We start from the raw sequence: 57,671 nt of genomic DNA on the forward strand, positions 1-57,671 counted from the left end.
GACGAGCAGGTCTCGCTGGTGCTGTGCGGGCACCCGCTGGCGGCCGAGGACCGGCGGGTGGTGCAGGCGTTCGCCAACCAGGCGGTGGTGGCGATGCGCCAGCAGCAGCTCAGCGAACAGGCCGCGGCGGCCGGGCCGCTGGCCGAGGTCGACCGGATGCGCACAGCCCTGCTCTCGGCCGTCAGTCACGACCTGCGCACCCCGCTCGCCTCGGCCAAGGCAGCGATCGGCGGGCTGCGCGCGCCCGGGGTCGAGTTCAGCGCCGACGACCAGGCCGAACTGCTCGCCAGCGTGGAGGAGTCGCTGGACCGGCTGACCCGGCTGGTGGACAACCTGCTGGACATGAGCCGGCTGCAGGCCGGCGCGCTGGCCATGCACCCGCAGCCGACCAGCATCGCCGAGACGGTGGCGATGGCCCTGGACGAGATCGGTCCCCGGAGCAAGGACATCGAGGTGCACCTGCCGGAGGAGTTCCTGGAGGTGACCGGTGACCCGGTGCTGATCGAGCGGGTGCTGGTGAACCTGCTGCGCAACGCCCTGCGCCATTCTCCGGATCACTGCCCGCCGATGGTCGTGGTCAGCGCGCACGCCGGGGAGGTCGAGGCCAAGGTCGTCGATCGGGGCCCGGGGATTCCGGTGGAGAAGTGGGACGACGTCTTCCTGCCCTTCCAGCGTCTGGGCGATCGTGACAACGGCACCGGGGTGGGCCTGGGGTTGGCGCTGTCCCGGGGCCTGGCCGAGGCGATGGGCGGCAGCCTGACCCCGGAGACCACCCCCGGGGGTGGTCTCACGATGAGCCTGAAACTCCAGCAGACCCGGATCGGCCCGCAGACCCAGGAAGAAGCGCAGGCAGAACGACCGTGACCAAGATTCTTCTCGTCGACGACGAACCGCAGATGATCCGGGTGCTGCGGATCAATCTGCTGGCCCGGCAGTACGACGTCGCTACCGCCACGACCGGGGAAGAAGCGCTGGAACTGGCCCGCGAGGAACATCCGGACATCGTCGTTCTGGATCTGGGCCTTCCGGACGTCGACGGTGTGGAGGTCCTGCGCCGGCTGCGCCGGTGGACCAGGTTGCCGGTGATCGTCCTGTCCGGCCGGGCGGACAGCCGGGACAAGGTCAACGCGCTGGACGCCGGGGCCGACGACTACGTGACCAAGCCGTTCAGCGTGGACGAACTGCTGGCCCGGATCCGGGTCGTGGCTCGTCGGCAGGAGCCGGCCCGAACGGTGAGGACCGTGAAGATCGGCCGGCATACGATCGACCTGGTCGCTCACACCGTGGACCCGGACGTGCACCTGACCCGTACCGAGTGGCAGTTGCTGGAGGTGGTGGTGGCCGAGCCGGGCAAGTTGCTGAGCCAGCGGTACCTTCTGGAGAAGGTGTGGGGCCCGACCTACCGGGCCGAGACCCAGAACGTGCGCCAGTACATGGCCCAGCTGCGCCGCAAACTGGAGAAGGACCCGACCCGCCCCACCCACCTGCTCACCGAGCCGGGTATGGGCTACCGCTTCGAGCCCTGAGCCGTCAGCCGGTCGCGGGCGCCAGTGCTGACACGGCGCGGCGGGCATGGGTCTTTCGCTCAGCTGGTGCCCGGATCCTCCAGGACGTGGGACACGGCGTCGGCAACCACATGGGTGACATGGGTGTCGGCGATGTCGTAGAACATCTCCTTGCCGCTGCGCTCGGCGGTCACCAGCCCGCCCTGCCGTAGGGATCGCAGATGCTGCGAGACCAGGGGCTGGGACAGGCCGGTGAGCTGGGCCAGTTCGCCGACGGTGCGCTGCTGTTCGCCGATCAGCCGCAGCAGCCAGAGCCGGGACTCGTTGCCCAGGACCTTGAACAGCTGGGCGGCCTCGGCCAGACCGGGTTCCGGTCGCACAGATCTCACCTCAGTACCGGATAAACGGTTTGCAATGTGTTCAAGTGTACTGGGGTGGGCCCGGTGGTCAGTGCAGCCCGTACACCACGTGGTCGTCCAGGTAGCGCCAGACCGTCCCGGTCTCGGCGAATCCCGCGCTGCGCAGCGTCTCCAGGTGGAATCCGAGGCTGACCTTGGGCGGGGCTACGTGCAGTTCCTCGCCCCAGGTGGCCGCGCGCAGCCTGACCGCCTCGGCGTAGTGCGGCACGGCCTCGGCGGCCGCCCACCACTGCTCCCAGGTGTCCACGCCGTTCGTGAACGTCTGGGCCTGGAACTGCTCGTCGTCGGCCTTGGCCAGGGCGTGCAGCGTGGGTTCGGTGCGCTCGTCGTAGTAGAGGTTGTCGCCGTTGAGGAAGATGCCGCCCGGACGAATGATCTCGGCGAGCTTCCAGTACACCGCCACCAGCTTGTCCGGCTTCAGCCAGTGCAGGGCGGTGGAACTGACCACCGCGTCGAACGGCGCCTGAGCGATCAGCGGGTGCTGGGCCCACTCCGGGTCGTCCAGGTCGACGTGGGCGGTCTGCAGTCGGGGATCGGTCTCGGCCAGGTCTGCGGCGATCGCCACCAGGAGAGGGTCCTTGTCGGCGACCACCGCGGTGGCGCCGGGGATCTCGGCCAGGACGGCCCGGGCCAGCGACCCGGGGCCACCGGCCAGATCCAGGATCCGCGGTGCCGCAACCCCCTCGTTGATCGAGGAGACAACGCGGGCGATGGTGGCGAACCGCTCGGCCCGGTGCCGGATGTAGCCGGTCTGCTGGGCGTCCCAGCGGGTGATCAGGTCGAGAGCGATGCTCATGGAGTGGTCCTTTCCTGGGGGAGGTCGAAGGCGAAGTGCTTGGCCTGGCCGGGCAGGCCGGGTGGGGCCGCTACGACGTGGCTGCGGACCCCGTACACCGGGTCCAGAACGGCCGGGACCAGAACGTCGTCCGGGGCGCCGGTGGCGACGATCCTTCCCCCGGCGATCACCACGACGCGATCAGCGAACCGGGCGGCGAGGTCCAGGTCGTGCAGCACCATCACCACCGTCGGGGCCAGAGTCCTGGCCAGGGTGAGAATTTCGAGGCGGTGACGGGGATCGAGGTGGTTGGTCGGCTCGTCCAGCAGGACGTGATCGGCACCCTGCATCATGGCCCGGGCCAGGGCGACACGCTGGCGTTCACCCCCGGAAAGGGTTCCGAGCAGGGCATTGACCTGTGTGCCCAGCCCGACGGCGGTGAGCGCGGTGGCCACCGAGGTGGTGGTGTCGGCCCGTCCGCCCCAACGGCGACGGGCCAGGGCACCGAGCGCGACCTCTTCGGCCACGCTCAGGCCTGGGTCGCCGTCGACGTGCTGCCCGACGTACGCCACGTGCTGGGCCAGCCAGCGCCGGGAGCGGCGGGTGACGTCGTCGCCGTCCACCTCGACCCGGCCACTGTGCAACGGCACGGCACGGATCAGGGCGCGCAGAGCGGTCGACTTGCCGCCGCCGTTGGGCCCGACGATCGCGGTCACCGTCCCGCTGGGAGCCGAGAAATCAAAATCATGGACGATTTCGCGGCCACCCAGCCGAACCGTCACCTGATGGGCGGCGATCACGGTTACCACAGCCGAGTTCGGCCAGGAGCGAGGACAACTGCTGAGGGCCCTTGGTGCTCAGCATGCTCGGCGGGTCGGTGTAGGGGAACGCCAGCACCACCACGCGGTCGTTCTTGACCGCGGAGAGGTCGTCCACCCCGGCCGAGGACAGGAACGCCTCGCGGGTCTCCGCCTCCGACACGGAGGTGAGCAGCACGATCGTCTGCGGATCCCGGGCCATCAGATCCTCGATGTTCACGTCGAACACCCGCTCATCGGTCTCGGCGTACACGTTGCTCAGACCTGCGGCCTCGAACACAGGTGTGACCATGCTGGGGGCACCGTAGGGCGAAAGGGTCGCACCGCCGGAGGCAACGTAGAGCGCTGCCGCGCTCCCGGCGTCCTCAGGTGTGCTGGAAAGTTGGTCCTGCGCCTCGGCGACCAGCTTCTCGGCCTGCTCGTCCAGGCCGAGAATGCCGCCCAGGGTGGTGACTTCGGACCAGACCCGGTCGAAGGTCGCGGTCTGCGACAGTTCCGGGCCGGGCGTGTTGCAGTAGGCACTGGGGACGTAGACCGGGATGCCGGCTGAGGCCAGGGCGGCCCGGTCCACGGCGTTCTCCGGGGCGATCACCAGGTCTGGAGTGGCGGCCAGGATGGACTCCTGCGAAACCACCGACCCACCGGTGGAATTGGTCTCGGTGGTGAGCAGATCCAGGTCGCCCAGCGCCTGGTAAGTGGCGTCCTGGTACAGGCCCTCCTGGAGTTCCGCGGTGACGGCGACGACCCGGTCGATGGCGCCGAGCGCCTCGAGGTTGGCCACCTCATCGCTGTTGACCAGCAGAATCCGTTCGGGGGCGGCCTCGACGGTGACGTCGGTGCCGCAGTTCTCGATGGTCATCGGGAAGGCCGCGGAACCCGGTGTGACGGCTGCGGTGTTCTCCTCGGAGCTAGCGCCGCCGCAGGCGGCGAGCGGGATCAGCAGGCTTGCCGCCAGGACGGCACGCCAGGATGTGGTTCTCATGGTTCTTCCTTTTGTTCAGTTGCGAAAAGCTTTGCGGCGCAGAAGGAGCAGCAGCAGTGGAGCGCCGACGGCACCGGTCACGACGCCGACCGGCATCTCCTGGGGAGCGAGCGCGGTGCGGGCCACGGTGTCGGCGGCGATGAGCAGGATGGCCCCGAGCAGGGCGCTGACCGGCAGGACGGCGCGGTGCCGGCCGCCGACCAGACGCCGGGCCACGTGCGGGACGACCAGGCCGACGAACCCGACGCCGCCCACGGCTGCGACCACGACACCGACCATGGCCGAGGTGAGAGCCAGCACGGCGAACCGGGTGCGCTCGGGGTCCAGGCCGGCGGATCGGGCCGAGTCCTCGCCGGAGGCCAGGACGTCCACAGCGGGTGCGAACAGCATCAGCACGGTGAACACCACCGCGACGGTGACGGCCGAGGCGATCAGCATCACCGGCTGCACCGTGGCCAGGGAGCCGAGCAGCCAGAACATCACCGAGCGCGCGGCCTCGGGCGAGTCGGAGGAGAAGACCAGCAGATTGGTCACCGCCGTGAGGGCGTAGCCGACCGCGAGCCCGGCCAGGACCAGCCGGAACGGGCCACGCTGCCCGGCGGCCCCGCCCAGCATCAGGACCAGGGCGATCGCGCCCATCGCCCCGAGCAGGGCGGAACCGGACATGATCAGCGCGCTGCCGCCGCCCACGACCAGGACGGCGAATGCGGCCCCGGTGGAGGCACCGGCGTTGAGTCCGAGCACGTACGGGTCGGCCAGGCCGTTGCGCACGACGGCCTGCAGGATCGCCCCGGCGACGGCGAGCGCTGCCCCGGCGACCGCGGCCATGGCCACCCGGGGTGTGCGAGCTGTCCAGACCACCTGATCCGCGTAGGGAGCCCAGGTCTCGGAGGGCGAGGCGCCGGCCAGGTGGTGGGCGAGGATCCCCACCACGTCGTCGAGCGGGATTGTGACAGGGCCGATGCCGAGGGCGGCCGCAACCACAGCGATCAGGGCGGCGGTGAGGAGAAGAACGTGAAAAGTGGCGCGGCGGTGGGCTTGGCGGATCGCGACCTGGGCGGCGTTCACTGCGGTGGTACGGGCCGGGTCGGCCACGGAGGTTTTCACACCCGGCTCCTTCTCGGCTCTGGCTGGTGCGCCCCCATATAACCGCGTAATGAGAATCGTTTGCAAATAGATCGGGAGTGGCGTGCGCCTCCTGAGGCCGGCTACACCAGCTATGACGCCGACAGGGCCGCTCAGTTGCCGGAGGAGGCGGGCTGGGTGGACGACGGCAGCGGCACCCGGGCCAAGGACGGCCAGAAGCCACCATCCGGCTGCTGACCTTCGGCACCGAGGCCGCCACCGGTGAGGTGCTGCAGGCCCAGTGGGCCCGCAGCAGTCTCGATCTGCAGGTGCGTACGCTGCGGACACACTGGTCGCCCAGCCGCTGGAGACCGGCGACGGGGACGCGGTGACGCAGGCCTGTACCAGCCTGGGCAACCAAAGCACGACCTAAGTCGCGCTGCTGGAGGTGACCGCCCGGGCCGCCGACGAGACCGCCCGCCAAGCGGCCGCTCTGGCCGTCAAAGACGTGATCACCGATGTGGTGCCGCTGATCTCGGTGCACCCGCGGGTAGCGGCGCTCTCGGCGGATGCTGCCTGCGTTACTTTGCCTGATAGCGCCGCTGGAAGCGGGCGATCCGGCCCTCGGTGTCGTTCGCGCGGGCCCGGCCCGTCCAGAAGGGGTGGCTGGCGCTGGAGATCTCGACGTCGACGACGGGGTACTCGTTGCCGTCTTCCCACTGGACCGTCTTCTTCGAGGTCACGGTGGAGCGAGTGAGAAACGCGGTGCCGGCGCTGCGGTCGCGGAAGACGACCGGCCGGTACTCGGGGTGGATGCCAGGCTTCATCTCAGCCCTGCCGTCCTTTCCATCGGGGGTTCTTCTTGTTGATCACGTAGACCTTTCCGCGCCGGCGCACGACGATCGAGCCCGGCTTCTCCTTCAGTGATTTCAGTGACGCTCTGACTTTCATGGTCCTCTCCGGTGTTTCGCAGTGCCGTTCAGGCGCTGAGGTCGTCGATGTCCGCGTCCTGGTCGCCCATCCAGGGGCCGAACCCGTCGTCGAGTCCGTCCCAGCGGTCAAGCCCCTGTTCCATCTCCTGGTCGGTCATCAGCGCCCGCTGGAAGGCCCGCTGGATCGCCCGGCGTTGTGGGCCGATGCCGGTGACCCGCAGCCGGGTGGTACGAACGGCGCCGGGCCAGGTTCCCGCGGCGCCGATGCTCAGCTGGCCGCCGGCCCCGTCCCAGAGACCGATCACCTCGGGTCGGCCGGGTAGCCAGAAAGTGCCCCGCGCCCGGATCGGACCGGTGCCCAGCGCCTCGATCTCGGCGTGTAGTCGATCGGGATGGAAAGCCTTGTGCGAGGCCAGGTCCAGCGACCAGACCGTAGCGGTGTCGGGGGCCTGGGTGTCGCTCAGACGTAGCAGGTCGCCGCGGGGGTCGTCCGGATCTCGGTGGACGGCGAAGAGTTCGGCCGCGCCGACCGCGGAGATCGTGGTGCGCGGCACGCCAGGCCCGGCCAGGTGGTCGATCAGGTCGTGCTCGGCCTGCTCAGCCTGGGCGTCGAGCAGGACGACGTCTGCTGACTCCAACTGGGCGGCCAGGGCCTCGCCCACCGACCGGCGGTCGTCGTCGCGGAACGCCTGCCCCCGCTCGGCCAGCAGGTCGTCGCCGAACAGGTCTTCGGTCAGGGTCGCCGCCGAGGCGGTGGCCGCGACCGCTGCGACCCGGGCCCCGGGCACCAGGCCGCCGTCCGGGCCGGGCATCAGGGCGTTGATCAGAGGCGCCGGGTCGCTGCTGACCGGCAGGCCGACGATGATCTGCTGCGGCTTCTCCGACTCGCGGGCCGGTCCGTTGACCAGGCCACGCAGGACGGGCAGCAGGTCCTCGCGCAGGGCACAGGACAGGCAGCCGTGCTCCAGCGCCTGAGAATGCCGGTCCCGCACGCCGGACCAGTCGTGCACGACGCGGCGCAGGACTCCGTCCGGCGTGATGTCGTGCCGGACGGCCACGGCCTGGGGAAGGTCGAGCAGGAGGGCGGAGACTGCGCTGTCGCGCAGCACCGGATCGATCGAGGTGACAATGGCCACCGGGACATCGGACATGGGACGAACCTTAGTCGGAGCGAGAATCATTATCAATAAGCTAGCCTGGCGCTGTTCATTCACCGAGGACATCGGAGGCAGTTTTGTCCAGCGTGTGCATGGTGACCGGAGCGGTTCCCGGCTTCGGTCACTCCATCTCGCACTCCCACCGGCGCACCAAGCGCCGTTGGAACCCGAACATCCAGAAGAAGCGCTACTGGGTGCCCTCGCTGGGGCGTCAGGTGACCCTGACGCTCAGCGTCCGCGGTATCAAGACCATCGACCGCCGGGGCATCGACGCCGTGGTGCGCGACATCCAGGCGCGGGGGATCAAGCTGTAGGACGAGGGCGGTCCGCACACCGCCGGATCGGCGGTCGGGTCCGGGCGGTCCCGGCACGGGCGCCGGTGTGCGGTCTGGTCGATCGGCCGTGGTCGGTGCCCGCGGGGCCGGCCGTGGGGCATCACCAATATGATAATCATTCTCACCTCGCTTGGGTGACCGGATCGACCGGTGCCCGAAGCGGGCTGGGCGACGAAGGAGGACTCCCCGTATGGCCAAGGCAGGAACCGTTCTGCGGCCGATCATCAAGCTCCGGTCCACCGCAGGTACCGGGTACACGTATGTGACCCGCAAGAACCGCCGCAACAACCCCGACCGCATGGTGCTGAAGAAGTACGACCCCGTCGTGCGCCGGCACGTCGACTTCCGTGAGGAGCGCTGAAGTTTGGCCAAGAAGAGCAAGATTGCCCGTGATCAGCAGCGCCGTGAGGTCGTCGCCCGCTACGCCGAGCGTCGCGCCGACCTCAAGCGTCGTTCGGTGAATCCCCATCTGAGCGAGGACGAGCGCGCCGAGGCCATGCGGGAACTGCACCGTCAGCCGCGCAACGCCTCGGCCACCCGGCTGCGCAACCGCGATGTGGCGGACGGGCGTCCCCGTGGGCATCTGACCAAGTTCGGCCTCTCCCGGGTCAGGTTCCGCGAGATGGCGCACCGGGGCGAGCTTCCCGGCGTCACGAAGTCGAGTTGGTGACCCTGTTCGCGGAACGTTGATGTGCTCACCGTGATGGCTGAACAGGGTGAGAATCCCGGCGGGCCGTAAACCGCCGGGGCGGATGGCGTGGGGCCGTCGAGTGTCGAACTCGGCGGCCTCGCCCTCGTCCAGGGGTGCTCTCTCCGTCGATCGCCAGATCGACGAGGCCGGACGGGGCATGGAGTCACTCGTAGCCCTGTGGGGATGGTCGCCTTGGACGCTGGGCGGGACAGGTGGACCTGGGCCGTGCCACCGGCCTACCCGAGCGTCGTGCGCCCCCGAGGGCTGGCAACGCGGGCCGGCCGAGCAGGAGCCGGACCCGGCGATTGGGTCAGGGCGATGCGCGCGGTTGCATCGAGTACTGCTGTAGTGCCGAAGTCCGAACCGGTGAGCTTGAGAACGATAATCAGATTCGTTAAATTGGAGTCTGGAGCACGGGATGTTGCTTCCCAGTAGATGAATGTGGGAGGTGCGTTGGCCGGTGCGGGGATCTCACCGCGGCACCAGGCAGAGCGAACTCGTCCGTAAGGCTCTGGCCGATTCTGCGGGTTTCGTGAGCGCTCAGGCGTTGTTCGCCGAGCTGCGTTCAAGCGGCGACAACATCAGTCTTTCGACGGTCTACCGGCAGTTGCAGGTGCTCGTCACCGCTGCCGAGGCCGATGTCATTCACGATCCGAACGGGCAGAGTCTCTATCGGTTCTGCGGTCTGGCGCACACGGGCCGTAAGCACCATCATCTGGTCTGCCGGAGCTGTGCCCGCTCGGCCGAGATCGACAGTGGCGTGCCGGAGGAGTGGATCGAGGCAGTGGCCTCGGAGCACGGCTACCGTGAGGTCGACTGGACGCTGGAGATTTTCGGGATCTGCCCCCGTTGCCCGGACGACGGCAGAGCTTCCGCCTGAAAGCGGTTGTCACAGGCCTGATACCTGGCGCCTGCTGCTCGTGTTGGATCACGGTGCGGTGTACGGGCGCTCTGCCCGTACACCGCGAACGTTCAGTGCGTGATGAGGTAAAGCCCGCCCGGGGCTGCAGGTTCGTGCAATTTCAGGCCGGCCTCGGAGAGTTCGGCAGCCACCTCGTCCGGGGAGAACAGGTGCCACTCGTACCGCACGGTGGTCTCGGAGATGACCGTCTCGCCCTCGCGCACCTGGTAGTCCATCTGCCACTCCAGCACCCGCGGCGCGATCACCCGGGCCTGCGCGGTGCCGCCGTGCTGACGTTCGCCGAGCGTGATCGCTGCCATGTCGAAGGGCGGGATCGCCTCGTCGGTGAACGGTGGCGAAAGGTCGATCACCGCGCGACCTTCGGCCGCCAGACTCGAGGCGAGCCGGTGCCAGGCCGTGCGCCGGTCGTCCGGGGGCAGGTGTCCCAGAACATTGAGGGCGACCATGCCACTGATGGTCTCCGGCCACGGCGTGCTCAGCAGGTCGGTGGCCGCCACCGTGACCCGGGCGGCCAGATCGGGGTCGCTGACCACCATGGACAGCAGGGCCGTCCGCAGACCGCGGTCGGGCTCGATCGCCAGAACCCTGGCCTCTGGCAAGGTTTGGGCGATCGTCCTGGTTGCCGGCCCGGCTCCCGCGCCGACGTCCAGCACCGGGCCGGATGTGGCGTCCAGTCCGTCGAGTGCGCGCGCGAGCGCTGGTCCGAGACTGCCCCAGGCGGGAGTCATCAGGACGGCGACGTGTTCTCCGGACAGGTCGTAAAGGCCCTGGTGTTTGTCTGTCATGCAGGGGAATATACCTAGGTGAGAATGATACTCATAACGCGAGATGGGGAGAGATGAACGACGTCATCATCATCGGCGGCGGGGCAGCCGGGCTCAGCGCAGCACTCGTCCTGGGGCGTCAGCAGCGCCAGGTCGTGCTGGTCGACAGCGGCCGGCCGCGTAACACCCCGGCCACCGAGATGCACATGTATCTCGGGCGGGACGGCAAGCCCCCCGCACAGTTGCTGGCCGACGGCCGGGACGAAGTGGCGGCACATCCCAACGTCTCCCAGGTGAAGGGCCGGGTCAGCGCGGTGGCGGGCTCGATCGACGACTTCTCGGTCGAACTGGAGGACGGAACCCGGCTCCAGGCGGCACGGTTGCTGTTCACCAGCGGTCTGAGCGACATCCCGATCGAGATCCCCGGGGTGACTGAGCGCTGGGGAGTCAGCGTGGTGCACTGCCCGTTCTGCCATGGGTACGAAAGCAAGGGGCGGAGCATCGCGGTCCTCGGCGGTGGCGGAAACGCGATGATGGCCGCCTACATCGCGGACCGGTTCAGTGCCGACGTGGTGTTGTGCACGCATGGCCCGGCGGACTACCCGGCGGCGGTGGGAGAGGCGCTGGCAGCTCGTGGAGTCCGGGTCATCGAGACCCCTGTTGCCGGTCTCGAAGGTGAAACCGACAGCCTGAAGCTGACCTTCGACGACGGGACCGTTCTGGACCGGCAGCTCGTCTTCCACCAGGCGCCGACCCGGCCCAACACCGAGCTCGCCGCCTCGCTCGGCTGTGAGCTGCTGGAGGACGGTGCGGTGAAGATCGACGAGTTCTACGCCACCAGTGTGCCCGGCGTGTTCGCGGCCGGGGACGCCGCCCACTTGGCCGCCGTGCCCGCGCCAGTCACCCTGGTCTCGGCCGCGGCCGCCGGTGGGGTGCAGGCCGCTGTCTGGATGGACATGAACCTGTTCCGCTCGCGGCTGCCGGTCGAGCTGGGCTGACGCTGTTCCCGGTGCCCGGTCGGATGGCCGGGCACCGGGAAGCGGTCACAGCCGGCAGGCCACCACCAGTTGCTGGCCGACCGCCGAGAGCGGGGTTCCCGGTTCCGGCACTGTGCTGAGCGAACGGAAACCGGCTTCGGCCAGTGCATGCCGGCACCCGTCGGGGCTGAGGAACACCGATCCTCCGGCCCGGGCGTCACTTTCCCCGGGCGGGGGCGTGTCGTCGCGCGGCGAGAGCAGGAACTGCATGGTGGCCAGAACCATCAGGTGCTCGCGAGTCGCCTCGGCCACGACCAGCAGCCCACCGGGGGCCAGCAGGGGCTGGATGTAGCGCAGTGATGCGCCGATGTCCTGGGCACAGTGCAGCACGTTCGCGGCGAGCACCACGTCGCTGCCGCCGGCGACGGCGCCCTGCTGCACCAGGTCGCGGTCGACGTCGAGCAGGGTGGTGCGGATCCGCTCGCCCCAGCGCTCCTGTGCCGCCTGGGTGAAGAAGCGTGAGATGTCACTGAAGCAGTAGTCCACGGAGTGGCCCTCGAGCCCGTCCAGGGCGGCCTCGGTGCCCCCGCCCGCTCCGCCACCCAGTTCCAGCACCCGCAGCGGACCACCTCGGGTGGCAGCGGCCTGGGCGAGCACGGATCCGGTTGCTCCGTGCAGGTATCCGTTGCTCAGGTTGCGCCGGTCCTTGTCCAGGGACCTGGCCATGTCGCCGTCAGGGAACAGCATGGCCTGCGCCGGGATCTCGTCCGAAAGCAGTTCCGGCAGGTGTTGCAGGGCGGTGCGGTAGAAGGTGGCCATCCCGGCGGGGTAGCCCAGCGCCGCGCAGGCGCGATCCAGCAGGGGGCCTTCCGGCTCCAGCATGGCCCGGTCGCGGGCCTGGGGCCCGGCCAGCACACTTTCCCAGCGCCGCAGGATCCACTCGTGCCGGGGCGCCACCTTGGGCCGCCCCTGGGCGAGGACTCGCTGCATGGCCTGCCGGGCGATGGCGTCGAGCTGATCGATGGCCGTCGGAATCCGCGACAGTGCCTCGTGCGTGACGGGGATCCCGTCGCCACCGAGCGCGGTGCGTCCGGCCAGGTCAGCGGCCTGCACCGCGGCCCTGGTCGCCGCAGCGGAATGACCCGCGCCGGAGGGCACGTGCACGGTGATGCCGGCCGGGCGGCCGTGTCCCGCCCTGCGCAGCTCGCGGCGGGCCGTCTCCAGAGCGCGGACGCGGGCGAAGGCGGCCAGCGGTTCGTGGGCCTGTCCCTGGGCGGCGAGCGCGCTGGGGGGCAGGGCGGCGGCAGCAACCGGGAGGGCCAGGCTCAGATGCCGGGGTGACCAGGGATCAAGGCCTACGGCGGCGTCCCGGCCGTTCAGGGCTTGGCGCAGGTCCAGCCCGCGGATCGCGTCCGGCTCCGCCGACAGCGGCCGGTGCGGGATGCCGACCACCCGCACCGGGCCGGTCAGCTGGGCCAGCGTCGCCGGGTCGGGTCGGCCCAGCTCCTCCCAGCTGCGCTGGGGGACGTCCGGCGAGGGGCTGTCGCCGACCCGGAAGACCACGTCGTAGCGGTATCGGGTGAGTTCGTTGTCCGCGCTCAGGGTCTTGGCGAAGAAGGACAGCGTCACCGGCCGGGAAGCGGCGGCGGCCACCGCGGCCAGGGTGGCCGGGTCGTACAGGAGTTCCTCGTCCGCCTCAGCCGGATTCCCCGACCAGGCGGCCCAGTCCTCGTGCAGCCCGCTGTGCCGGATGTCGCCCAGCACCAGCGTGCCGCCTACCGGCAGCAGGTCGAGTGCGTCGTGCACGACGCCGGACAGGTAACTGACGTCCGGAAAGCACTGGCTCACCGAATTGATCAGGACACAGTCCGGCTGCAGCGCCTTCACGGCCGCACGGACCTGGGGGAGCCCGGTCTCATGGGCTGAGGCCTGCAGCACCTCGACCCCGGGCAGCCCGGCGGCGCGGTGCCGCTCGACCACGTCTGCGGCCACGTCCAGGCCCAGGTAGCCCTTCACCACCGGGGCCAGACGTCGCAGCAGCATCCCGCTGCCGCAGCCGATCTCCAGCACCCGGGTGGCCCCGGTGGACAGGACCAGTTCCGCGGTCCGGTCCGCCCACTCGCTCATCACCTCGGCCGGCAGCGGCTCACCGGTGTCGCTGGCCCGCCACCCGACAGTCTCCGCCGGTGGTGCTCCACCGACTTCCTGGTAAGTCCAGTCGTAGACCTCGGTCCAGTGGCCCAGATGATCGGCGACCAGCTCACCGGGCGCCGGACGGGCAGCCAGGACAGCCGGATCCAGGTGAATCTGCCAGTTTTCCCCGTCCTGGGTGACCTGCCGGAACCAGGGGTGAACCATCTCTGCGCCGGTCTGGTCAGTGGTACTCATACAGCTCCCTTTTCTGTGCGGATCAGTGTTCCGTCGGCCAGGTGCAGCACACGGTCGGCGCGGTCGAGAACGGCCGGGGAGTGAGTGACGGCGAGGATCGCCGGGCGGGTACCGGTGCCGTGGCGGCCCTCGCGCAGATCGCCGAGCAGGTCGAGAATCCGCTCGGCCGTCACCGCGTCCAGCGAGGCCGTCACCTCGTCCGCCAGCAGGATCTGCGGTCGCCCGGCCAGGGCACGGGCCAGCGACACCCGCTGACGCTGACCCCCGGACAGTTGCCCGGGCCTGCGTTCCAGCACCTCCTCGGCGCGCAGCCCGACGGCTGCGAGCAACTCGCGCGCCTCGGCGCGGGCAGCGTGACGGTCCAGGCCGCGCAGCGTGCCCAGCGGCCTGAGCAGGGCGTCGCCGGCGCGGCGGGCCGGATTCAGCGAAGCAGCGGGATCCTGGGCCACGAGCGCGATCCGGCCCGGATCGGCGCGTTCACGCACCGGCCAGGGCAGAACCTCCCCGGCCGTCCACGCGGTGCCGGCCCAGGGCAGATGCAGCCCGGCCAGCGCTCGCAGTAGCGTCGACTTCCCGCTGCCGGAAACCCCGCGCACCGCAACGAACTCACCAGGCTGCAGCTCCAGCTGGGCGTCGTTCAGAAGCGGCGGCGAGATCGGGTGCCCCAGCCGCAGGTTTGTCACGGTCAGGGCAGCCACCGCACTGTCCGGCCGAGGCCGGTTCTGCGGGCCTGGCTCTGGTGCAACAGGGATTTCGCCGACCCGGACCACGGCGTCGGCCAGACGCCCGGCCAGGGCCTCGTCGTGGGTGACGAGCAGCGTGGCCATGCGCCCGGACCGGGCGCGTTCGCGGACCAGGTCCGCGACCAGTTCCAGCGTGCCCGGATCCAGCGCGCTGGTCGGCTCGTCGAGGACGAGCAGGTCCGGGTCTGCGGCGATCGCCCTGGCCAGGGCCACCCGCTGGGCCTGGCCACCCGAGAGCTGGTGCGGCCGTAGCTGCCGCACGCGCTGCGGATCCAGGCCGACCACGTGCAGCGCAGCGCTCACGTCGCCACCGAGTTCGCCCACGATGCGCGCCACCGGCCAGGCCGGGTGCAGCGAACCGCGGGCGTCCTGGGCGACGTATCCGACGTGCGAGCGACGCCATGCGGCGCTTCGGGCGGGCCGGGGCTGCCCGTCCCACTCGATGCTGCCGCTTTCCAGGCGCAGCCCGGCCGGCAAAGTCCCCAGGGCAGCCAGCAACGCAGTGGTCTTGCCTGCTCCCGAAGGGCCCAGCAGGGCGACGATCGCGCCGCGGGGCACGCTCAGACCGAAATTGTGGACGATGGTGCGGCCCGTGGTGCTGCGCACCGACAGCGAGCGCACCCGCAGTCCGGAGCGGTTCATCGCTGGGCCTGCCGGGCGGCGAAGGCGATCACGAGCGCCAGCACGGTCAGGGCGAAGGCCGGCGCGAGCACGGCGGCCGGGTTCAGCGGCATCCCGGTGAGGTTCTCGCGCAGCATGACCGCCCAGTCGGACGAGGGCGGGGCCGGCCCGTGGCCGAGCACGGCCAGAGCGGTCGCGAGCTGCAGGGCCAGCACGGCCCGGATGCCGAGGTCGGCGCTCAGCAACCCGCGATGGGCCGGGACGACCTCGCGCAGCAGGACCGTGAGGGTCGGTTCGCCGCGGCTCAGGGCCGCTTCGACGTAACCGGTGTGGCGGGCGTTGCGAGTCGCGTCGGCCACGACCCGCAGGGTGAGCGGCGCCCCGCCGAGCACCGTCGCGACGATCACTGGCCAGGGCACCGGGACCGCCACCGCGATCACGAGCGCGACCAGGAGCAGAGGGAGCGCGAGCAGAAGATCGGCACCGGCGGCCACGGCCGAGCCCACCCGGCTGCGGCTCCAGCCGGCCCAGAGCCCGATCACGGCACCACAGGACGTGGCGATGAGCGCGGCGGCCCCGGCCACCAGCGCCAGTTCCCGGCCACCGTGCAGCGTACGGGCCAGGACGTCCCGGCCCAGAGCGTCCGCACCGAGCGGGTGTTCGCCCGAGGGCGGGGACCAGGGCCGGGTGAGCGTCTGGGCCGGATCGACGTCGGTCAGCCACCCACCGCACAAGGCGAGCACCAGGACGGCCGCGGCCGCCCCGGCCGGCGCCCAACGGACGAGCAGGCCCGATCGACGGGCAGTAGGGCTCACGCGTGACTTCCTCGGGGATCGGTAAGAACGGCGACCACGTCGGCCAGCCAGAGGCCGAGGACGACAGCAAGGGCCACGAGCATGGCGACGGCCTGGACCACCGGGGCATCCCGGCTGCCGACGGAGGTGACCAGCAGCTCGCCGAGACCGGCCATTCCGAAAACACTTTCGACCAGAGTGGTGCCGGCGATCAGAGAACCGGTGACGACCGCGAACGAGCGGACCGCCGTGGGTGCCACCGCTGGGACCAGGTAGCGAGCCAGGATGGTGCGCCGGGGCAGTCCCCGCACGCGGGCGTCCTTGACGTGGGGCAGGCCGGTGGCGTCCTCCAGCGCTCCTCGAAGAAGCGCGGCCGTGTAGGCGGCGGTGGGCAGAGCGAGCGTGAGAACCGGCAGGAACAGCAGGTCAGGGCGCGTCCAGGGAGCCTGGGCGGGGAGTAGGGAGACCGGCGGCACCAGATCCAGGGCCACAGAGAAGATCGCCACCAGGACGACGGCCACCACCACCTGGGGGAGCGCGGCCACAGCGGTGGAGCCTGCGCTCACGATCGAGCGCAGGGCCGCCGGGCCCCGGGCCCCCGCCCAGGCCAGCACCGCGGTCAGTGGAACGACCACCAGCAGGGACCCCAGGACGAGAGCCGAGGAGACCCACAGGCGTCCGGTCACCAGATCGGCCACCTCCCGGCCGGTGACCAGCGACCGTCCGAGGTCTCCGGTCAGCAGCCCGGTCAGCCAGTCCGCCCAGCGCACCAGGACCGGCCGGTCGAGGCCGGCCTCGGCCCTGAGCGCAGCCAGTTGCTCGGCGCTGGCCCGGCCACCGCTGCGCACCTCGACGGCGTCTCCCGGGAGCGCGGCGGCCGCCAGGAACACCAGGAGCGAGGAGATCAGCAGCAGGAGCGCTGCCCGCAGCAGCGGCCGGAGCAGCACGTCAGTTCGCCAGCTTGACCTGGTCGACGAAGGCCGTGGCGAAGCCGATGCCCTGGGGCAGGCCGCTGAGCCCGGGAGCGGTCAGGTCCAGCCGGTCACTGACCGCCCAGACCGCGTAGCCACCCTCGTCGCGCAGCCGGGTCTGCAGCTCACCCAGCTGCTCGCGGCGGGTGGCCTCGTCCGGCTCGGCGAGCGCCGTCGCCAGGTCGGCCGACCACTTCTTGTCCTCCCAGGCCGTCTCGTTACTGGGTGAGCCCGGGGTCAGGGCCACCCGGACCACGTCCAGGAAGCCGATCCCCCCGAGATAGCTCAGGTAGAAGGGCTTCTGACCGTAGACGTCCACGAAGTAGCTGTCCGGCGGGGACAGCTCGACCTTGGCCCGGATACCGATCTCGGCCAGTTGCTCGCTGATCAGGGTGGCGGCGGTGTCCATCCCGGCGTAGGCGGTGGTGGAGTACAGGGTGATGTCGACGCCGTCGGCCAGGCCGGCCTGGGCCATCAGTTCCTTGGCCTTCGCCAGGTCCTGCTCGCGCTGCGGCAGGTCCGGGCTGGAGACGTCGGCCGGGGTAATCAGGTCGTTGCCGAGGTCGCCGTAGCCGAGGAAGACGGTGTCCAGCAGTTGCTGGCGGTCCAGGGCCAGGCGCACGGCCTCACGCACCAGCGGGTCGTCGAAGGGCTTGGTGTCGGTGCGCATGGTCAGGGGGTACATCGTCGATCCGGGAATTTCCGCCAGAGCAGCGGTTTCCTTGTCGAGGGTCTGCGCCGCGGTGGCCGGCACAGCGCCGGCCCAGTCGACCTCGCCGGCCAGGAGCGCGTCGGCGCGCGCCTGCGGGTCGGGAATGGCCCGGACCTCGATGTGCTGGGACGGCGGCTGCGGGCCCCACCAGTCGTCGTTGCGGTCGAACAGCGCGGTCTGGGCGTCACCACCGGCCGGCACGAACGGGCCGGAGCCCGCGACCGGGGTCTCGCCGGTGAAGTCGGTGCTGCCCTCGGGCACCACGAACGTGGCACCGGCCAGGGCGATCCCGACCTCGGCGTAGGGCTCCGTCGTCACCAGTTCGAGGGTGTTCTCGTCGACCGCGGAGGACTTCTTCAGGTCGAACATCCGCAGCCGGGCGAAGTTCTCGGCGGCCTTCTCCTCCATCCGCCGCAGCGAGAAGAGAGCGTCCGCGGCCCTCACGGGTTCGCCGTCGGAAAAGACGGCGTCATCGCGCAGCTCGATCGTCCAGGTCGTCAGCTTCTCGTCCGGGGTCCACGAGGTAGCCAGCCGCGGCTGGGCCTCCCCGTCCGGGCCGGGAACGGTCAGCGGGTCGTAAGTCAGCGCCATCCGGACGATGTCGCTCTCACCCGGCAGCAGCCCGTGCGGGTCGTCGGTGGCCACGGTGGGCGAGCCGGGCGCCGCGTACCGCACCGTCTCGGCCACCCCCTCGGCGCCCGTGTCACTGGAAGAGCCGCTGGAAGAGTCGCTGGATGACGAGCACCCCGCCAGCAGGGCGGCTGTCACGGCAGCAGCCAGTAGGGGTGAACGGGATCTCATGGTGGTGCCTTTCCTGATGGGTTTCGGTGAGGAGTTGAGGGAGATTCAGCGGTCGGCCAGGTGCTTGCTCAGCAGTTCGTCGACCAGGGTCACGACGGTGGCCAGGACGGGCGGGCGCAGCATGCCGTAGTGATGGGTGTCCACCCCGTGCACCTGCAGCGGCCCGGCCAGGTGAGCGCCCCATCCCAGGTCCGCCAGCCGCTCGCGTGGGGTGTCGTCCACACCCATGCCGATCCCGGAATTGCGCGGGGACGGCTGGTCGGCCCGGATCAGCAGGGTCTGGGTCCGCGGATCCGCCAGGCGTCCGGGAAGGTGCGCGGCCAGGGCCTGCAGGTGACGGCCGAAGACACCGACCCGGGCGTCGAGGGACTCGTTGCGCCCGAGCAGCCGGTGGCCGCGCAGCCTGGCCGATACGGCCTGTTCCCACTCCGGCCGGGACAGCCGGGAGAGTTCCCGTACCGCCTCCGGGCCGCTGTCCAGGTCGATGTCCAGGAACGCCTCGAGGGCGTGCAGGTGCCGCAGCGTCACCGCCCGGCTGACCTGGTCGGCGTCCGCGCCGGGCACGGCGGTGATGTGGGTGGGATCGTTGGAGTCGAGCATGATCAGGGCGCTGACCACGTCCCCGTCGGCCTGCAGTTGGCGGGCCATCTCCTGGGCGAGGGTGCCGCCCATCGACCAGCCGCCCAGGAGCCAGGGCGATCGTGCGCCCGAATCCCGCAGCGCAGCAATGTACTGCGCTGCGATGGCCGGGACGGTGGTGGCGCCCTCGTCCAGGGCGCCGGTCAGGACCGGATCGGCCAGCGCCGCGACATTGACGTCGGTGTTCAGCGAACGGGCCAGATCCACGTAGCACAGCACATCCCCACCCGAGGGGTGCACCAGGTACAAGGTGGGGGCCTGCGGCGAGGCCTCCGCCCGCAAGGGCAGCACCAGGTCGGCCCCGGTCACCGGCAACGGGGCCGACGGGGCCGACGGGGCACCGACCGTCCAGGCGCCAGGGTCGGCGGCGAGCCCGCGCACGCGCTGCGTGTGCTGGGAAACCATGTCCTGAAGGGCCGGTTCGGGGAACGCTCCGTCGACGAAGTCCCACTGCAGCCGCAGCTCGCCGGCCTGTTCCAGAACCTGGTGGTCCAGCCAGGTCTGGGGGGTCTGGCCGACCGCGTGCACCTGCTCGCCGACCCATTCCAGGGATCCGGAATCCTCGAGCTGGTCGTGAACGCCCAGCGCCCCGGTGAAGACCACCGGCACCGAGTGCTGAGAGCCGGTGCGCCGGGCTCGTTCGGAAAGCACCTCCAGCGCGGAGAACTCGCGGTGGTCCAGATCGGCGAAGAGCTGGTCCTGGGTGGCCCGGGCCCGCTCCAGGAACGAGGCCGGCGCATTGGCCGGGACCTCGTGCAGCAGTAGCGAGGTGAAGTCCCCGACCACCTGGTTGACCTGGGGATGGATGGCCGGGCGGTCGAACAGCGTGAGCGTCACGCAGAACCCCCGGTGCCCGGACCAGTCCGCCAGCACGTCGTTGTACACGGTGAGCAGGACGGCGGTGGGCGTCACCCGGTGCGCCGCCGCCGCGGTGACCAGCTGGGACCACTCGTCTTTGGACAGGCGGGTGGCGATCCGGCGGAACCGTGGTGCACCGGTGGGCTCGGTGACCGGCAGCCGGGGCGCAGCGGGCAGCGTGTCGTAGCGCGAGCGCCAGTACTGCGCCGCGCGCTGCCCGGCCGGTCCACTGCGGCGCGCTTCCAGGGCGGCCACGCAACTGGCCGGATGCAGGGTCAGCTCCGGTAGTTCGACGCCCGGCTCCTCGTAGCACCGGCGCAGCTCGGCCTCGATGATCCACCAGCTGGAGGCGTCACAGATCAGCACGTCCACACCGATCGCCAGCCGCACCCGCCCGCCCGGCAGCCGGGCCGCCTGCATCTGGACCAGCGGCCAGCTGTCCGAGGGCCCGGGCCGGTGCGCCACCTGCTCGCGCATCTGTGCCAGCCGCTCGTCCCGTTTCCCCTCGGAGGACTGGGTGAGGTCAAAGGTCCGGATCCGCAGGGGGCGCACCCGCTCGAGCGTGCGCATCCGTCCTTCCGGGGTGGTGACCGAGCGCAGCATGGGGTGCCGGGCGATCACCGTGTCCCAGGCCCGGGCGTAGCGGGCCACGTCCAGGTCCGGGCAGTCGTACTCCAGATAGAAGTGGCAGGGCACACCGCCGAAACGATGCCCACCCTCGCGCCCCACCCAGTAGGCGTGCTGCACCCGGGTCATCGGGAACGACCCGTCCGGGGCCAGCACTACTTCGGGCACCACGAATTCCGGCTCTGGGGAATGCTGTTGCGCGCCAGATGCCCGCAGTCGCTCGGTGAAGGCGGCGACCGTCGGTGCCGCCAGCAGATCGCGCAGTCCCAGCCGTACGCCCAGCTGTTCCTCCAGGGACACCAGCATCCGCGTACCCAACAGGGAGTGCCCGCCCAGGGCGAAGAAGTCGTCCTCGTCGTCGGTCACCGGAGTGCCGAACAGTTCGCTCCACAACGCGGTCACCACCTGCTGAACCTGGTCGCCGTTGGTGGAACCCGAAATTGAGGACGTCGTCCCTGCCTCCCGGGGGCGGCTCGCCTGAGCGATCCGCGGGGTCAGATCGGACGTCGCCACCGCCACCGTGCTCGGCAGTTCACCCGCCGTACTGGCCGCGAGAAGCCTTTCCAGCGCGGGAAGACCGGTCTGCGCATCGAGGGCGCCGGTGGTCACCAGCGGACCGCCGGCCACCGACCACGCATCCCACAGCACACTGCACCAGTTCGTCGAGGCATCAGGGGCGGCGGCCAGCGCCCCCATGGCGGCGTTGGCCGCCGCGTACCCACCGATCCCCAGCCCACCCAGCAACGTGGTGGCCGACGACATCAGCAGCACGGTCTGTGGCCGGTCCTGGGCCGGGAGCGCCGAGATCGCCTCGCGCAGCACCCGCGCCCCACCGAGCTTGACGCTCAGGTGCGCGGCCAGCTGCTGTGCCTCGAGCGCGTCCAGGCGATCCAGGCTCGCGCCCTCGACCACACCGGCCGCGTACACCACGACCTTCAGCCGCCCACCTGCGCTCAGCCGCCCGAGCAGCTCCCGGGTGCCTTCGGCATCGGTGGCGTCCAGCCGGTACTCGGTCACCGCCGGGTGCGCGGGAGTCTCGGCCAGGTCACCGCGCTGACCACCCCGCGTGGTCACCGCCACCTGGTAACCGCGCTCGGCGAAGTGCGCGGCGATCAACCGGCCCACGGCGCCACGCCCGCCGATCACCAGAGCCTGCGGCTCCTCCAGCGGGGCCACGGGCAGCGCCGGAAGTTCCGGCTGCCAGGACACCAGCGTTCGCTGCCAACGGGTCCGGCCCCGCAGAGCGTTCTCGGTACCCGCGGGAGCCGGGTCGTCGGCCAGCGCGGCGGCATGAGCCAGCACAGCGCCGATCTCGTGCTCCACCGTGCCGTCGAGGGCCAGGTCGAGCGATGCCCAGCGAAGACCGGGACGTTCCTGCCCCAGGACGCGGGGCAGGACTCTGATCGCGGCGGTAGCGGGCGCCGGGGCCGGGTCGCTGGCGACCTGCTCACCGCCCCGGGTGACCAGCAGAACCGCCGTGGGTGAGTCGTCGCCGGGCGCGACGGCCTGGGTGAAAGCGGTCACGGCGTCGAGCACGCTGGCGTCGGTACCGTCCGGTGCCTGGTCGTTCACCACGATGACGCCGGCCAAGCCGTCCTCGGACGACCCGGCGGCGAGTTGAGCGCGCAGCCCGAGCGCCAGTTCACTGTTACCGGCCACTGTCCATCGACCAGACGGAGTGACCCGGCGTAGCGGGGCCACCGGCCGCCAAAGGGGCAGCTGCAACGGCTCGTCCGGGGTGACACGTTCGTCATCGGGCTGCTGGGTGCTCGGCGGGTCGATCCAGGCGCGACGTCGCTGGAACGCATACCCCGGGACCTGGACCCGGCGACGGCCGGGGCCGGTCAGGACGCCGGGCTGAACCGGGACACCGTGCGCCCACAACTGGCCGAGGGCGTGCCGTACGGTGATCTCGGCCGGCTCTTCCTCGTCGACGGTGAGCAGGGTGGCGCGCACACCGGCGAGCTTGTGCCGGGCGGCCAGCCCGGACAGGGAACCACCCGGGCCCACCTCGACCAGCACGCTGGGGCCGGTGACCGCCGCGCGCAAAGCGGCGGAGAAGAGCACGGTGCTGCGCAACTGGGCCACCCAGTGCTCCGGATCGCCGAGCGTGGCACCGTCGGCCGGCTGCCCGGTGACCGTGCTGATCAGCGGTACTGCCGGGTCCGAACCGGTCAGGCCGGTCAGAGCGGCCCGAACCTCGGGAAGGGCCGGATCGACCCGCCGCGAGTGCATCGCCGCGTCCAGGCGCAGCAGCGTGGCCCGGATCTGCAGACCGGTCAGTTCATCGGCCAGTGCGGTGATCTCGGCCATCGGCCCGGAGACCAGACTGGAACCGGGGGCGTTGACTGCCGCCAGGTCCAGTTCCGGGTGGCGGGCGAGCCTTTCCAGAACTTCGGCCTCGTCCAGTTCCACGGCCAGCATCGCTCCACCGCCGGCGCTGCGGCCCGCAGCCGTGCAGCGGGCAGCGACCAGCCGTGCACCGTCGGCCGGGCTGAGAGCACCGGAAACCACTGCGGCGGAGCACTCTCCGAGGCTGTGGCCGATCATCACGTCCGGTTTCACCCCCCAGTGCTGGAGGAGGGCGGCAACCCCGACCGAGACGGCGTGGATCACCGGGACGGCCCGGGCGACGTCACGCACCCAGAACGGTTCCGAGGACGTGAAGGAGTCCCGGACATCGGCACCGATCAGGGGTTTCAGTAGTTCGGCGGTCTCGTCCACGGAGGCAGCGAAGACCGGTTCGGTGCGGTACAGCGTGGCGCCCATCTGGGCGTGGTGCCCGCCGGCGCCGGGGAAGGCGAAGATCACGCGCGGAGCGGAGGACGCGGCGTGGACCGGTGGTGCGGGCGGCTGGTCTCCCACGATGGTGACGCGGTGCGGGAGCTGGGCCCGGCCGTGGGCCAGGGTGTGGGCGATGTCGGCCGGTTCCGGTGCAGCAGGATCGTCCGACCAGGTGCGCAGGCGTTCGGCGGTGGCGACCGCAGCCGGTGCGGACGCGGCCGAGACCATCATGACCTGAGGGCGCGGCTGCGGGGTGACGGGAGTGGTCGCGGTCTCGGGGGCGGGCCCGAGCAGGACGTGGCAGTTGGTCCCGCCGATCCCGAAGGAGCTGACCCCGGCGAGCGGGGGTCCCTCCCAGGGGCGGGTGGTGTCGAGGACGTGGAACGGTGAACGGGCCAGCTGCAGCCCGGGATTGGCGGGCCGGGAATTCAGGGACGCCGGCATGGTGCGGTGCTGGACGGCCAGAACCGCCTTGATGAACGAGGCGATCCCGGCCGCCGCGTTGGCGTGCCCGATGGAGCTCTTGACCGAGCCGAGCCCGCACCAGGCCGGACCCGAACTGCCGAAGACCTTTCGCAGCGCGGCGACCTCGATCGGGTCGCCGATCGGGGTGGCGGTGCCGTGGGCCTCGATCAGCCCGACCTGTCGGGGATCGGCTCCGGCCACGGCCAGGGCCTCGGCGATCACCCGGGCCTGGCCCCGCACGGACGGCGCGGTGAACCCGGCCTTGTCGGAACCGTCGTTGTTGACGGCGGAGCCGTGCAGGACCGCCAGGATCGGGTCATGATCGGCCAGCGCGTCGTCGAGGCGGCGAAGGACCACCGCACCGACACCCTGGGAGTACACGACCCCGGTGCCGCTGGCGGCAAAGGGACGCACGACGCCGTCGGAGGAGAAGATCCCGCCGGGTACGTGCACGTATCCCCGGCCCTGCGGAACGATCAGCGAGGCTCCGCCTGCGACCGCGGTGTCGCATTCTCCGGCGGTCAGGGACTGCACCGCCAGGTGGATCGCGACCAGTGAGGTGGAGCAGGTGGTGGCGACCGAGATGGCCGGTCCGGTCAGGCCCAGGCGGTAGGCCACCTGCAGCGGCAGGTAGTCGTTCTGCGTCGACAGCGTGGTCTGCATGCTGCCCAGCGGATCTGTCCCGCTACCGGTCGGATCCCAGCGGTCCGCGAGATTGCTGGCCAGGTAGGAGCTCTGGGTCGCTCCGGCGAAGACACCGACCTGGCCCGCCTCGACGCCGGAGCCGTGGCCGGCGTCCTCCAGGGCGGTCCAGACCGCCTCCAGGAACAACCGGTGCTGCGGATCCAGCAGCGCGGCCTCGGCATCGGTCAGGCCGAAGGGGACGGGATCGACGAGATCCTGCCCCTCGATCAGGCCGACCACCGGGACGTGCCCTGGGTGGGAACGGATCTGGCGTGGCACGGCGGCCAGTTCCTCGGTGTTCAGCCGGCGAAGCCCACTTCGTCCCTCGGACAACAGCGACCAGTAGGCGGAGGTGTCCGAAGCGCCGGGAAAACGTGAGGCGGTGCCACAGACTGCGATCGGGATCTGGCTCACCCGGCCACCTCCAGCGCCCGGGCACGCGCCGCGCGACGCTCGGCCGCGGGATCACCGGTGGCCGGTTCTGGCGGCAGCGGTGGTGCCACCGGTAGGTCGGGTACTTCCGGGGCGTTCAGGTGCGCGGTGATGCAGCCACTCAGTCCGCGTACCGTCGGGTGGGCGAACAAATCCACCACGCTGAGACTTGCGTCAATCTCGCCGCGGAGGCGGCGGTGCGCCAGCACCAGGGTCAGGGAGGTGGCGCCGAGAGCGAAGAAGGGCGTGTCCGGGTCGATCAGGGGGATCTCCAGTAGTTCGGCGAAGACGGCCTCGATCGCGGCCTGCACGGCCGGGTCCGGGGCACGAGTCGCGGAGGGTGGCGAGACCAGGGTTGGTGCCTGGCCGGTCGATGCCTCGACCGGGGGAGTGGTTTCGGCCGGGGCACCGAGCAGCACCTCGACCAGGCCGGAGCTGCCGAGCCGGGCCTCGTGCGGTACCCGGGCCTGCTCGAGCTGGTTCTGGATCCGGCGCGCCCAGTCGGAGGCGGCGGCCAGGGCCTCGGCCGGGCCGAGTTCGCCCGGCTGGACCGTCAACTGCAGTTTCAGGCCCCGTCCGGTGGCCTCGCTCCAGGCCGTCTCGAGGGACCAAGGGGTCAGCGGCCCGGTATCCGGTACCGAGGCGGGCTTCGGCTCCCGAAGATAGGGATTCGGCAGGGCGTTCGGGTCGACCTTGCCGTTGGCGGTGATCGGCAGTGCGCTCTCGTGCACGAAGCGGCTGGGCACCATGTACTCGGGCAGGTGCGCCCGCAGCGCGGCGACCAGGTCGGCATCGCTGGGCGCGGCACCCGGTTCGGGCACGAGATGGCAGACCAGCCGGGGACGTCCGTCGGGTCCGGTCACCGAGCGGGCGACCGCCTGCCGTACCCCCGCGAGGCGGTCCAGGGTGGCCTCGATCTCGCCTAGTTCGATGCGGTGACCGCGGATCTTCACCTGGCGGTCGGCCCGCCCGAGGAACTGCAGAGTACCGTCGGGGCGCCATTTGCCGAGGTCGCCGGTGCGGTAGACGCGGCCCAGCAGCGGATGCTCGACGAACCGATGAGCGGTCTGCTCGGCATCACCGAGGTATTCACGGGCCAGGCCGTCGCCACCGATGTGCAGTTCACCGGTCTCACCGACCGGACTGGGCGTGCCGTCCTCGTCGAGGACGTCGATGCGCTGACCACGCAGCGCCCGGCCGTAGGGGATCGACGGCCAGGCCGGGTCGACGTCCCCGATCGGGTAGCAGATCGACCAGATCGAGGCCTCGGTCGCACCGCCCAGGCTCACCACCAGCGCCTGCGGGGCCAGCGCCCGGATCCGGTCGGGCAGGGTGACCGGGACCCAGTCACCCGACAGGAACACCAGGCGCAGCGTCGACAGCGCCTTCCGGGCGGTCTCGGTCTCCAGTTCGGCGTACTCGACCAGCATCTCCATCAGGGCAGGGGCGGTGTTCCACACCGTCACCCGGTGCCGTCCCATCAGTTCCAGCCAGTGCTCGGGGTCGCGGGTGTGCGCCGGCTCGGGCAGTACCAGGGCACCGCCGCGGCCGAGCAGGGCGTAGATGTCCCACACCGACAGGTCGAAACTGGCCGCCGACAGTGCCAGGACGCGGTCGTCGGGGCGCAGCGGGAACCGCTCGTCCAGGTCGTCCAGGGTGGTGCGGGCCGCCTGGTGCTCGATCGCAACTCCCTTCGGGGTGCCGGTGGAGCCGGAGGTGAAGATGGCGTAGGCCAGATCCGCGGGTTCGGCTGCCCGGAGCACCGCCTCATCGCCCGGGTCCCCCTCCGGCGGTACGAGGACCCCGTTCTCGTCGAGCTGGTGAACCGTTACCGATTCGGGCCATTGGCCGGGATCAGCGCCGGGCCCGACGAGGGCGTGTCGCAGATCTGCTCGTGCGCACACCGACTCCACCCGGGCGGCAGGCCATTCGGGCTCGACCGGGACGTAACCGGCGCCACTGGCCGAGACCCCGAGCAGCGCGGTCACCAGGGGCGAGCCCTTCTGCGCGGAGACGCCCACCAGGTCGCCCGGCCCCAGCCCCAGGGCGGCAAGGGCACGGCCGGTGGCGGTACTGCGCCGGGCGAGCACGCCCGCGGTCACCGGGCCGGAGGCACCCAGGAGGGCCGGGGCGTCCGGCCGGCGCTGTGCGGCAGCTCGGAACGGGTCGTCCAGCAGCGGCCCACTGTCGTCGAAAGCATCTGCAGGAACTGGGCTCTGAGGGAGGAAGGTCGGGTCGACGGAGAGCTGAGGGTCGCTCCAGGCGGACTCGTCGGTGGCGAGTTGCCGGAGAAGCTGGGTGTGTGCGTCGCGCATCCCCTCGGCGAATCCGTCCGGGAGCGCGCCGTCGCACACGTCCCAGCACACCTCCAGCGCACCGCCGGCGTCGGTGACGATGTGGTCGATCAGGACCTGAGGGCTCTGCGAGACGCCGAAGACCTGGGTGCCCAGCCAGTCGGTGGCCGGGGCGTCGCTCAGGCCGACTCCGCTGGTGAAGACCACGGGGTGCCGCGGCACGGGAAGGCCGCTTTCGGCGTCGTGGTTGCGGGGGAGCACCTCGACGGCCGAGACGGCGCGATGGTCCAGGTCGGTCCAGAAGCGCTGGTTGAGCGCGGTGGCGAAGCTGACGAAGTCGCTCCAGCCGATCGCTCCCACCTCGACCAGGACCGTGGTGGTGAAGTCTCCCACCACCGAGCCGGACCCGGTCGGTTCGTCCTCGTCCACCGGGCGGTCGAAGAGCGTGGTGTTCAGGCAGAACGGTTCCGCGGCGCCCCATCTGCGCAGCACCAGGGCGTAGGCGGCGAGCAGGAGCCCGGTCGGGCTCAGGCCTCGCCGGCCGGCCTCGGCGCGCAGTTGTTTCCAGGCCGCGGCGCTGAGCCTTCCGGTGTGCCGGGTGACCCGGGGGACTCCCATCTCGGCGATCGGCCGGGTCCAGGGGAGGGCGGGCCCCGAGGGCAGTTCGGCCATCCGGCCCGACCACCAGGCAGCGTCTGCGGATCGGCGCTGCTGGGCCTGGACATCGGCTCGTCGCCGGGCCTGAAGGTCGGCGAAAGTGTCGGTGAGAACGGGAAGCTGGGCTTCGGGATCGGCGCTCAGCGCTCCCCACTCCCGCATCAGCAGCAGCCAGCTGTGCAGGTCCAGGGCCAGTACATCGACACCGAGGAAGATCCGGGTGCGGCCGTCGGGCAGCAGCGCCGCGCGGATGTCGAACATCGGCCAGGCATCGACCGGGCGCAACTGGTGCGAGCACTCGTGCCGAAGGTCGGCCAGCCTGCGGGCGGCGGTGGCGTCATCGTGGTGGCGCAGATCCTCGGTGGCGATCCGGTACCCGGGGACGTCGGGCAGGATCCGCTGCCGGGCATCCGGCCCGACCGTCATCCGGAGCATCGGATGCCGATGCATCAGCTGATTCCAAGCCTGGGAGAGGCTTTCGACGTCTTCCCGGGGATCGCCCGCCGGCTCACGGTCGAACTCGTGGTAGTAGAAGGTCCCGACACCACCCAGAGGGAACGCCGGGTCCCGGCCGACCAGATAGGCAGCCTGGATGGGAGTCAGGGGAAAGGACTCGTCATCCGGGTCGCCGACAAGGTCGACGGCAGGGACCTTCTCCAGCGCGTCGGATGGCAGGGCAACAGCGCCGGCCTCTTCGTCCAGGACCACGCCCGCGGCAAGTGTACGGGCGGTCGCGGCTCCGAGGAAGGCCGTGAGTGGCAGGTCTAGATCCAGGTCGGCCCTCAGGCGGCGGCGAAGGCGCACCGCAGCAAAGGATTCCAGGCCAAGAGAGGTCAGGGATGCGTCTGCGTCCAGTTCATCGGGGTCGGCCCCCAGCACGTCGGAGAGGCACTCCAGTACCTCGGACACCGGGACGATGTGGTCACGACCGGGCTGTGGGTCGGGGGTGCTCACGGTGATCCTCCCGGAGGGTGAAGCTTTGGGTGAGAATGGTTATCATCCTTACACGATCCAGGTTCCATGGGTAATGGTAATCATTCTCAAAACGTGGTTAGTATCGGGGTGTGGAAGAAGCGCTCGCTGCGGCAGTGGCCGACCTGGACAACCTCGTCCTGCTGGGTCTGGCGGAGTTTCTGGGACGGGAAAGCGACTGGCCGGGACCGGATGTCGATGCTGGCCAGGTGGCCGATGCCGTGAAGGTCGAGGCCCGCCACCGGTGGGTGGTCGGCCATTGGCTGAGCGAGCTGGACCGGGCGGGCGTGCGCAGCAGGCCCTCGCAGCGCGAGCTGCGAGCCGCACGCCGGGCCTGTGCGCCGGCTCTGCTGCGCCTGGGTTACGGCCCTGCGCTCGGTGACCTGCTGGTGAACTCGCTGCGGTTGCTGCCCGAGCTCCTCACCGGTGTCGTGAACGTACAGACCCTGCTCTATCCGGACGGCGACGTCGCGACGACCGAGGTGGCCTACCGGACCAACGCGGTCAGCCGGAACCTGAATCAGCTGGCCGCGAGCCGGGCAGCGGAGACGGCCCGGCGCTCGGGCCGCGCGGTCCGGGTGCTCGAACTCGGCGCGGGCATCGGAACAACGGCCGCCGACCTGCTGCCTGCACTGGGTGGGACTCCCGCCGGCATCGGTGAGTACCGATACACCGACCTGTCCAGCTTCTTTCTGCACCACGGTCGGGAACGCTTCGGATCGGCCCCCTACCTGCGGTTCGAGGTGCTCGACATCGACGACATCGGACCGGAGAACATCGAGCAGCTGCAGGTTTCGGGACTGTGCGACCTGGACCTCGTGGTGGCCGGCACGATGGCGCACAATGCTCGTGACGTGGATCGGCTGGCCGCAGGGCTGACCGGGATCCTGGCCCCCGGTGGCCGGCTGATCCTGATCGAGCCGGTCCGGGAACACGCCCAGTCGCTGACCACGATGCCGTTCGCGCTCTCCACCGCTACCGGCGCCCCCCGGCGGACCGACCTCAGAGCCGGAACCACCCGGACGTACCTGAGCGCCCAGGAGTGGACCGACGTCCTCACCGGGGCCGGATTCAGGGTGGATCCGATTCTCCCGGCCCCGCACGACCCACTCCGCGCCTTCTCCCAGGCCCTCATCACCGCCACCAACGACCAGAGGAGATCGCAGTGAGCAGCACCCCGGCCGCCCCGGCCACCCCGGAGACCAGCCCGGAGACCGTCCCGGACGAGGACCGCCTGGAGGTCAGGCTCGCGCGGATCTGGGCCGCCCTGCTGGATCTCGATCCAGATCGCGTGCCGACGGACGTGAGCTTCCTGGAAATGGGCGGTGACTCGGTTCTTTCGGTCCGGCTGTCCGCACAGGTGCGGGCGGCGACGTCGGTTCAGCTGGCGCTGGCGGACGTCCGGGTGGAGATCACCCTGGACGAGTTGGCCGCCCTGGTCCGCCGGCGCTCCAGCGACGCCCCCTCGGCCCGCGATCTTCCCGCACAGATCACCCCGCGGGCCGACGCCACCGCCGAGTTCTCCCTGCTTCCCCTGCAGCAGGGGTATTTCGTCGGCCAGCAGGACGGCTGGGAGCTGTCCTACGAGTCGGCGCACTACTACCTGGACTACGGTCTGATCGGGGTGGACGGGGACGATGCGCCGGAGGCGCTGGCCGACGCGGTCGCCCGTCTCGCCGAGCACCAGCCGACCCTGCGCGCCCGGATCACCCCGGACGGACGACAGCGTCTGCTGCCGCTGGACGCACCGGGCGCGGTACCGCCGGTGCAGGTGCTCGACCTTCGCGACCGTGAACCGCAGGACGTTGCGAAGGAACTCGGTGACCTGCGCCAGGCGATGAGCAGCCGCGGTCCGGACCCGGTCAATGCCTCGGCGCTCGACGTTCGCCTGACCCTGTTGCCCGGCGGCGAGGGCCGTCTGCACCTGGGGATGAGCCTGCTGGTGTTCGACGGCTGGTCGGCCGGTGCGATGAACCGCGACCTGCTGGCCTTCCTGGCCGACTGGAACGCGGTCCTGCCCGCGCTCGAGATCGATTTCGGGGACTACGTCAGCGCTCTGGACGGGTTGCAGACCTCCGAGGCCTGGCTGGCCGACCGGGACTGGTGGTGGGCCCGTCTGGACACCCTCCCGCAGCCGCCGGCCCTTCCGCTGATCGCCGACCCCCACGACGTGGCTCCGGTGACCATGGGCAACCGGGAGCACCGGTGGTCGGACGAACGCTGGTCGGCGGTCCGGGCCCAGTGTTCCGAACGCGGGGTGACACCCTCGACGGCGATGCTCACGGCGTTCTCCGTGGTTCTGGCCCGATGGTCGGGCCACCACCGGCTGCTGCTGAACTCGCTTCAGCTGAACCGTCTTCCGTTGCACCCCGACGTCCACCGGATCGTCGGTGCCTTCGCGGCCACCATGTTCCTGCCGGTGGACCTGACCCCGGGCAGCACCTTCGCCGAGCTGGCCACCGGAGCGCAGACCCGTTCCGGTGAGTACATCGCGCACAACCTGATTTCCGGCGTCGAGGTCGGCCGGGAGCTGGCCCGGCGGCGGGGCACCCGCCGCCCGGTGGGACCCATCGTCTTCCAGTCCGTCCTGGGCGTGGATGCCGCGATGGGCGGTCGCACCTCCACAGACGCCGGTCCGCTCGGTGAGACCAACGTGACCGACTACAGCCATCAGCTGCGTACCCCCCAGGTGGCCCTGGAACTACGCTGTTTCGAGATCGGGGACCAGGTCGTCACGGTTTTCTCGCTGGTCGACGAGCTTTTCGAGGCCGACCAGGTGACCCGGGCGTTCGACGAGTTCATCGCGATCGTCGACGCCCTGGCCGAGCCGGCCGGCTGGTCGGCGATCCCTGAGCTGCCCGAGGACAGCGAGCCCTCGAACCCCGCGGACGGGGAACTGCGGCTCGGCCTGCTGCCGGAGGCGGCGAGCGCGACGCACACCGGTCCGCTGGAGGACGACCTGGAGATGACCGTGGCCGAGGTCTTCGAGGATCTGCTGGAGGTGCCGGTACTCGACCGTGGTGCCGACTTCTTCGCCCTCGGCGGAGACTCGCTGCTCGCGGTCCGGGCGGTCACCCGGCTGGCCCGGGCCCTGGGCACGACGGTTCCGGTGCGGGACTTCCTGGCCGACCCGACAGTGGCCGGCGTCGCGCTGATGGTGCGGGCCGCCCGGTGAAGCCCCTGATCGGGGTGCTGGGTGCCTCGGGCGAGGTCGGGCGCGTGGCGGCCGACCGGATCGCCGCGGCCGGGCTCGGCCGGTTGCGGGTGGGTGGCCGTGACCGGGCCAAGGCGGAGAAGGTGGCCCAGGAACTGCCGCTGGCCGCGGATGCGCCGCCGGTGGAGGTGCAGGCGGTCGATCTCGACGACGACGAAGCGCTGGCCAGGTTCTGCGAAGGGTGCGCGGTCGTCGTCAACTGTGCCGGCCCGTCGTACCGGGTGCTCGACCGGGTCGCCCGGGCGGCCTGGGCAGCCGGCGCCGATCACGTCGACGTCGGTGGTGAACTGGTGGCCCGGGACGCGCTGGCGAGCTCGGCGGACGGGAAACGGATCGCGATCTTCTCCGCCGGGGTGATGCCTGGGCTCTCCGGCCTGCTGCCGCGACTGCTGGCCGTGCGTCCGCTGCGGCGGATGGAGACGTACGTGGGAGGTGCTGCCCGGTTCACGTCGATCTCGGCTGTGGACGCTCTGCTCACCCGAGGCGATCGGTTCGGGACTGCACAGGCGTCCTGGGTGGACGGGGCGATCCGCCCGAACGTCCTGGGCCCGCTGCGTAACGTCGTCCTTCCCGGGTTCCCGCAGCCGATGCAGGCGCTACCGTTCCTCACCACGGAGGCCCAGGAACTGCCGGCCCGAGAAGTCAGGGCATACAACGTTTTCGCCTCCGACCGGATCCCCGCGGCACTCACCCAGGCCTGGGCGGAACTTCCGGTTGGCGCCAGTGCCGAGGAGCTACGGCCGTACGCCCCGGACGTCGTGTCGGCGGCGGATTCGGACGTGGATGAGTACGGCGCGTTCTACGTGCTGCTGGTCTCGGCGCGGCCTGAACCTGGCGGTCCGCCGGGGCCGGGCCGCGTGGTGATGCGGGCCACCGACTCCTACGCCCTGAGCGGGGTGGTGATGGCGGCGGCGGCGCGAGCCGTCCTTGAGGGAACGTTGGTGCCCGGATCGCATCTGGCGGCCGAGGCACTGGACCCCTTCGCTGTCGCCGAGATCCTGCGCGCGGATCCGCTCGTGCACGAACTGACCGTGGTCTGAGGCGGGGCTCAGGCGGGTAGTCTCGCCACCGGAGGAGCGCCGGGCCCGACATTCCGGAGCCCGGCAGATGACCGAGAGTTCCTCCCCGGCCTTCAGTACGCCACCCGGACGATTTGCTGAATGTCATCCTGCCGGGTCGCCGACTGCACCATGAAGTGCGCCAGGTCGGCGCGGGAGATCGCCCGGCCGCCGGGAATGTTGTGCTGCGCGTTGGTCCGGTACTGGCCGGTCAGCTTCCGGTCCAGCAGCCGCGGCGGCCGGACGATGGTCCAGTCCAGGCCGCTGGCCCGGACCTCGTCCTCCATCACCGCGAGATCCTCGTAGATGGTGCCGAAGAAGACCTTGATGATCGGCGTCATTATCCGGCGCATCATGAAACTGTCCCCCGGGTCGTTGTTTCCAGGCTCCGGCCGGGCCGGTGAGGGCGTGCTGCCCACCGGGACCGCGCTGATCACGATCAGTCTCCGGGTGTTGGTCTCCTTCATCGCCCGGATGATCATGTCGGTGCCCTTGGCCACGACCCCGGCCGCTGCCTCGGCCTTGGACCGCGGCCCGAGGCAGGACAGGACGGCGTCCGAGTCGCGGACCGCCCCCTCTAGGGTCCCGGCCTCGACCGTGTCCAGGTCGGCTCGGACCACCCGGACATTGCGAGTCAGCCGATCGGGGTTACGGACCACCACGGTTACCTCGTGCCCGGCATCCACGGCCTGTTCCACAACCTGCTGACCGGTACCACCCGTTGCGCCGAAAATCGTCAACCTCATGGTTCGCTCCATCCAGACGCGCTCTACCTGGCGTGGTTCTGATCAACCCGACTGCGACGAGGCCCACCTTGTAGGGCCAAGACAAACCTCCTTTCTGGGCGTGTTCTCACTATACGACCAGCATTCTGGGGTCTCGGAGGGTTCGGTCATCTACCACTTCGGCGACCGCACCGGCCTGCTCACCGCCGTCATCGAGGACGGCGGTGAGCAGTTGGGCGCGACCGGCCCGAGAAAGGCATCCGGGCCAACATCTATGTCGACGGGGGTGAGAACTGCCTCAAGCCGTGAAGTTCCGAGACGTCGCTCTTGATGAGAGCGAGGGCCAGGTGGGGACGTCGGTCAGGCCCTTGCGATGGGCGGTTCACCCGGGCGGGCCGAACGCGTGCGTCCAAAAGCTTCTGCGTCCCGGCGCGGCGATCGGCTAACCGGCCAGTTGGCGAGCAAGATCCTCTCCATCAGCCGTCTCGGGGGATGCGGAGATCAGATGAAGCTCAGGGCCGGTGCGGCAGTGGCGGCGACGATGGTCGCGACGCTGGGATTCCTGCCGCTGAACGCAGAGGCGAAATCGTCCGATGTTGTCGCGGTTCTCGGGCATCCGGCCGCGACCGGGCTGTCGCTTCTGGGCGCATCCACCGGTGGGGTGGTCGTCCGGCAGGAGGGCGCCCTCGGGCAGTCGTTCGACGCCAAGTTCTTCAGCGGCGCCGAAGGTGGCCAGCTCGCCGAACGACCCGAACTGGCATCGTCACCGGCGCAGTCCACGTCTCCACAAGTGCTGGCCGTCAACGGGACGACGCTGGCCTGGCAACACGAAATTCCCGGGGCCGGGGTGCACCTGTGGCAGGTCCACCGGATGGACGTGCGCACCGGCAAGGACGTGAACGACGGAAAGATGCCACAGGCCAACGGGTTCACCAAGGCCGGCTGGCTGAGCACGACCATCGCCAACTTCGCCAGCTGGCCCTTTCCACCGCCGACACTGAAGCGCTATCAGCAGAATCCGGACAGCGAAGTACTCGCGTCCACCCCGATCGTGGGCGTTGACCAGTTCAGCGGTACGGCCGCGAACGACGAGTCCGCCATGCTCTTCGCCACCCGCGAGCTCACCGACCTCAACGAGTACGACGGCGAACCGCGCTACAACCTCGACCTGCTCGATCTGAACGCCAAGACGTCCACCCGCCTGGTGGACGAGAGCGAAGAGACGGTGGTCGCGCTCGCCCTCAGCCCCCAGACGCTGGCCTGGGTGACGCGCTTGGACGACGGGGACGGAGTGACGCCGCACTACACCGGCCCAGCCGTCGTCCATATCAAGCCTCGTAACGGCAACGGGCCCGTGCGCACCTACATCGAGTCTGCGGCGCCCGAAGGCGCCATGAAGATCGCTGCGACGGATGCCGGCGTGGGGTACGTCGTCGAGAAGGACGGCGATACGCGACTGCGGTTGGTGAAGGCCGACGGTTCCGGCGCGACGTCCGTCGACCTACCTGATGGCAGTTCCGGCGTCGCCGCCGTCGGCTCCAGGTTCCTCACCGCGGTTGGGGGTGCGGATGCTGTTGCTGGGATCTACAGCGTGAACGGCACCGTGGTCACGCGCACGGCCACCGTGCCGAGCGCGACCTACCCGATCGGCAGCATGGCGCTCAGTGCGGGAGTTCTGCATTACACAGACGGCTCGGAGCCCGGTGAGTCCGATACCTTGTGGCGGCGGTCGGTTTCGGGCAAGAACCGGCCTGTTCTCGGTCCCATCTCCTCGGTGGCCGAGGTCCCGGCCGAGTCCAGTTCCACCTACCCCGGACCGCCTCTGGCTTTCTCGGCCGGTCGTGGGCTGATCCGCAGTACCTCGGACGGCCGGGGGCACCTGATCGATCGCGGGCAGGAGACCGGGACGATCCCGACCCAGCACGGCAAGGTCTCCGGCCCCTACACGCTCAGCTCCGGCAAGGTCTACCGGCCCGACGGCGAACTGGTCTGGTCCGAGCCGGCCACGGGCGAGGGCACGTCCGCCACCGACGACATCTTCGGTGCCACCCTCGTCTACGCCCGCCAACCGGAGCACGGTGACGCCACGATCTGGGTCGTCCGGGACCTGGAGAATCCTCAGCCGCAGCAGCTCGGTACGGTCTACCGCACCGACGAATCCTGCCGTAACGCGCCGCAGGTCGCGGTCTGGGGCGAGACCGTGATCTGGGGTAGTGGCTGCGGTGGCGACGGCCTCAATGTGCGGAATCTGCGAACCGGCGGCTACCGTACCCTGTACTCCCTCACCGGCCTGACCGGATTCACCCTCGGCGAGGGTGTCCTGGCCTGGCAGACCCTGGCCGGCACCAACGTGCTGAACCTCCGGGCCCCGGACGATACCGCCCCGGTCGTCCTGCCCGGCCCGTCGATGCGGATCATGCTCGACGACCACCGCATCGCCCGCCAGCAGTGGGCCCGTGCCAAGACCACCTACGACATCCAGCCGCTGCCCTTCGACGAGAAGTACGCCCCGCGCCTGATCGCTCCCTACGTCACGGGGGGCTTCACCCAGGGCAAGTCGTGGAGCCCGCAGTTCGACTTCACCAAGCCGCTGAAGGGCGTCAAGCTCACCATCAGCGACAGCACCGGCAAGACGGTGCGCAAGCTCGAGGGCACTGCTCCCGACGGCAGCATCCGTGACCTCAGCTGGGACGGGCGCAACGCCAAGGGCGTTCGAGTGCCGGTCGGCGTATACCGGTGGGAACTGGCCGGGCGGGCTGACGACGGGGACGGTCTGCTCACGGATGCGTGGGGGAGGGCGAATGTGCGCGGGAAAGTGGAGTTCACAGCCTCCTGAGCCGACAGCAGATCAGGCGGACGACTGGATCGCCCGGTAAGTCCGAGGGCTCTGATCTGCCCCGGGTTGGCCGGCGCCAGTCCACTGGATTGACGGTGTCGATTCGGAGTTCGTTTCGATGGACGTCAGTCAACCCAGCGCCGAGTGGCAGCGCTGGGTCATGGAAGATCTCGATGTACTCGAAGATCGCCCTGGGCAACTCGATTCCGTCGGGGCCGAGGAACCCTGGAGAGCCCGGACGCCGGATCCGGCAGTTGCTGGATCTCGCGGATCGCCCGGGCTACGGTCCTCGGCTCGATCAGGAACACCAGAGGCCCTGATCGAGCCGAGGATTACCTGCGCAGCTTCCGATCAGCAGGCAGCGTCTGAGTCAGCCCAGGTATTCGAGTGAGAGGCGGGCCAGACGGCGGACGTCTGGTGAGGTGTCCTCTTCGGCCGCCCGCATCAGCGCCGGGTGGATCTCCTCCTGTCCCAGCCGCTTCTCTCCCAGCACACAGACTGCGTGCCGCCGGACCACGACGTGCTCGGAGCCGAGGGCGGCCAGCGCGATCGGGACCTCGTCGGGGGTGATGGTGCAGTAGGCGGCGCCCGGACGGAGTTCCTCGTGCAGAAGCCTTTCCAGCTCGGGCAGAGCCTGTTCGAGCTGGCGGTAGTCCAGGGGCAGGGTGACGACGGCGTGGTCACGGAAGCCGAGGTAGGGGGCAGCGACCGCGGCTGCCCGAACATCGTCGGGGACATTGACCACAAGGTCGAGGCGGCCCAGCCGGGACAGCGCCATGGCCGTCCACCGCTGGTCAGAGGTCTTCAGCCAGGGCAGGGCCGCGCTCAGCGCCTCGACGGCCTCCGGGTCGCCGAGGTCGGCCAGGATCTTCGCGGCCCGCCAGGCCTCGCCCGTACGGTGCAGGAGCGGTGTCACCGCTTCGCGGGCATCCCGGCCAAGCCCTCGCGGCAGCACCTCGGCCTCTTCGCCCTGGACCACTCCCTCCCAGGAGCCCAGTCGCGCTGCCAGCTCGAGCGCCCGTTCGGCCCGGGGCAGGGCCTGGAGGCGGGTGAGCTCGGAGGCGTGCTCTGCCAGTTCAGGAAACAGCTCGTCAACCTCCGACGCGGGCAGTACCTGCCGGATGAGCTCCTCCCAGAGCTCGTCGTCGAGCGTCAGCACCGGGAACCCGAGATCCAGACGAGCGCTCACACAGGCCCGGGCGAGAGTGTCCATGAATCGGCGGAAGGTTGCCTCCCAAGGACCTCAGCAGCCTCGAGTTCCCGCTCCCAGCGTGCGATCTCGTCGTCATTCAGCCACGGCACATCGCCGTCGGACCAGTCGTGCGGATTCCACTGGGCCTCGCCGAGGTCTTCCCACTCGGGACGGGTGACGACGCCGAACAGCGGGAATCGGATGACCGCGTCCTGTTCGCGGTAGACGAAGTACAGCGCCGCCGCGAACAGATCCCGCTCACCGACGGCGTCCACCATCGCGACATGAACGGCGTGCTCCAACTCGGCCCATTCCATGGGCCGAGCTTATCGGCGTAGGCTTCCTTGCCGGGCCACTGACCTCGTCACGTTCGGCAGCAGCGATGGCCGACGACATCGGCCCAGGTGGGCTCGGCGGGGTAGTGGTGATCAGGTCCTGGCGCTCGGGGTCAGAACCTTCGCGGTGCGATGACCAACATGCCAGCCGATCTTCCACAGGAGCGCCTCCGGATGCTGAGTCGCCCGCAGCAGCTTGAGGAAACGCGATCCGATGGAACGTGACGCGGGTACTGCCTCGCTGGTCGGCGTGTTCGCACCATACCGTTGTTCCAGGAGGGTGTACGCGCGCCCATATCCCAGCCCCTGAAGCCAGATCCCGGTCAGAGAAGTACGAAGTCGTACATGCACGATGGCCTGAGGCACGAAAGTCAGTTTCTTACCTGCCTTCTGGATGCGCCAACACAGGTCGGTGTCTTCGAGCGTTCCGACCGAGGGGTCAAACCCGCCGACCGACTGGAACACGTCGCGGCGTAGCGCCATGTTCCCCGCACCTGCGTGGGGCAGCCCTGGTCCGAAAGGTGATTCCTGGAGACCGGATTGCTGCTGAAGGGCGCGCGATCTTCTCGTTCGCGGTGAGTTCAGTTTGAGCGTCTCGAAACGTCCTGCAATAAAATCATTCTCCGTCAGGGCCGTGGAAATGGCCGAGAGCCAGGTCGGTGTGACCTCGTCATCTGCGTCGCAGAAGGCAAGGTAGTCGTACTGGGCGTAGGCGGCAGCGGCGTTGCGAGCCGGACCAGCACCCGGAGTTCGGGAGGAATCAATGATGCGAAGTTCCGGAAGGCGGCTTCGGAACCGTTCGGCCACAGCGCGTGAGGAGTCTGTTGATCCGTTGTCGCTGACGATGACTTCCCAGCGGCCCTCGTAGGTCTGCGCCGCCAGAGCCTCAAGCTGAAGCCATAGGGTGTTGGCGGCATTCCTGCAGGCAATGATCACGGTGATGGAGGGGACCATGGAGGTGCTCACGACGCATTCCTTTGCGATTCGATAGATCGGGAGCTGTTTTGGGGCAAGGGCTGGCCTGGCCGGGACGGGGGCAGCACGAAGTCGTCCGAGCGTCGACACGATTGCGCAACTGTGGATTCGGACAGTGCGTCCGACAATTCGCTCAGTTGTGCGGAGCCGGATGCGCTAAGGCGAAAAGTGTTTCATCCTTCCCGTTCAACCGGTGGAGGGATGGATCTCTCGCCCTGGCCTCCCGTGGTCGTCATGAGAACGAGGTGGTTGGCCCGCACTGCAGCATGCGTGACCAGCTTTTCCTGCATCATTTTTCCCGCGTCGCTAGCTATGGATGTTGTGAGGTAGCTGCAAGCCTGGCGGCAAATGAGGTGCTCCGGAAGGTCCTGAACAGGGAATACAACTTGCGTCGAGGTGTTTTCCGCCCATCGTGGCAGTGCCACCGGAACCGATCGGTCAAAAGTATCACCACGGAAAGACTGTCCAGCTGGCGGTCTCCTCCCTGCCGATGAATGGCCGCCGCGGCGACGGGACGGAAAGGTAACGAAGCTCTCCCTGGATTCGCACAACCTTTGTGGAAGGTGTCGGTGAGTGATTGTTTTTCGCTTGCCTCAATCCCACGACGAGAGGGGCGGATACCGGAAACGATTGATCACCCTGGCCTCGATCCCTCACGGGTGATCGCCGATCGGGAGATCGCCCCGTGGAACTTCAGGCTGCTCCTGGTCGCCGGCCTTAACACCCTTGTCTTCCGTCGATCGACGCACCGGCGGGTGGGGACGCCCCAAGACCGCTGCGGCCCCGGGTGACGGCCACTCCCTACCCGAACGGGCAGGCGGTCGCCTGGCCCTTCGTGGACGCCCTGGTGGACCGGGTGCACTGCACGGTCCACGTCGGCGCGGTCAATGGCGACGAGATCGTCTACCTGATCCGGGCGGACTCCGACATGCCGTACCGGATGCCCTCCCGGGTCGGACCACCGGCCCGGACCCCGAACACCATCACCACGCTGGCCGGGCTGCGCACCGAGACGGCCTGGATCCAGCAGCAGGGCTACACCCCCTGACCCCTCCGCGCCACCAGGAGAAGCCCGCCATGACGAACCCAGTCAGCACCCCACCGCCTACCTGGCCCGCAGCTTCAGCCTGGAGGGCAGGCTCGCGGTCGTGACCGGCGTCAGCAGGGGCATCGGACTGGCGATCGCGGAGCATTGGCCTCGGCCGGAGCCGACATCATCGGGGTCAGCAGAGACTTGCCGATGGGCGAGAGCGGGCCTCGCACCACCGTCGAAGGGGTGGGACGCAGCTTCACCCCGCTACGCGCTGACCTTTCGGCCCGGGACGCGGTGGCTGAACTCGCGGCCGACCTGGCCGGGCGCCAGGTCGACATCCTGGTCAACAACGGTGGCACGATCCGCCGGGCCCCCGTGGCGGCGCACTCCGACGACGACTTCGACTACGTGCTCAACGTGAATCTGCGATCGACGTTCGGGCTTTCCCGGGAGGTCGGGCGGACGATGCTCGATCGCGGCTCCGGCAAGATCGTCAATCTGGCGTCGATGCTCAGCTTTCAGGGTGGGGTCAACGTTCCCGGCTACACCTCGTCCAAGTCGGCGGTCGCCGGCCTGACGAAGGCGCTGGCGAACGAATGGGCCGGACAGGGCGTCAACGTCAACGCCGTGGCACCCGGCTACCTGACCACGGCCAACACCCACGACCTGCGGCAGGACTCGGAACGCAGCAAGGAGATCCTGGCCCGCATCCCGGCCACCCGCTGGGCCCGGGCCGAGGACATCGCCGGTGCGCTCCTGTTCCTCTGCTCAGGCGCCGCCGACTACATCAACGGCGTGGTCCTTCCCGTGGACGGAGGCTGGCTGGCCCGCTGAATCAAGCCCGCACCAGAGCACAGCAGCGAACGCAGGATCGGCCAGGTCTGCGTGGCGGGTCCGCAGGCGCAGACCTCACCACGACGTCCACTGTTGACGGGGTGAGGCTGGACGCCGGCTGTATGTGTAGGAGAGGGATGCGTCCGGCCCGGCCTGGCTGAGCAGGGCAAGGTGCCGCAGACAGAAGATGATGAGTGACGCAGCTACTGGAAGCGACACGTCCTGGATGAGGACGCAGACGCGTCAGCCTGATGGGATCCGGTGCAGGTCGCGCTGATCTGGGCGGTCAGTCACGGGGAACGCTCTGGCGGGCCGGGGCCTGAAGGCCGGAACCGACCAGCTGCTCGGCGACTTGGCGCAACTTGATGTTGGTGTCCATGCTCAGGCGCGACAGAACTGAGAAGGCCTCCTCGGCGTCGATCGAGAGCCGCTGCATCAGCATGCCCTTGGCCTGGCCGATGACATCACGGCTTTCCAGAGCCTCGTGCAGTTCCTGAATGTGCACGGCGTGGGCCCAGGCCTGGGCTGCCTGTGCCGCGAAGAGTTGCGAGACCTGCTGCTCTACTTCTCCGAAAGGGCTCTCGTGGCGCGAGTACAGGCTGAGTGCTCCCAAATTGCGGGTCGGTGTGGACAGGCGCAGACTCATCAGGCCGCGAAATCCCAGCTCATGTGCCTTCCTGGTGAAGGAGGGCCAGCGGTGCTTCACCCCCTCGTCCGCGAGGTCCGGCAAGACAAGGAGTTCTGCTTCTCCGGTCAGGATGACGGAGGCCGGCCCTTGTTCCTCCCAGCACGGCACGGCAGCAAGGTCGCCGACCTGGTGGATCGCCCGCGTCGATATGACGCTGGCGGCCTGTACACCGGGGACCAGCCGCGGCGCTGCTTCCACGATGGTGCGAACGGTGGGTTCCGGTTCGCCGCCCGCGTGCAGTAGCTGCGATGTGCGGATCAGGTTCTGCGCCAGATGATTCCAGGTGGGTAGGGGCGAGGGTGCAGTATTGCCGCCTGCCTCGGAGGCGGAGTCGTTGTCACTCATGGCGGTTCCGTAGGTCGTCGATCAGGTCATGACCGGGCAAGGCCCGGCGAAGGGCTTCGTCCTTCATTGGTTCTCACCGTGAGACGTGGTGACGGCATCGCCTGTCTGCAGGGTGCAAGAACGTCATGTCGGATCGGCCCAGAGGCCAGGGTGCGGCGGTTTGCTGGCGTGGAACCCGCAGGGTCCCAGTTACCTGGCAACGGCTCGCAGGGAACGAGGTGAGTCCTCAGCACCCTTCGGGCAGAGTCCGTCGCTGCTCGGATCCGTGGTCCCCGACGGGGGACGCGTTCACAGCAGCCGACGTGTCGGCGGGCGGAACGGATCGCCTCCGCGGTGGTGTCGACGGGCGTCCCGGCCGGGTGTTGCGCCGTCTCGAAGATCTGCTGAGTAACCGATCGAGTCACGGAAAAGGTCCGTGCACGCGAGCATCTCAACCACCTCCATGAAGGGGGTCCCGAGCGGAACTCGGTGACCACATCGCTTCGGCGTGTCTGCCACAGCAGGTGACACAGTCGGTGCCTGCTGAGGGCCGCGCCGATTTTTTAGCATCACTGGCCGGGAGCCGCAAGAGATGACGTCCTCGTGGTGGAGCGCAGCGCCCCGATCCTCGCGCCGTCAGGACAGCCGGTACGGAGTGGGGCCACCGAGGCATTCCAGCAGCGAGTCGGTGCGATGTAGAAGGCGTTCTGGCCGGCCTCGAGGGGTTGGCGCCTACCACGAGGTCACCAGAGGCCGACTGGAGTTCCGAAAGCGGGCTACCGCACCGGTTCGCTGACCGCTGCGGTCTCCGCGTCGTCTCCCATTGAAGAACTCTGCGGCGCCGAAGGCCGCAGCAGCGTGACCCGGGTGACCTGACCGCTCGCCGCCCGCCGGGCCCGCTGCTTGGACCCCACCGCGGTCAGCGCGAGAACGATCACCACCAGGCCGAATCCGGTGGTCGTGGGCCGCAGGCCGAACTGCGGTACGGCCAGTCCGGCCAGCACGGCGGCCCCTCCGAACGCGAGGTAGCTGGGTACGTAGACCGCCGACATGAGCTCGGCCCGTTCGTGCGGCTGCACCAGCTGCGTCACCGAACCGACCGCGCCCACGAAGCCCGCCCCGAAACCGATTCCGGTCAGGGCCAGGCCGACGAAGAAGACTGCGATCGTGGTGCTGGCGATCGCGACCAGTAGCACCACCATCCCGATGACCAGCACCCACGATGCCGCGAGCATGGTCCAGCGGGCAGGGCGTCCGCGCACCAGGAAGGCCGCGAGCGATCCGGTTCCGGCCATCGCCGTCACCACCACGCCCCCGATCACGTGGTTGTGCACCCCGAAGACAGAGGCCGCCAGGGATCCGCCCAGTGAGAGGATCAGTCCGCCAATGGCCCAGGTCGCGATGATCACCGGCAGCGCGCTGCGGAAGGCGGCCCGGGCGTTGGGCGGGACCTTCGCGGTGGGCCGCAGACTGGCGAGCGCTCCGGGCCGGCGACCGTCGCCGCGGGGCAGCACGACCGCGATCGCGGCCAGCAGGATCAGCAGCAAGACGGCCAGTACCTCGTAGACGAGGGTGGTCGGGCGTGGCGCGAACTCCACCAGCACTCCCGAGAGCAGCGCGCCGGCCGCGAGCCCGAACGTCGGCGAGGCGACGTTGAGTCCGGCGGCCAGCGACGGACGATCGGCCGGGGCCAGATCGCCGAGGGCGGCGCTGAGGGCCCCAAGCCCGACGCCGGTGGCGACGCCCTGCAGGGCGCGGGCCACGATGAGCCCGGCCACACCGTTCGCCAGCAGGAACGCGCCCATCGAGGCGAGCGCGAGTAGCAGCGAGATGAGGATCATCGGGCGGCGCCCGACGAAGTCGGACAGGCCCCCGACCACGAGCAGGGTGATCAGCAGGGCGATGGCGTAGAGGGCGAAGACCAGCGTCAGGGTGGGCGCTCCGAAGTGCCATTGCTGCTGGTAGACCACGTAAAGGGGCGATGGGGCGCTGGCGGCGGCGAGGAACACCACCGAGGTCAGGGCGACCAGCCAGAATCCGGCCGCCCGACGCGAATGCGTGAACATCGGGCCCTCCAAGAAGGTTCGACTGAAATGGAACTGTCGAAGAGTAGGCCTAGGTTCCAGAAAAGTCGAACGATTGGTCCGGCCGGGGTTATGGTGGTCGCATGAGCAGCACGTACTGGCATCCCGACGTCGCGGAGCTGAGCCTGCCGTCAGTCCTTTTCGCCCTGAGCGACCCGGTTCGCCTGGAGATCGTGGGTCAGCTGGCGGCCTGGCGCGACGGTGAGGTGCCGCTCGTGTGCGCGTCGGTGGGGCCGGACATGCCGAAGTCCACGCGGTCGCACCACCTGAAGGTGCTGCGCGAGGCTGGGGTCACCCGGTCGGTGCAGAGCGGTCGCGAACGCCAGCTGTCGCTGCGGCGCGACGAACTCGACGAGCGCTGGCCCGGCCTGCTGTCCGCGGTACTCGCCGGGGTGCCGTCACCCGCCTGATTTTGGGGTGCTTCTGGCTCAGGATCTTGTGGCGCGTGTCGAGCGAGCTGTTGCGCTGTACGGGTCGGCCCGTCCCCGAAGTCGAACTGCGAGAACGACTCACGGGACTACGGCTGGATCCTTACCATGACCTCGGTCTTCGGATCGAGCCGATCACATCCAGTTCTGCCGGCCTGCTGGCCGAGAACGGGCACGACCGACCGGGCTCCCGCGCAAGTTCAGTGACTTCGTCGGGTGAGCCCGGCCGGCGCGTCGAACGAGCGTGTGCCTGGTCAGATCGCGGCTCGGGCTGCGACCACCAGATCCGGGTCGGTCTCCCAGTGGCTCGCGTCGTCCGCAACTCCCAGGGCGACACGTGAGCCGGTGTGGGCTGGATGCACGATCTTCTTGGCGGAAAGGTGCACTCCTTCTACCCCGGCAGAGCGCAGAGCGGGGAAGTCGGCGATCTGAACACCGCCACCGGCGGTGATTCCGAGGCCGGGGGCGGCTTGGCGCATCTGCTCCAGGACCGCGACGCCCTCTCCGGCACGAGCCGCGCCCCCGGAGCTCAGCACCCGAGCGACCCCGGCGTCGGCTAGGCAGCGGGCAGCGGCTACCGGGTCGGCGGCCTGGTCGACGGCTCGGTGAAAGGTGACCTCCACACGCCCGGAGACCGCGCCTACCCAGTGCGAGAGCACGGCTTCGTCGACCACGTGATCCGACGTGAGGGCGCCGATCACTACTCCGGCGACCCCCGCGTCCATCATTCGGGAGATGTCGGCGGCCTGTACGGCCACCTCGTCGGGCGTGTAGACGAAATTGCCTGGGCGGCTGCGGATCAGAACGTGAACCGGCAGCCCGATGGCGACCACGGCGTCTACCATTGCGGCTGAGGGGGTGAGCCCGCCGAGCTCCAGTGCGGTGCAGAGCTCTACCCGGTCGGCGCCCTGCTGAGCGGCGATCCGGGCACCGGCCACTCCGGTGACCGCGATCTCCAGCTGCATTACTGCTGCACCTCCGAAAGCGGCTGGTTGCTGGCCGGAATCAGCCGGGGGTGCAGATCAGGGGTCGGTGCGTCGGCGTCGTAGGGGTACATCGGGCGCTCGATACGCTGGTGCCCCAGGCGCAGCAGGTCCTGGTCGACGCCGCCGGGGGTAAGGGCGAGCAGCCAGTCCGAGGCCATGTCGAACAGTTCCGGTTCCAGGTAGCCGATCTTGACGAAAACGATGTCGGCCGAGCGGGGATCGAGCCCAAGGTCGGTGAAGTCGTGCTCGTGGTGATACGGCTTGCGCCGGCGGGTGAGAATGACGCTGACCGCGCCGCATTTCACGACAACCTCGATCTCGGCGTCCCGGTCGCCGTGGCGCACCGCAGTGACCACACCCTCGAGCGTGACCGGGCCGGCGTGCCGGTCGTCCACCCGGGCTCCAGCTTCGAGACGCACGTGGGCACCAACGCCTGCAGCGGCTGCGGCGTCGGCGGCCTCCAGGTCCGGGATCGACGCGTAAATCACCGTACGGCCGGCCAGATCGGTGCGCTCCAGCACCTTTTCCAGGGTCCAGGTCACATCGCCGGCGCCGCCGGCGGTCGGGTTGTCTCCGCTGTCGCTGATGAAGAACGGCCGGGCGGGGGAGGCGAGTGCCGCGTCCAGGCATTCGTTCAGGTCGCCGGTGGGGGCCACGAACTCGAACTGCTCGCGGACCCGCCAGAAGTGCTCGGCGAGTGAGCGGGCTCCGGCGACCACCGCGTCCTCGTCGTCACCGGTGACCACGACGGCGGCCTGGTTGCGGGGCTCGTCGGCCCAGGCGTACCCGACCCAGATGGCCGCGTCGAGCACACCTTCGCCTGCCTCGACGACCGGCACCTGGGCGTAGAGCCCGGCGGCGGGTTCCATCCGGGTGCTGGTCTTCTCGCCCGGCAGCAGCACCGGCACGGGTACCCAGGCCTTCAGCGGGCGGGCCCGCTCCGGGTCTCCGTTCAGTCGCTCGAGCAGGTTGCGCACGGCCCGCTCGCGGGTCTGCACGACATCGACGTGCGGGGCCGTGCGGTAGCAGGTGATCAGGTCGCTGAGGTGGACCAGGTCACGGGAGACGTTGCCGTGCAGATCCATCGAGGTGGAGACCAGCGGCTTCGTCCCGATCACCTCGCGGATCCGGCGCAGCAGCACCACTTCGGGGTCGTCCATGCCCTCGACGCTCATCGCGCCGTGGATGTCGAAGTACAGGCCGTCCAGGGGGCCGGCCTGCTTCAGCAGCTGCACGATCTCGCTGGTGAGTTCCTCGAAGCCGGCGGCGGTGACCACTCCGCCGGGCAGCGCGCGGCCGACCAGGGCGGGCTTGAAGTCCGCGGCGTACTCGGGCAGGAAGCTGTAGGACGAGAGCAGGGTGTCGCCGCGCATCGGGTGGAAGGCAGCGGCCTCGGTGCGGGCGGGTGAGAAGGTGCTGGACTCGATGGCCAGGCCGGCGATCGCGATCCGGGGGAGCTGTGACACGAAAGTGGTTCCTTATTCTCAGTTCTACGGGTTCTCGGTGGTCAGGGCGTGGGTCACGGCTGCGCTGAGGGCGGCCTGGGCGGCGCCGACCAGCCCGGCGTCGGCGCCCAGGCTGACCTGTTCGATCACCAGGCGCTGGGTGGCCAGGGGATGGCAGGACTCGTACAGCTGGCTGCGGACCGCGGCGACAAAGGGTTCCAGCGTGGACATCACGCCGCCGAGGTAGACCGCGTCGGGGTTGAAGAAGCTGACGTTGGCGGCCAGCACCTCGCCCAGCGCGCGCCCGGCGTTGCGCACCAGCAGACCGGCCTCGGGGTGGAAGGCGCGCACCAGGGCCACCACGTCGGCCGCGTTGTGCGCCTGCACGCCCCGATCGCGCAGCAGCCGGGCCAGCGCGGCACCGGAGGCGACCGTCTCCAGGCAGCCGGTGTTGCCGCAACCGCAAGGGGTTTGGCCGGCGCTGGTGACCCGGACGTGGGTGATGTCTCCCGCCGCGCCGGTGGCACCCTGGTAGAGGCTGCCGTCGATCACGATGCCTGCGCCGATCGCCGAGCCCGCCTTGACCGTGACCGACTGCCGACGGGCCGGGTCCTGCACGGAATGTTCGCCCAGAGCCATGAAGTTGGCGTCGTTGCCGACCGCGACCGGCAGTTCGAGCCGCTCGGTGAGCCAGTCACGTACCCGGAACCCGTCCCAGCCGGGCATCCGTGAGGGGGAGTCGGCGAATCCGCCCGGCACGTCGACCGGCCCGGGCAGGGCGATCCCGACCGCCTGGGGCACTCCCGGCCGATCGGTCAGTGTGGACAGTTCGCTCACCAGCCGCTCCAGGCTCACCTGAGGCCCCTGGGTGATGTCCAGGGCGATGGTGCGCGCGTCGGTGAGCTCGGCGCCCGGCCCGACCGTGCCGATCCGGGCGTGGCTGCCGCCGAGGTCGGCGACCAGTGCATAACGGTCACCGCCGCCGGGGCGCAGGATCTTGCGTGGCCGGCCGCCGGTCGAGGCGCCGGTGCCCTCCTCGGTGATCAGGCCCTGCTCGAGCAGGGCCTGCACGGCCACCGAGATGGTCGAGGGCGCCGCCTTCAGCTGCCGGGACAGCTCGGCCCGCGAGGTGGCCCGGCCGCTCACCACGAGCTTCAGCACCTGGGCCGACATCGGCCCGCGCTGTCCCGGGCCCCGCCGGGACGTTCGACTCACCGTCATCGAAAAAAGTCGTTCCCTTCCTTCGGTGACCAGCGCCACACCCGTTCGGGGCGGTGCCGGACACGCCTGCACGGCCGTCGTCTGAGCACATGATGCCTGCTTATGGTGTGGCGATGAGTTTTTTCAACGTCGACGAAACTTTTCTTTACTTCGTTCTTCTTTTTTCGGCGGGCTGCGAGCAGTTGACTGAGCCCGTCGCAAGCCGTAAGTCCTGAGGAGAGTCATGTTCGGAGCAGCAGCTTCCCCGTTCCGCCGCCGCGTGCTGCCGGTGAGCGCCGCCCTGGTCGCAGCGGGCGTCGTGCTCGCCGGCTGCAGCGGGTCCGGTGACGAGGGTTCGTCCGGTTCGAACTCCTCGAAGACGAGCGTCAACTACGCGCTGCCGCCGAACACCACACCCAACTGGATCCTGCCGCTGAGCACGGCCGGGCACATGAACACGAACAACATCTCGATCGCCAACTCGCTGTGGCCGCAGCTGATCTCCTACGACGGCTCGACCGGGTCGATCGCCTGGAACAAGGAGTCCAGCCTGGCCTCCGAGGCGGTGTTCGCCGACGACGCCAAGAGCGTCACGATCACCCTGGCCGAGCGCACCTGGAGCGACGGCACCCCGGTCACCTCCCGGGACGTGGAGTTCTGGTACAACCTGGTCACCGTCAACAAGGCCGACTGGGCGCCGTACACCGAGGGCAAGGCCCCGGACAACTTCACCGGCTTCGAGACGGTCGACGAGCAGACCTTCACGATCACCTTCGACAAGGCCTACAACACCGAGTGGATGCTGGCCAACCAGCTCACCAAGATCAACCCGCTGCCGCACCACGCCTGGGCCAAGGACAGCGACGACGCCGAGACCGGCGACGAGGACCGGGACGCCGCCGGTGCCAAGAAGATCTGGGACTACCTGATCTCCAAGGCCGAGGACATGGACGGCTACGCCACCGACGAGATCTGGAAGACGGTCAGCGGCCCGTACACGATCAGCTCGTTCGACTCCAACGGCAAGGTCGTCCTGGAGGCCAACGCCAAGTACGACGGCGCCGCCGCCCCGGCGATCAAGACCGTCAACCTGCTGCCGTTCACCAGCTCCGCCGCCGCCACCAACGCGGTGCGCAGCGGTCAGGTCGACTACGGCTACATCAGCGCCTCGGACATGGACCAGGAAGCCCGGTTCACCCAGCTCGGCTACGAGGTGCAGCCCTGGTCCGGCTGGTCGATCACCTACATGCCGTACAACTTCAACAACCCCACGATGGGCAAGGTCTTCGCCCAGCCCTACGCCCGCCAGGCGATCCAGCGCTCGATCGACCAGACCAGCCTGTCCGAGGTGATCTGGTCCGGCACCGCCTCACCGCTGTACGGCCCGGTGCCGCAGGGCCAGGAATCGGACTTCATCTCCGACGAGCAGAAGGCCAACCCCTACCCGTTCGACACCACCGCCGCCCAGAAGCTGCTCACCGACAACGGCTGGGAGATCGGCAGCGACGGCATCGCGGTCTGCGCCGACGCCGGCTCCGCCGCGGGCCAGTGCGGTGAGGGCGTCGAGGCCGGCACCAAGTTCGAGATGAAGGTGCTCGCCCAGAGCGGCTCCGAGGTCACCGACAACATGATGGCGGCGATCAAGTCCGACCTGGCCAAGACCGGCATCGGCTTCACCGTCGAGAGCGCCCCGGTGAACACCGTGCTCAGCCGCACCGGCCAGTGCGAGCCCAGCGACTCCGCCTGCGACTGGCAGCTGTCCTTCTTCGGCACGGCCGGCAGCTGGTACTTCCCGGCCTACCCGACCGGTGAGTCGCTGTTCGCCTCGGACGGCGGCTCCAACTTCGGCTCGTACGACAACGCCGAGGTCGACGAACTGATCGACGCCACCACCTCCTCCGCCGACCCGGACGCGATCAAGCAGTACAGCGCCGCGCTGGCCGCGGACCTGCCGGTGATCTGGCTGCCCAGCCCGGACTACCAGGTCTCGGTGGTGAAGAAGGGGCTGACCGGGTTCAGCCAGGACAGCCTGGCCAACTTCCACCCGGCCACATGGAGCTGGTCGTGACCTGGCCCTCGTTCCTCATCCGGCGCCTGCTCCAGGCGCTGGTGGTGATCCTGCTGATCACGGTCGTGGTCTTCGGGCTGCTGCACTCGCTGCCCGGAGGCCCCGCCCGGGGCATCCTGGGGGCCCAGGCCACGCCCGATCAGATCGCCGCGTTCAACGCCGAGCAGGGCCTGGACCAGCCGGTGCCGGCCCAGTACCTGGCGTACCTGGGTGACCTGGTCACCGGCGACCTGGGCGAGTCCTACACGCTGAACTCCTCGGTCTCCGGCCTGATCACCGAACGGCTGCCGAAGACCCTGGTGATCACCGCCGGCTCGGGCCTGCTGGCGCTGCTGGTGGGCATCCCGCTGGGGATGTGGCAGGCGGCCCGGCGCAATCGCCTGGCCGACCAGGTGATCACCGGCGTGAGCATGATCGCCTACTCCACCCCGGCGTTCTTCCTGGGCCTGCTGCTGATCATCGCGTTCAGCCTGAATCTGCCCTGGTTCCCGTCCCAGGCCCCGCAGGGGGCCTCGGCCGGGGCCGTGCTGGCCGAGCCGGCCGGGCTGGTCCTGCCGATCCTGACCGGCGCCGCCGCGATGATCGCGGTGTTCAGCCGTTACATGCGCGGCGCCACGCTGGACAACCTGAACCAGGACTACGTGCGCACCGCCCGCGCGGGCGGTACCGGCGGCTCCCGGCTGCTGTGGGGGCACGTCCTGCGTAACTCGCTGACCCCGGTGGTGGCGATGGCCGGCTACTACGTGCCGGTCGCCTTCGGCGGCGCCCTGGTGGTGGAGCAGTTGTTCAACTATCCGGGCATGGGCCTGCTGTTCTGGAGTGCGGCCCAGTCGTCCGACTTCCCGGTGCTGCTCGGCTGCATCCTGGTGATCTCCGTGGCGACGGTCGTGGGCACCCTGCTCGCCGACATCGCCCAGGCCCTGATCGACCCGCGGGTAAAGGTGGGGCAGTCATGAGCGTTCCGATTCCCGAACTCACCGCAGACCCGGCCACCCGCACCGAGTTCTCCCGGGCGGTGCGCCGGTTCACCCGTAACCGGCTGGCCGTGGCCGGGGTGATCGTGGTGCTGGCGCTGGCCGCGCTGAGCTTCCTTGGTCCGCTGGTCCACTCCACCGACCAAGTGCACACCGACCTGACCCAGGTGAATCTCAGCCCGGGCAGCGGGCATCCACTGGGCACCGACGCGGTCGGCTTCGACCAGCTCGGGCGGCTGATGCTCGGCGGGCAGCTCTCGCTCATGGTCGGCGTCTGCGCCGGGATCCTGGCGATGCTGCTGGGCACGGTCTGGGGCGCGGTGGCCGGCTACGCCGGTGGCTGGGTGGACACCGTGATGATGCGGATCGTCGATGCCGGCATCGCGATTCCCGCCCTGCTGCTCCTCCTGATCGTCTCGGCGATCTGGACGCCCGGAACCCTGGGCCTGATCGTGATTCTCGGCCTGGTCTCCTGGCTGGTGCCCTCACGTCTGGTCCGGGCCGAGACGCTGACCCTGGCCAGCCGCGACTACGTGCTCACCATGCGGGCGATGGGCGGCGGGCACACCCGGGCGATCGGCAGGCACATCCTGCCCAACAGCCTCAGCACCATCGTGGTGGCGGCGACCTTCCAGATTGCGGACGCGATCCTGCTGGTTGCGTACGTCAGTTACCTCGGTCTCGGGGTCCAGTCCCCGGACACCGACTGGGGCGGCATGCTCAGCCAGGGTCTGGACGCGGCGTTCAGCGGCCGCTGGTGGCTGATCGCCCCGCCCGGCATCGCGATCATCCTGGTGGTCTGCGCGTTCAACGCGATCGGCGACGGGCTGCGCGACGCATTCGAGATCGGAGGACGGCGATGAGCCCGGCCGAGAACGTCCTGGAGATCGAGAATCTCAACGTCGTCTTCGGCGGCGAGGACCACGAGGTCACCGCGGTCGAGTCGGTGAGCCTGAGCCTGCGCGCCGGTGAGGCCCTGGCCCTGGTCGGCGAGTCCGGCTCGGGCAAGAGCACGGTCGGCTTCGCCACCATCGGCCTGCTGCCGGGCAACGCCCGCACCACCGGCCGGATCATGGTCGGCGGGACCGAGACCACCGGCGCCGACGAGAAGGCCATGCGGGCGCTGCGCGGTAACGAGATCGGCATGGTGTTCCAGGAGCCGGCCACCGCGCTGAACCCGCTGCGGCGGGTCGGCGATCAGATCGCCGAGGTGATCCGCAACCACCGCGAGGTCACCCGGGCCCAGGCCCGGGCCGAAGCAGTGCAACTGCTGGAGCGGGTGGGTATCCCGCAGCCGCAGACCCGCAGCCGGGCGTTCCCGTTCCAGCTCTCCGGCGGGCAGCGGCAGCGGGTGGTGATCGCGATGGCGATCGCCAACCGGCCCAGGCTGCTGATCGCCGACGAGCCGACCACCGCGCTCGACGTCACCGTGCAGGCCGAGATCCTCGACCTGCTGCGCGACCTGGCCAAGGACTCGGGCACCGGGGTCCTGCTGATCACCCACAACATGGGCGTGGTGGCCGACTTCGCCGACACCGTGGCGGTGATGCACCAGGGCCGGATCGTCGAGACCGGAACCGTCCGCAAGGTGCTCACCGACCCGGCCGCCGCCTACACCCAGAAGCTGCTCGCCGCCGTCCCCCGTTTGCGCACTGAGGCATCCGACGAGATCCGGCCGAGCAAGCCGGAAACCGAGGCAGTGCTCAGCGTCGAGAAGCTGAACGTCGTCTACGGCCGGGGCCCCGGCGCCGTGCACGCCCTGAAGGATGTCTCGTTCACCGTGCGGGCTGGGCAGACCCTCGGCATCGTCGGCGAATCCGGTTCCGGCAAGTCCACCGCGGCCCGCGTGGCCCTGGGACTGATCAAACCCCGCTCCGGCTCGGTCGAACTGTTCGGCCAGGAGCTGAGGGCCGGACGAGGTGGGCGCGCGCTCCGGGCCGGGATCGGTGTGGTGCTTCAGGACCCGGCCTCGTCGCTGGATCCACGGATGACGGTGGCCCAGGCGATCGCCGAACCGCTGCACATCCATCGCCGCAGCCTGTCCCGTTCAGACCTGGACACGGCCGTGAAAGAGGCTCTGGAGCAAGTCAACCTGGCACCCTCCCTGGCCTCACGAGCCCCGCAGGAGCTGTCCGGAGGCCAGCGCCAGCGGGTGAGCCTGGCCCGGGCGCTGATCCTCAAACCGCGGCTGCTGATCGCCGACGAGCCGACCAGCGCACTCGACGTGAGTGTTCAGCAGAGTGTGCTCGAGGTGGTCGCCGAGCTTCAGGCAGAACTGGGCTTCGCCTGCGTGTTCGTCTCGCACGACCTGGCCGTGGTGCAGCGGGTCGCGCAGCAGGTCCTGGTGATGCGGTCCGGCGAGGTGGTCGAGACCGGGCCGACCGAGCGCACCCTGTTGTACCCCGAGACCGACTACACCAGAAGACTTCTGGATGCGGTGCCGGTGCCGGACCCGGATCAGCAGAAGATCCGGCGTCAGGCCCGGCTGACTCTCGCGGCCGGGGCGTGATCGCCCTGGAACACGAAAACGACCTGGTGGCCGGGATCGACATCGGCGGTACCTCGATCAAGGCCGTGCTCTGCTCGGGAGAGGATCTTTCGGTGCTGGCCCGGGCCTCTGCCCCTACCCCCAGGGGCGGGCAGGCCATGATCGACACCTCCGCCGGGCTGATCCGATCGTTGACCGGGAACACCGAGGGGCGCTTGGTGGCTGCTGGTCTGGGCGCGGCCGGGGTGATCGACCGGTCGACCGGAACCGTGGTCGCGGCCAGTGACTCGTTCAGCGGCTGGACCGGATTCCCCGCCGGCCAGGCCCTGAGGGATGCGCTCGGCGTGCCGGTCCGGGTGGACAACGACGTGAATGCCTTCATCCGTGGTGAGGTCCGGGCCGGTGCTGCTGTGGGCGCCCGCCATGCGCTGGGCATCATGCTCGGTACAGGCGTCGGCGGGGCGCTGTGGCTGGACGGCGAACTGTACGAAGGGCTCAGCGGCGCAGCCGGCGAGATCGGGCACCTGCCCGGCTACGGGGATCTGCCCTGCACCTGCGGCGGCACCGGCCACCTGGAGACCCTGGCCTCCGGCCGATCGATCAGCGCACGCTACCGGGAGCTCTCGGCCAGTTCTCCGGTGACCTCGCAAGAGGTGGCACTCCGGGCCCGGCAGGGTGACCCGCACGCGCTGAGCGTGTTCCGCACCGCCGGGCAGGCTTTGGGTCATGCGGTACTGGTCGGTCTCGGGCTGCTCGGGCTCGGCACGGTGGTGGTGGGCGGTGGCGTGGCCCGGGCCTGGGACCTGCTCGGGCCGGCGATCGAGGCCGAGGTGCGCCGCGAACCGCCCGTCAGCGGTATCCCGGTGCACGTCGTGCCTGGGAAACTCGACGCCGACGCGGTGGCTCTCGGCGCGGCGGCGCAGTTCAGTTCTGATGGTTCAGCGCTGGCGAACGCCTGACCCGCCAGCGACCAGGGTCCCGAGGCGGTTACCACCGCCTCGGGACCTGTTCACTACCGGGCGGCCGGAGCCAGGATCGTGGAAAGCCCTTGCGCAGAGACCTGATCGGCGACAACGGTGACCTGTGGATGGGACTGGAGGAACGACGCGGGGAAGTCCGGCGTGACCGGCCCCTCGAAAGCTCTTCGCAGAAGCCCGGACTTGGTCGGCCCGTGGACCACGAGCAGCAGTCTGCGCGCCCGCAGGATGGTCGCCACGCCCTGAGTGATGGCCTGGCGCGGGACCTCATCGGGATGATCGAAGAACCGGGAGTTGTCGATCCGCGTGGCCGGCGTCAGATCCACCACTCGGGTGAGTGAAATACGTTCTGAACCCGGTTCGTTGAAGGCGATGTGGCCGTTGCCGCCGATCCCGAGGATCTGCAGGTCGATACCACCGGAGGCGGCGATCTGTTCCTCGTACATCCGCGCGGCGAGGGCCGGGTTTTCGGCCGCGCCGTCGGGTACCCGCACCTTGTGCGGATCCAGGCCCAGCGGCTCGGTCACCTCCCGCCGGACCACCTGGCGATAGCTCTCCGGATGCTGCGGATCCAGCCCGACATACTCGTCCAGCGCGAAAGCAGCTATCTCCGATAGACCTTCAGGTCGACTTGCGGCCAGCGCGCGGTACAGCGGCAGCGGAGACGAGCCGGTGGCGACCCCCAGCGTGCTGAGTTCGCCTGCCGTCAGCGCTGCCTCGACGACCCGGGCGGCCTCGCGCCCGACCGCCTGACGATCGGGCGCCGTGATGATCTGAGGCTGCCCCATGTTCCGGTTCTCCTTGCCGTTGAGATGCTGAGCCTCTGACCGGACATCGGTCCGGCTGCCGGAGCTACGGTGAACCCGGCCGGGTGAGAGGCACAATCACGATTCGCCGCCCGGGAATTTCCCGAACTGGCATCAGCGGCAAGCATATACGCGTGTGATGGGTGGCGACGTCCTTCGACACCACGGCCGAGGGTGGGGACCAGTTGATCGATGCGGATCAGGCAGTGCTGGCCGCAGGCGCTTGAGGTAAGTGCCAGGGCAACGAGCATCACCGAGAATCTTGACGCCCTCTTCCAGCACCATCAAATTGATTGCCATCGGGCAGCCGGAGCGATCAGATGGTGCGGTGACCACCGAACCCGACACCGTGCCAGTAGCCGACCGCTGCCTCGTCGATGTCGACCTGGTCCGGCGCCTGATCCGCACACAGTTCCCACAGTGGGCCGATCAACAGGTGCGCCCGGTGGCCAGCAACGGCTGGGACAACCAGACTTTCCACCTGGGCACGGCCATGTCTGTACGGCTGCCGACGGCTGCCGAGTACGCCCTGGCCGTCGACAAGGAGCACCGCTGGCTGCCGGTCATCGCTGGCCAGGTTCCGCTACCGGTTCCTGTGCCGCTGGCTCACGGCGAACCCGGTGAGGGGTTCGGTCACCCGTGGTCGGTCTACCGGTGGATCGATGGCGAGCCGGCGTGGCCCGGCACGGTCACCGACGACACCGCGTTCGCCACCGACCTGGCCGGATTCCTGGCAGCGTTGCAGCTGATCGATCCAGCGGGTGGCCCCGGGCCGGGGATGCACAACTGGTTCCGTGGAGGACCGCTGGAGCGCTACGCGCCGGACGCTCGGGAGGCCATCAACGTCCTGGGGGACCGGATTGCTGGCGATGCGGTCACCGCGGTCCTTGACGCAGCGCTGGAACCTACGTGGGACCGTCGCCCGGTGTGGTTCCACGGCGACATCGCCGCCGGGAACCTTCTGGTGCGCGACGGCAGGCTGGCCGCGGTGATCGACTTCGGGACCTGCGGTGTCGGCGACCCGGCCTGCGACCTGGTGATCGCTTGGACGATGCTGACCGGACGCAGTCGCGAGGCGTTTCGGGAGCGGATCGGCGCCGACGAGGGTACCTGGGCGCGTGCCCGTGGCTGGGCGTTGTGGAAGGCCCTGATTCTGCTCGCCGCCGCTGACACTCCAGCCGCGGCCGCCGCTGAGCAACGAGTCATCGCTGAAATTCTCGTGGACGCCAGTCAGCGCCGGTGAGCTTCGGTGGTCCGGGCCAACCCAAGGAACCAAATACGCCGGATCGGCCCAGATGCCTGGCATTCCAGTTCAGGCTGTGATCGCGATGAGAGACGTTCAGCTCGGGTGCGTGGAGCACACGTCGTATGTGCCGCCCCGCGGTGGGGTCGCTCCAGTACAGCGTCCAGGCACCACGGTCAGCGCGGTGAAGGCACCGCCGCGCCGGTGATTTCTTCGAGCAGGGGGCGGGCCGCAGCGAAGCCCAGCCGCTGACCGGCTAGGGCTCCCAGCAACGCCGTGCGAGGCCCGAGGCAGTAGCGGCCGTTGCCGTCCTGGACCAGCAGCCCGCCCTGGCCGAGAGCCTTGAGCAGCCGGTGTGTGGTGGAGACGCTCAGGCCCAGTTCGCGGGCCACCTCGGTGGCTCCGAGCGTGGGCCTCGTCTCGAAGCACTGCAGCACCGCCATCGCCCGCTCCAGCGACTGCGCGCCGGTCCGGGTGGACTCCTGGGTCACGGTGGTTCCCCTTCACGAGGCAGAATGCGGGCTTGGGACGCGCGGGAAGAGCCAGGGGTGGCACACGGTGAACAGCTTGAGAAGGTCGGCAGCGATCTCAGGGACGGCCGAGACGCGGATCGTGGAGATCCTGCGCGAGCGCATCCTGGCCGGTGAGCTGGTCGGCGGTGACCGGCTGCGGCAGCTGGACGTCTCCGAGGAGCTGGGGGTCTCCACCACCCCGGTGCGAGAGGCCTTCCGTTCGCTGGCGGCGGAGGGGCTGCTGCAGATCGACTCGCACCGGGGCGCCGTGGTGCGGGAGATGTCCCCGGCCGAGCTTCTGGAGATCTACCAGCTGCAGTTGCTGGTCGAGCGGGACAACCTGGGGCATGCACTGGCCCGGATGACGGCGCAGGCGCTGGCCGAGGCCGAGCAGGCCCAGGAAGCGATGCGGCAGACCGAGGACGCGGTGCAGTGGGTCCTGCTGAATCGTGACTTCCATCT

Annotated in this window: 48 protein-coding genes and 1 pseudogene (1 of these 49 running past the window's edge); 21 read left to right on the plus strand and 28 right to left on the minus strand. The window is 69.7% G+C overall.

All coding sequences use genetic code 11. From position 1 onward, the window contains the following. Both LR394_RS23650 and LR394_RS43145 read left to right on the plus strand, forming a co-directional pair. Positions 1 to 864, plus strand: an 864-nt coding sequence (locus LR394_RS23650; protein ID WP_231445865.1) for a sensor histidine kinase, incomplete at its 5' end; no start/stop codon positions are given. After that, positions 861 to 1,526 carry a response regulator gene (locus tag LR394_RS43145; RefSeq protein ID WP_231445876.1) on the plus strand — a complete coding sequence of 222 codons (666 nt, stop codon included), beginning with the start codon at positions 861 to 863 and terminating at the stop codon, positions 1,524 to 1,526. The genes LR394_RS23650 and LR394_RS43145, both read left to right, overlap by 4 nt. 59 nt (positions 1,527 to 1,585) lie before the next feature. On the opposite strand, the gene LR394_RS23660 is transcribed toward LR394_RS43145, so the two are convergent. The 9 genes from LR394_RS23660 to LR394_RS23700 all read right to left on the minus strand — a co-directional run bounded on the left by LR394_RS23660 (position 1,586) and on the right by LR394_RS23700 (position 7,647). Next, positions 1,586 to 1,885 (minus strand): ArsR/SmtB family transcription factor, encoded by a 300-nt coding sequence (locus tag LR394_RS23660; RefSeq protein ID WP_231445878.1) that lies wholly within the window; start codon positions 1,883 to 1,885, stop codon positions 1,586 to 1,588. A gap of 67 nt (positions 1,886 to 1,952) precedes the next feature. After that, entirely contained in the window at positions 1,953 to 2,720 is a 768-nt protein-coding gene (locus LR394_RS23665; protein WP_231445887.1) for a class I SAM-dependent methyltransferase, read from the minus strand. Continuing rightward, positions 2,717 to 3,415, minus strand: a complete 699-nt coding sequence (locus LR394_RS23670) for an ABC transporter ATP-binding protein (protein WP_231445890.1) — start codon at positions 3,413 to 3,415, stop codon at positions 2,717 to 2,719. The genes LR394_RS23665 and LR394_RS23670 overlap by 4 nt, the downstream gene beginning before the upstream one ends. Before the next feature lie 28 nt (positions 3,416 to 3,443). After that, entirely contained in the window at positions 3,444 to 4,499 is a 1,056-nt protein-coding gene (locus LR394_RS23675; protein WP_231445892.1) for an ABC transporter substrate-binding protein, read from the minus strand. 15 nt (positions 4,500 to 4,514) lie between these two features. Next, the gene (locus LR394_RS23680) at positions 4,515 to 5,606 is read right to left on the minus strand and encodes a FecCD family ABC transporter permease (RefSeq protein WP_231445895.1); all 1,092 of its coding nucleotides are present in this window, start codon (positions 5,604 to 5,606) and stop codon (positions 4,515 to 4,517) included. 131 nt (positions 5,607 to 5,737) lie between these two features. Next, positions 5,738 to 5,914 carry a hypothetical protein gene (locus tag LR394_RS23685; RefSeq protein ID WP_231445903.1) on the minus strand — a complete coding sequence of 59 codons (177 nt, stop codon included), beginning with the start codon at positions 5,912 to 5,914 and terminating at the stop codon, positions 5,738 to 5,740. Between the two features lie 231 nt (positions 5,915 to 6,145). Next, entirely contained in the window at positions 6,146 to 6,391 is a 246-nt protein-coding gene (locus LR394_RS23690; RefSeq protein ID WP_231445912.1) for a type B 50S ribosomal protein L31, read from the minus strand. 1 nt (position 6,392) lies between these two features. Then, complete coding sequence (gene ykgO / locus LR394_RS23695; RefSeq protein WP_214155316.1) at positions 6,393 to 6,515, minus strand: type B 50S ribosomal protein L36; 123 nt, start codon at positions 6,513 to 6,515, stop codon at positions 6,393 to 6,395. Positions 6,516 to 6,543: 28 nt separating this feature from the next. Next, positions 6,544 to 7,647, minus strand: coding sequence for a CobW family GTP-binding protein (locus LR394_RS23700; protein WP_231445927.1), 1,104 nt, complete (start codon positions 7,645 to 7,647; stop codon positions 6,544 to 6,546). A gap of 98 nt (positions 7,648 to 7,745) precedes the next feature. Here LR394_RS23700 and rpmB point away from each other — a divergent pair, with 98 nt between their 5' ends. The 4 genes from rpmB to LR394_RS23720 all read left to right on the plus strand — a co-directional run bounded on the left by rpmB (position 7,746) and on the right by LR394_RS23720 (position 9,559). After that, a complete protein-coding gene (gene rpmB, locus LR394_RS23705; RefSeq protein ID WP_407937115.1) occupies positions 7,746 to 7,967 on the plus strand; it encodes a 50S ribosomal protein L28 in 222 nt (73 codons plus the stop codon). 211 nt (positions 7,968 to 8,178) lie between these two features. Then, positions 8,179 to 8,349, plus strand: coding sequence for a 50S ribosomal protein L33 (gene rpmG, locus LR394_RS23710; RefSeq protein WP_231445930.1), 171 nt, complete (start codon positions 8,179 to 8,181; stop codon positions 8,347 to 8,349). 3 nt (positions 8,350 to 8,352) lie between these two features. Beyond that, on the plus strand, positions 8,353 to 8,658 hold the full coding sequence (gene rpsN / locus LR394_RS23715; RefSeq protein WP_231445932.1) for a 30S ribosomal protein S14: 306 nt from the start codon (positions 8,353 to 8,355) through the stop codon (positions 8,656 to 8,658). Between the two features lie 481 nt (positions 8,659 to 9,139). Next, positions 9,140 to 9,559 carry a Fur family transcriptional regulator gene (locus tag LR394_RS23720; RefSeq protein WP_231445934.1) on the plus strand — a complete coding sequence of 140 codons (420 nt, stop codon included), beginning with the start codon at positions 9,140 to 9,142 and terminating at the stop codon, positions 9,557 to 9,559. A gap of 92 nt (positions 9,560 to 9,651) precedes the next feature. Here LR394_RS23720 and LR394_RS23725 read toward each other — a convergent pair whose 3' ends face one another. Further along, positions 9,652 to 10,386 (minus strand): class I SAM-dependent methyltransferase, encoded by a 735-nt coding sequence (locus tag LR394_RS23725; RefSeq protein ID WP_231445946.1) that lies wholly within the window; start codon positions 10,384 to 10,386, stop codon positions 9,652 to 9,654. 53 nt (positions 10,387 to 10,439) lie between these two features. On the opposite strand from LR394_RS23725, the gene LR394_RS23730 reads away from it, so the two are divergent. Beyond that, entirely contained in the window at positions 10,440 to 11,363 is a 924-nt protein-coding gene (locus tag LR394_RS23730; protein ID WP_231445948.1) for an NAD(P)/FAD-dependent oxidoreductase, read from the plus strand. A 45-nt stretch (positions 11,364 to 11,408) separates the two neighbouring features. Here LR394_RS23730 and LR394_RS23735 read toward each other — a convergent pair whose 3' ends face one another. The 7 genes from LR394_RS23735 to LR394_RS23770 are packed head-to-tail and all read right to left on the minus strand — an operon-like array spanning position 11,409 to position 28,766. Continuing rightward, positions 11,409 to 13,730, minus strand: coding sequence for a methyltransferase (locus LR394_RS23735; RefSeq protein WP_231445950.1), 2,322 nt, complete (start codon positions 13,728 to 13,730; stop codon positions 11,409 to 11,411). Beyond that, the gene (locus tag LR394_RS23740) at positions 13,727 to 15,115 is read right to left on the minus strand and encodes an ABC transporter ATP-binding protein (RefSeq protein WP_231445952.1); all 1,389 of its coding nucleotides are present in this window, start codon (positions 15,113 to 15,115) and stop codon (positions 13,727 to 13,729) included. Before LR394_RS23740 ends, LR394_RS23735 begins: the two co-directional genes overlap by 4 nt. Next, positions 15,112 to 15,909: an ABC transporter permease subunit gene (locus tag LR394_RS23745; protein ID WP_231445954.1), complete on the minus strand. Its 798-nt coding sequence runs from the start codon at positions 15,907 to 15,909 to the stop codon at positions 15,112 to 15,114. The genes LR394_RS23740 and LR394_RS23745 overlap by 4 nt, the downstream gene beginning before the upstream one ends. Continuing rightward, complete coding sequence (locus LR394_RS23750) at positions 15,906 to 16,835, minus strand: ABC transporter permease (protein ID WP_231445956.1); 930 nt, start codon at positions 16,833 to 16,835, stop codon at positions 15,906 to 15,908. Before LR394_RS23750 ends, LR394_RS23745 begins: the two co-directional genes overlap by 4 nt. A gap of 1 nt (position 16,836) precedes the next feature. Further along, positions 16,837 to 18,372, minus strand: a complete 1,536-nt coding sequence (locus LR394_RS23755) for an ABC transporter substrate-binding protein (protein ID WP_231445958.1) — start codon at positions 18,370 to 18,372, stop codon at positions 16,837 to 16,839. 45 nt (positions 18,373 to 18,417) lie between these two features. Further along, positions 18,418 to 24,843: an SDR family NAD(P)-dependent oxidoreductase gene (locus tag LR394_RS23765; RefSeq protein ID WP_331283098.1), complete on the minus strand. Its 6,426-nt coding sequence runs from the start codon at positions 24,841 to 24,843 to the stop codon at positions 18,418 to 18,420. Continuing rightward, positions 24,840 to 28,766: a non-ribosomal peptide synthetase gene (locus tag LR394_RS23770; protein ID WP_231445966.1), complete on the minus strand. Its 3,927-nt coding sequence runs from the start codon at positions 28,764 to 28,766 to the stop codon at positions 24,840 to 24,842. Before LR394_RS23770 ends, LR394_RS23765 begins: the two co-directional genes overlap by 4 nt. A 110-nt stretch (positions 28,767 to 28,876) precedes the next feature. On the opposite strand from LR394_RS23770, the gene LR394_RS23775 reads away from it, so the two are divergent. From LR394_RS23775 to LR394_RS23785, 3 genes are read left to right on the plus strand one after another with little or no spacing between them, the layout of a single operon-like run. Next, on the plus strand, positions 28,877 to 29,953 hold the full coding sequence (locus LR394_RS23775; RefSeq protein ID WP_231445968.1) for a class I SAM-dependent methyltransferase: 1,077 nt from the start codon (positions 28,877 to 28,879) through the stop codon (positions 29,951 to 29,953). Beyond that, the gene (locus LR394_RS23780; protein ID WP_231445970.1) at positions 29,950 to 31,959 is read left to right on the plus strand and encodes a condensation domain-containing protein; all 2,010 of its coding nucleotides are present in this window, start codon (positions 29,950 to 29,952) and stop codon (positions 31,957 to 31,959) included. The genes LR394_RS23775 and LR394_RS23780 overlap by 4 nt, the downstream gene beginning before the upstream one ends. Next, on the plus strand, positions 31,956 to 33,038 hold the full coding sequence (locus LR394_RS23785; RefSeq protein WP_231445977.1) for a saccharopine dehydrogenase NADP-binding domain-containing protein: 1,083 nt from the start codon (positions 31,956 to 31,958) through the stop codon (positions 33,036 to 33,038). Before LR394_RS23780 ends, LR394_RS23785 begins: the two co-directional genes overlap by 4 nt. 92 nt (positions 33,039 to 33,130) lie before the next feature. On the opposite strand, the gene LR394_RS23790 is transcribed toward LR394_RS23785, so the two are convergent. After that, positions 33,131 to 33,802 carry an NAD(P)-dependent oxidoreductase gene (locus LR394_RS23790; RefSeq protein ID WP_231445979.1) on the minus strand — a complete coding sequence of 224 codons (672 nt, stop codon included), beginning with the start codon at positions 33,800 to 33,802 and terminating at the stop codon, positions 33,131 to 33,133. A gap of 484 nt (positions 33,803 to 34,286) precedes the next feature. Here LR394_RS23790 and LR394_RS23795 point away from each other — a divergent pair, with 484 nt between their 5' ends. Next, complete coding sequence (locus LR394_RS23795) at positions 34,287 to 36,617, plus strand: FlgD immunoglobulin-like domain containing protein (RefSeq protein WP_231445981.1); 2,331 nt, start codon at positions 34,287 to 34,289, stop codon at positions 36,615 to 36,617. A gap of 370 nt (positions 36,618 to 36,987) precedes the next feature. Here LR394_RS23795 and LR394_RS23800 read toward each other — a convergent pair whose 3' ends face one another. From LR394_RS23800 to LR394_RS23810, 3 genes are all read right to left on the minus strand, one after another. Beyond that, positions 36,988 to 37,830 carry a hypothetical protein gene (locus tag LR394_RS23800; RefSeq protein WP_231445988.1) on the minus strand — a complete coding sequence of 281 codons (843 nt, stop codon included), beginning with the start codon at positions 37,828 to 37,830 and terminating at the stop codon, positions 36,988 to 36,990. Next, complete coding sequence (locus LR394_RS23805; RefSeq protein WP_231445995.1) at positions 37,803 to 38,126, minus strand: hypothetical protein; 324 nt, start codon at positions 38,124 to 38,126, stop codon at positions 37,803 to 37,805. Before LR394_RS23805 ends, LR394_RS23800 begins: the two co-directional genes overlap by 28 nt. Before the next feature lie 111 nt (positions 38,127 to 38,237). Beyond that, a complete protein-coding gene (locus LR394_RS23810) occupies positions 38,238 to 39,110 on the minus strand; it encodes a glycosyltransferase (RefSeq protein ID WP_231445997.1) in 873 nt (290 codons plus the stop codon). A gap of 796 nt (positions 39,111 to 39,906) precedes the next feature. On the opposite strand from LR394_RS23810, the gene LR394_RS23815 reads away from it, so the two are divergent. Both LR394_RS23815 and LR394_RS23820 read left to right on the plus strand, forming a co-directional pair. Beyond that, a complete protein-coding gene (locus LR394_RS23815) occupies positions 39,907 to 40,167 on the plus strand; it encodes an IclR family transcriptional regulator (protein WP_231445999.1) in 261 nt (86 codons plus the stop codon). 61 nt (positions 40,168 to 40,228) lie between these two features. Beyond that, positions 40,229 to 40,986, plus strand: a pseudogene (locus LR394_RS23820) (SDR family oxidoreductase). 286 nt (positions 40,987 to 41,272) lie between these two features. On the opposite strand, the gene LR394_RS23825 reads toward LR394_RS23820, so the two are convergent. Together LR394_RS23825 and LR394_RS23830 are read right to left on the minus strand one after the other, a co-directional pair. Next, positions 41,273 to 42,019 carry an ANTAR domain-containing protein gene (locus LR394_RS23825; protein ID WP_231446001.1) on the minus strand — a complete coding sequence of 249 codons (747 nt, stop codon included), beginning with the start codon at positions 42,017 to 42,019 and terminating at the stop codon, positions 41,273 to 41,275. Between the two features lie 755 nt (positions 42,020 to 42,774). Next, on the minus strand, positions 42,775 to 44,064 hold the full coding sequence (locus LR394_RS23830; protein ID WP_231446003.1) for an MFS transporter: 1,290 nt from the start codon (positions 44,062 to 44,064) through the stop codon (positions 42,775 to 42,777). Positions 44,065 to 44,165: 101 nt separating this feature from the next. On the opposite strand from LR394_RS23830, the gene LR394_RS23835 reads away from it, so the two are divergent. Continuing rightward, on the plus strand, positions 44,166 to 44,492 hold the full coding sequence (locus tag LR394_RS23835; protein ID WP_231446005.1) for an ArsR/SmtB family transcription factor: 327 nt from the start codon (positions 44,166 to 44,168) through the stop codon (positions 44,490 to 44,492). A 272-nt stretch (positions 44,493 to 44,764) separates the two neighbouring features. On the opposite strand, the gene LR394_RS23840 is transcribed toward LR394_RS23835, so the two are convergent. Genes LR394_RS23840 through LR394_RS23850 form a run of 3 tightly spaced genes read right to left on the minus strand, consistent with a single transcriptional unit; the run spans position 44,765 to position 48,162 of the window. Then, entirely contained in the window at positions 44,765 to 45,475 is a 711-nt protein-coding gene (locus tag LR394_RS23840) for a copper homeostasis protein CutC (protein WP_231446007.1), read from the minus strand. Next, positions 45,475 to 46,962, minus strand: coding sequence for a M81 family metallopeptidase (locus LR394_RS43150; RefSeq protein ID WP_231446009.1), 1,488 nt, complete (start codon positions 46,960 to 46,962; stop codon positions 45,475 to 45,477). Before LR394_RS43150 ends, LR394_RS23840 begins: the two co-directional genes overlap by 1 nt. Positions 46,963 to 46,986: 24 nt before the next feature. Further along, complete coding sequence (locus LR394_RS23850; RefSeq protein WP_231446011.1) at positions 46,987 to 48,162, minus strand: ROK family transcriptional regulator; 1,176 nt, start codon at positions 48,160 to 48,162, stop codon at positions 46,987 to 46,989. Between the two features lie 223 nt (positions 48,163 to 48,385). On the opposite strand from LR394_RS23850, the gene LR394_RS23855 reads away from it, so the two are divergent. From LR394_RS23855 to LR394_RS23875, 5 genes are read left to right on the plus strand one after another with little or no spacing between them, the layout of a single operon-like run. Further along, positions 48,386 to 50,209, plus strand: a complete 1,824-nt coding sequence (locus LR394_RS23855) for a peptide ABC transporter substrate-binding protein (RefSeq protein ID WP_231446013.1) — start codon at positions 48,386 to 48,388, stop codon at positions 50,207 to 50,209. Beyond that, complete coding sequence (locus LR394_RS23860) at positions 50,206 to 51,165, plus strand: ABC transporter permease (protein ID WP_231446015.1); 960 nt, start codon at positions 50,206 to 50,208, stop codon at positions 51,163 to 51,165. The genes LR394_RS23855 and LR394_RS23860 overlap by 4 nt, the downstream gene beginning before the upstream one ends. Beyond that, positions 51,162 to 52,046, plus strand: a complete 885-nt coding sequence (locus tag LR394_RS23865) for an ABC transporter permease (RefSeq protein WP_231446018.1) — start codon at positions 51,162 to 51,164, stop codon at positions 52,044 to 52,046. Before LR394_RS23860 ends, LR394_RS23865 begins: the two co-directional genes overlap by 4 nt. Then, positions 52,043 to 53,692 carry an ABC transporter ATP-binding protein gene (locus LR394_RS23870; RefSeq protein WP_231446020.1) on the plus strand — a complete coding sequence of 550 codons (1,650 nt, stop codon included), beginning with the start codon at positions 52,043 to 52,045 and terminating at the stop codon, positions 53,690 to 53,692. The genes LR394_RS23865 and LR394_RS23870 overlap by 4 nt, the downstream gene beginning before the upstream one ends. After that, the gene (locus LR394_RS23875) at positions 53,689 to 54,630 is read left to right on the plus strand and encodes an ROK family protein (RefSeq protein WP_231446022.1); all 942 of its coding nucleotides are present in this window, start codon (positions 53,689 to 53,691) and stop codon (positions 54,628 to 54,630) included. Before LR394_RS23870 ends, LR394_RS23875 begins: the two co-directional genes overlap by 4 nt. 53 nt (positions 54,631 to 54,683) lie before the next feature. Here LR394_RS23875 and LR394_RS23880 read toward each other — a convergent pair whose 3' ends face one another. Next, positions 54,684 to 55,436 carry a glucosamine-6-phosphate deaminase gene (locus LR394_RS23880; protein WP_231446029.1) on the minus strand — a complete coding sequence of 251 codons (753 nt, stop codon included), beginning with the start codon at positions 55,434 to 55,436 and terminating at the stop codon, positions 54,684 to 54,686. Positions 55,437 to 55,782: 346 nt separating this feature from the next. Here LR394_RS23880 and LR394_RS23885 point away from each other — a divergent pair, with 346 nt between their 5' ends. Beyond that, positions 55,783 to 56,697 carry an aminoglycoside phosphotransferase family protein gene (locus tag LR394_RS23885; RefSeq protein ID WP_231446031.1) on the plus strand — a complete coding sequence of 305 codons (915 nt, stop codon included), beginning with the start codon at positions 55,783 to 55,785 and terminating at the stop codon, positions 56,695 to 56,697. 176 nt (positions 56,698 to 56,873) lie between these two features. On the opposite strand, the gene LR394_RS23890 is transcribed toward LR394_RS23885, so the two are convergent. After that, the gene (locus LR394_RS23890) at positions 56,874 to 57,188 is read right to left on the minus strand and encodes a helix-turn-helix domain-containing protein (RefSeq protein WP_231446039.1); all 315 of its coding nucleotides are present in this window, start codon (positions 57,186 to 57,188) and stop codon (positions 56,874 to 56,876) included. A gap of 76 nt (positions 57,189 to 57,264) precedes the next feature. Here LR394_RS23890 and LR394_RS23895 point away from each other — a divergent pair, with 76 nt between their 5' ends. Next, a protein-coding gene (locus LR394_RS23895) for a GntR family transcriptional regulator (protein ID WP_231446042.1) crosses the window boundary here: on the plus strand, positions 57,265 to 57,671 show its 5' portion. It continues 244 nt past the right edge of the window; only the first 407 of its 651 coding nucleotides appear in the window; the start codon lies at positions 57,265 to 57,267; its stop codon lies off the right edge, out of view.

Origin of the sequence: Kineosporia babensis (genome assembly GCF_021129305.1) — a bacterium.
Classification (GTDB): Bacteria; Actinomycetota; Actinomycetes; order Actinomycetales; family Kineosporiaceae; genus Kineosporia; species Kineosporia babensis.

Coding starts and splice junctions, on each gene's coding strand:
- LR394_RS23665 (WP_231445887.1), bottom strand. CDS start 2,720: ATGAGCATCGCTCTCGACCTGATCACCCGCTGGGACGCCCAGCAGACC.
- LR394_RS23675 (WP_231445892.1), bottom strand. CDS start 4,499: ATGAGAACCACATCCTGGCGTGCCGTCCTGGCGGCAAGCCTGCTGATC.
- LR394_RS23690 (WP_231445912.1), bottom strand. CDS start 6,391: ATGAAGCCTGGCATCCACCCCGAGTACCGGCCGGTCGTCTTCCGCGAC.
- ykgO (WP_214155316.1), bottom strand. CDS start 6,515: ATGAAAGTCAGAGCGTCACTGAAATCACTGAAGGAGAAGCCGGGCTCG.
- LR394_RS23700 (WP_231445927.1), bottom strand. CDS start 7,647: ATGTCCGATGTCCCGGTGGCCATTGTCACCTCGATCGATCCGGTGCTG.
- rpmB (WP_407937115.1), top strand. CDS start 7,746: ATGGTGACCGGAGCGGTTCCCGGCTTCGGTCACTCCATCTCGCACTCC.
- rpmG (WP_231445930.1), top strand. CDS start 8,179: ATGGCCAAGGCAGGAACCGTTCTGCGGCCGATCATCAAGCTCCGGTCC.
- LR394_RS23725 (WP_231445946.1), bottom strand. CDS start 10,386: ATGACAGACAAACACCAGGGCCTTTACGACCTGTCCGGAGAACACGTC.
- LR394_RS23730 (WP_231445948.1), top strand. CDS start 10,440: ATGAACGACGTCATCATCATCGGCGGCGGGGCAGCCGGGCTCAGCGCA.
- LR394_RS23735 (WP_231445950.1), bottom strand. CDS start 13,730: ATGAGTACCACTGACCAGACCGGCGCAGAGATGGTTCACCCCTGGTTC.
- LR394_RS23740 (WP_231445952.1), bottom strand. CDS start 15,115: ATGAACCGCTCCGGACTGCGGGTGCGCTCGCTGTCGGTGCGCAGCACC.
- LR394_RS23755 (WP_231445958.1), bottom strand. CDS start 18,372: ATGAGATCCCGTTCACCCCTACTGGCTGCTGCCGTGACAGCCGCCCTG.
- LR394_RS23790 (WP_231445979.1), bottom strand. CDS start 33,802: ATGAGGTTGACGATTTTCGGCGCAACGGGTGGTACCGGTCAGCAGGTT.
- LR394_RS23795 (WP_231445981.1), top strand. CDS start 34,287: ATGAAGCTCAGGGCCGGTGCGGCAGTGGCGGCGACGATGGTCGCGACG.
- LR394_RS23800 (WP_231445988.1), bottom strand. CDS start 37,830: ATGGACACTCTCGCCCGGGCCTGTGTGAGCGCTCGTCTGGATCTCGGG.
- LR394_RS23805 (WP_231445995.1), bottom strand. CDS start 38,126: ATGGAATGGGCCGAGTTGGAGCACGCCGTTCATGTCGCGATGGTGGAC.
- LR394_RS23825 (WP_231446001.1), bottom strand. CDS start 42,019: ATGAGTGACAACGACTCCGCCTCCGAGGCAGGCGGCAATACTGCACCC.
- LR394_RS23830 (WP_231446003.1), bottom strand. CDS start 44,064: ATGTTCACGCATTCGCGTCGGGCGGCCGGATTCTGGCTGGTCGCCCTG.
- LR394_RS23835 (WP_231446005.1), top strand. CDS start 44,166: ATGAGCAGCACGTACTGGCATCCCGACGTCGCGGAGCTGAGCCTGCCG.
- LR394_RS23840 (WP_231446007.1), bottom strand. CDS start 45,475: ATGCAGCTGGAGATCGCGGTCACCGGAGTGGCCGGTGCCCGGATCGCC.
- LR394_RS23850 (WP_231446011.1), bottom strand. CDS start 48,162: ATGACGGTGAGTCGAACGTCCCGGCGGGGCCCGGGACAGCGCGGGCCG.
- LR394_RS23855 (WP_231446013.1), top strand. CDS start 48,386: ATGTTCGGAGCAGCAGCTTCCCCGTTCCGCCGCCGCGTGCTGCCGGTG.
- LR394_RS23865 (WP_231446018.1), top strand. CDS start 51,162: ATGAGCGTTCCGATTCCCGAACTCACCGCAGACCCGGCCACCCGCACC.
- LR394_RS23870 (WP_231446020.1), top strand. CDS start 52,043: ATGAGCCCGGCCGAGAACGTCCTGGAGATCGAGAATCTCAACGTCGTC.
- LR394_RS23880 (WP_231446029.1), bottom strand. CDS start 55,436: ATGGGGCAGCCTCAGATCATCACGGCGCCCGATCGTCAGGCGGTCGGG.